Source organism: Streptomyces sp. NPDC104814 (assembly GCF_055583185.1).
This window is the reverse complement of record NZ_JBVJOL010000006.1, coordinates 1-55,525: the sequence shown is the minus strand read 5'-3', so window position 1 is coordinate 55,525 and position 55,525 is coordinate 1. Positions and strand designations below refer to the sequence as shown.

Sequence of the window (55,525 nt, the reverse complement as noted above, 5' to 3'; positions counted from 1 at the left end):
CTTGAATCCTTGAGCTGCTGGTCCCCGGCGCAGTCCTTGCACCGGCCGAAGATCGCGAAGTGCTTCATGTCCGTGTCGAAGCCGAACTGTTCGCGCAGCTTCGCGGTGAACTCGGCGGCCACCGACAGATCGGCCTCGATGACGTTGGTGCAGTCCCGGCAGACCAGATGGATGTGGTGGTGCCGGTCGGCCAGGTGGTACGTCGGCGCCCCGTGCCCCAGGTGCGCGTGGCTGACGAGGCCCAGCTCCTCCAACAGCTCCAGCGTGCGGTAGACGGTGGAAATGTTGACCCCCGACGCCGTCTTCCTCACTTCCGCGAGGATGTCGTCGGGGGTCGCGTGCTCGAGGGTGTCCACGGCTTCGAGGACAAGCTGCCGCTGCGGCGTCAGCCGGTAGCCACGCTGCCGCAGGTCCGTCTTCCAGTCGGTGCTCACCACACCCACGAGTCTAGGGGGTGTCTCGCCGATCACGCCGGGCTCGCGACGCCCCTGATCCGGCCTGATCGACGAGACACCCCCTAGGACCACGAACGGCTGTACAGCGGGGGTGCGGCTACTTGAAGAAGGCGATCCCGTCGTCCGGGAGGTCCTCCGGCAGGGCCTTCGCCCAGCGCTCGACCTCCTCGGGGGTGACGACCTTCTTCAGCTGGGCCGACATGTAGGGGCGCAGCTCGACCTCGGGGGTCTGCTTCTCGCCGACCCACATCAGGTCGCTCTTGACGTAGCCGTACAGGCGCTTGCCGCCGGTGTAGGGGCGGGATGCGGCCGTACGCGCGACGGCGTCGGTGACCAGGTCGATCTGCGGCTTCTTGTCGGCCATCTCGCCGTACCAGACCTCGATGACGCCGTCGTCGCGGGTCATCGTGACCTCGACCTTGCGCTCGGCGTCGATCCGCCAGAAGCCGGACTCGGTCTCCAGCGGCCGCACCTTGTTGCCCTCCTTGTCGAGGACCCAGGTGCGGGAGTGGTACTCGAGGAAGTCCCGGCCGTCGTGGCTGAAACTGACTTCCTGCCCGAAGTTGCACTTTTCCGAGCCGGGGAAGTCGTGCACGCCCGCGCCGGCCCAGTTGCCGAGCAGAAAGGCGAGCGGGACGAGGTCCTTGTGCAGGTCGGACGGGATCTCGATCATGAGCGACGGCTTTCCTGGTTCAGAGGGTCAGCGCTGGCCCTGGTACAGCTTCTTCACGGTCAGGTAGGCGAAGGCGAGGACGCCGACGCAGACCAGGACCAGCAGGGTTTCGAAGAAGATCTCCACGGGGTGCTCCTTGTGAGCGCAAGTGGGCGGTACGGGGCCGGGCCCCAGCTTACGCGGCCGGGACCGGGCCCTCCTTGTGAGGTACCTCCTGACGGGGACGGACCCGGACCGCACAAGGGTTCCGCCGCCCCGGGCGTCAGGTCAGCAGCTGTCCTTGCAGGACGACCGTCTGCTGGAACGGCACGGCGGCCGCCCCGCCCTTTCATGGCCATGCCAAGCAGTTGTAGGGACGTTGATTACGATTCCGGCATGGCGAAGAAGCTCGTGATCAAGGTGACGGCGGGGGCCGACGCCCCGGAGCGCTGCTCACAGGCGTTCACCGTCGCGGCGGTGGCCGTGGCCAGCGGGGTGGAGGTGTCGGTGTGGCTGACCGGTGAGTCGGCCTGGTTCGCCCTGCCGGGGCGGGCCGCCGAGTTCGAACTGCCTCACGCGGCACCGCTGCCGGACCTGATCGACTCGATCCTGGCGGCCGGCCGGCTGACCCTGTGCACGCAGTGCGCGGCCCGGCGGGACATCACGGAGAAGGACGTCATCGAGGGCGTACGGATCGCGGGCGCACAGGTGTTCGTGCAGGAGTCCCTCGCCGACGACACCCAGGCGCTCGTCTACTGACCGGCTGGACCGGCTAGCGCGGCCGTTTCTTGCCGTCCAGCTCGTCCCACCACTCGTCGGACTTGGGGTCGCCGGAGGGGTCGTCCCACCAGCGGTCCTCGGGGCCGCGCCGGTTGGCGACCATCGCGGCGGTCGGCGGGATGAGCATGGCGAACACGCACATGCCCACGGCCGCCGGCACCGACCACAGGCGCACGAACCCCCACGCCATGACGAAGAGGAACAGGCACGTTCCCATCATGGCGAAGTACACGTGACGCCGCCGTGCGTACATGCCTCCAGCGTAGATCCGCGACCGGCGGGTCCGGGCGGATGGATCCGGCCACGCGATCCCGAATCGTGGATCCGAACCAAGCAATCCCTGCGCGTGCATCCGGGCGCGTGCGTCCGGGTATGCCGAAGGGCCGCACCCCAGGCGTCCAACCCGGGGGGTGCGGCCCTTCTGCCACTGACGGACTACGTCAGACGGCGATGGCGACCTCGGCCAGCCCGCCCTGCTGGGCGACGACCGTGCGGTCGGCGGTGCCGCCGGGCACGAGAGCGCGGAGAGTCCAGGTGCCTTCGGCCGCGTAGAAGCGGAACTGTCCGGTGGCGGAGGTCGGGACCTCCGCGGTGAACTCACCGGTCGAGTCGAGCAGGCGCACGTAGCCCACCACCGGCTCGCCGTCGCGGGTCACCTGGCCCTGGATCGTGGTCTCACCGGGCTTGATCGTCGAGGCGTCCGGGCCGCCGGCCTTCGCTCCGCACATGTCTGTCTCCTGAGGGGTCTGACCGGAAGGCCGGTCGGGTTGAGGGGTTACTTGCCGGCGCCGAGCTCGATCGGCACGCCGACGAGGGAGCCGTACTCGGTCCAGGAACCGTCGTAGTTCTTGACGTTCTCCTGGCCCAGCAGCTCGTGCAGGACGAACCAGGTGTGAGCGGAGCGCTCACCGATACGGCAGTAGGCGATGGTGTCCTTGGCGAGGTCCACGCCCTCGGCCTCGTACAGCTCCTTCAGCTCCGCGTCGGACTTGAAGGTGCCGTCGTCGTTGGCCGACTTCGACCACGGGATGTTCTTCGCGGACGGGACGTGGCCCGGACGCTGCGACTGCTCCTGCGGCAGGTGCGCGGGGGCGAGCAGCTTGCCGGAGAACTCGTCGGGCGAGCGGACGTCGACCAGGTTCTGGGTGCCGATGGCGGCGACGACCTCGTCACGGAAGGCGCGGATCGAGGCGTCCTGGGCCTTGGCCTTGTACTCGGTCTTGGCGCGCTCGGGGACCTCGTCGCCGGCGACCAGCTCGCGGGCGTCCAGCTCCCACTTCTTGCGCCCGCCGTCCAGGAGCTTGACGTCCTGGTGGCCGTAGAGCTTGAAGTACCAGTAGGCGTACGACGCGAACCAGTTGTTGTTGCCGCCGTAGAGGACGACGGTGTCGTCGTTGGCGATACCGCGCTCGGACAGCAGCTGCTCGAACTGCTCCTGGTTGACGAAGTCGCGGCGGACCGGGTCCTGCAGGTCCTGCTTCCAGTCGATGCGGATGGCGTTCTTGATGTGGTTCTTCTCGTACGCCGTGGTGTCCTCGTCGACCTCGACGATGACGACCTTGGGGTCATCCAGGTGCTGCTCGACCCAGTCGGCGTCTACCAGGACGTCGCTGCGGCTCATGCTTCTCTCCTCCGGGGCAGGTACGGCGGGGCGTGCGACAGTTCAGGGCGTGCGCGGGCCGGGAAGGCGGCGCACGGGTGCCCAGTGGCTGGGCGGTGAGGGATGCGGAGGCCGCGCGGGCCGTCCGCTCAGAAGGTGCGACAGAGCATGGCGGCAACGCGGCACAGGTCCACTGCCCGCCGCTTCGTGAGATCCGCCTGTCGCTTCATGCGTCGATCGTAGGGACGGACAGGCGGGCATGTCACCGGTGTGTCGAATGATGAGACGCGATCGTCCGCATTGCGGGATCGGAAGCGCCTCGGAGCAGCCGCCGCACGGCATCCGGGGCGGTGTGCGCCGCAAGAGCCCTGGTGGGCGGACCGGGACGTCTCACGCCTTGGACGCCGTTCGGGCGGAGCGTGCCGGATCGGGGGCTGCTACGGCCTCCTACCCGGCCAGCCTGACGTCGGAACCCTTGACTCCGATCTCCACACCGTCCGGTGCGGCGCGCACCGAGTCGAGGGCGATGCCGCCCGGCAACCGGTCGATGACCTGCTGGAAGTCGATGATCGCGCGCAGCCGGTTCTCGGCGATCGCGGCGGCGGCCAGCTTGGGCAGGGATTCCGCCCGGACCTCGATCCGGCCCTTCACGACGGCGACGGAGCTGAGCACGGACACGGTCCGCTCGATCCCGAAGGCGGGGATACGGCCCTCGACGGCGACCTTGATCTTCCCGTTGCCGCCGTCGGAGAGGCCGACGACGCGGGCGGTGATGCCGGGGGCCACCTCGGTCGGCTCCGACTTGGCGGTCTTCATCAGCTCGGCGTAAGGGATCGTCGCGGTGCCGGTCGCGTGGGCGGCGGTGGCGGAGCTGAAGTCACCGGAGAAGGAGACGCCCTTCATGTGGGCCTTCAGATTCTCGATCCGGAGGGTCTGACCGGCCTTGCCGGTGGGGGCCTGGTAGCTGTCGATCCCGACCTCGACGTCGTCCAGCTCGCCGCCGGCGACCTGGGTGAGGAACGGAAAACCGTTGATGGACACGTCGGGCGTCTTCGCCAGCCCCTCGGCGCTGCGCACCCGGTCCGCCGCCTCGCTCTGCGCGAAGTGCACGGCGACCCGGTCCGCGACCACGAACAGCACACCGAGCACCACGACGACGATCAGCAGTATGCGCACCCCGCGCGACATCCGAAGACTCCCCCACCTCGACAACCGACCGAACCCCACGGTAACTCCGGCCAGCAGCAGGCCCGGAGGATTGTCGACCAGCTGTGACAGGGGGTGGGAGTGCGGGCGGGGCGGGCTACGGGCGGGGGGCCGGGGTTGGGGTGGCCAGGCGGGGCCGGGACGTGGGGTGGCCAGGCGGCCTGCGACAGAGGCCGAGGGCCGGGGCGGCCAGGCGGCCGCGGCCTCGAGGGCGGGGGTCCGGCGGCCGACCGCGGGGCTGGGGCCGCCGGGGCAGGTCAGGCGGGCGGGGTCGGCGCGGCCCGGCAGGGATGGCCGGGGTGGCCAGGCGGCCCGGGCTGGCCGGCCGCCAGCCGCCGAGTGGCTCGGACGGCCCGGGCCAAGCGGCCAGCCTGGGGGAGGGAGACAGCCCGGGCTCCGGCCAGGACGGGCAGCTGACGGCCCGGGCCTAGGGCCTGTCGTTTGGATCAGGCCGGCCTCGGGCTGCGGTGCATCTCGGCCGACCCGAGCGGGGTCTGGTGCGTGCAGCTGCAAGGCGGAGGAGGGCGCCAACGCGGTGGGGGTCCCCCCTGCTCGAAGAGCTAGGGGGAGTGCGTGCCAGACCCCGCGACGCCGGGATGATCCAAACGACAGGCCCTAGCGGCTGGCCGAGAGGCAGCGGCCGGGCCAGCACCGCTGGACCGCCGGGGCCGGGGCGGCCGGACGGCCGGCGTCAGAGGCCGAGGGCCGGGGTTGGGGTGGCCAGGCGACCGTGGGCCGGGGTTGGGGTGGCCAGGCGACCGCGGGCCTGGGGCGGGGGCCGGCGGCCGGCGGCCGGGGGCAGGTGCCTTGCGGCCACCGGCCCCAGGTCAGAGCTCAGGGGGGCCGGACGGGAGGTCCGGCCGGTCGGCGGCCGGATCAGCTCGGCCCGCTGGGGGCGCCCCCCGTCCTCCCCCGCCGGGGACCGGTCAGGTCAGGGCTCGGCCCAGGATGTACACCGCCGGGGCCGCTGCTGTCAGGGGGAGGGCGACGCCTGCGGTGAAGTGGACGAAGCGGGACGGGTAGTCGTAGGCGGCGACGCGGTGACCGATCAGGGCACAGGCCGCCGCGGCCGCGCCGAGCAGCGCGCCGCTCGCGCCCATGCCGGTCATCCCGCCCACCGCGATCCCGGCCCCCGCCGCGCCCAGCAGCGCGACGCCCACCGACACCGGCGTGGGCAGCGGCAGCGCGCGGGCCAGGACGGCCACCGCGACGGACGCGGCACCCACCGACACCGCGTCGGCGCCGGCCGCCAGATGCCCCGTGGCCATGATCGCGAGCGCGGCCGAGGCGACGGTGGCCATCAGGCCGTACATCCGCTCGTCCGGGTCCGCGTGCGAGCGCAGCTGCAGCACCAGGGTGAGCAGGACCCACACCCCGAGCGTGCCCAGGATCGCGGCGGGCGCGTGCTCGCGGCCGGCCCCGAGGACGGCTGCGTCGGAGACCAGCGCACCCAGGAAGGCGAGCGCGATGCCCTGCCGGGCGGGCCACATGCCGTTCAGCCGGAACCAGCCCGCGGCCGTGACCGCCTGCAGAGCGATCAACGGCACGAGCAGGGCGTACGACCCGATCGGCGCCGCCACCGCGAGCAGCAGCCCGAGGAGCGCGGTGAGCGCCGCGGGCTGCATGCCGGGGTCGATGATCGGCGACCGGCCCTCGAGGCGGGCCCGCTGGGCGTCGGTGATGCGCGCGTTCCCGGCGACGGTGGCCGGTCCGTAGGCGGGCCCATCGGACGCGGACGCCGGCTCCTCGGGGGCCGCGGCGACCGCCTGCGGCTCAGGCTGAGGCTGAGGCAGGGGCTGCGGCTGGGGTTGCGTGTGGGCGTGCGATTGCGGCTGGGCGTGCGGCTGGGCGTAGGCGTGCGGCTGCGGCTCGGGCTGCGCCTGCGGCGCCCCGTACGGCTCCGCCACCGGCTGCGCGTACCCGGCGTACCCCTGCCCGGCGGCGTCGTACGCCTGCCCCGAGCCGTACCCGTGCCCGGCGCTGTACTCCTGCCCCGCGTCATAGCGCTGCCCGGTGCCGTAACCCTGCCCCGCGCCGTACCCCTGCCCGGTGCCGCCGGTGCCGTAGACCTCGCCGTGCTGCTGCTGGTGGCCGTGCTGCGGCAGATACGCCGTCTGCTCCGCCGCCGGGGCGACCGGCGGCTGGAGCTGGGTCTCCCAGGTCTGGCCCTGCCACTGCTGGGTGTACTGCTGGGCGTCGTCGTAGGACCGCTGGTACTGCTCCGGCCCCGGCCAGCCCTGCTGCGGCTGCGGCTGCGGTGCCTGCGGGTACCGGTCGTCGTATCCCTCGTACGGCTGATCGCTCATCGGCGTGCTCATCCTCCTGCGAACGGCGGGAGCACCTCGACCGTGCCGCCCTCGGTCAGCCGCACCGTCTCGTGCGCGCGCGTGCCGACGGGGTCGCCGTCGAGGAGGAACGAACAGCGCTGCAGCACGCGCGTGAGTTCGCCCGGGTGCCGCTCGCGCACCGCGTCGAGCGCCTCGGCCAGCGTGGTCGCGTCGTACGGCTCCTCGGCGACCCCGGCCGCGGCCTTGGCGGCGGCCCAGTAGCGCACCGTGACCTTTGCCATCTCGTCCCTCAAGTCCTCTGCGGATCCTCTACGGCTGTGAACCCCGCCAGGCTAGCCCGCCCGCGCGAGCGCCCAGCGCGCGATGCGCTCCAGCAGCTCGTCGGCGGCCGCGTTCTCGGCGTGGCCCATGCCGGGCTCCAGCCAGAGCTCGCCGTGCTCACCGGCGGCGTCCGCGAGCATCCGGGGGTGGTCGAGCGGGAAGTACCCGTCCTGGTCGCCGTGCACGATCAGCAGCGGCGTCGGCGCGATCCTCGGCACCGCCTCCACCGGGGACAGCGGCACCGGGTCCCAGTCCCGGTGGTGGATGCGGGTGCGCAGCCCGTAGCGGCCCACCAGCCGCCCCGCCGGCCGTGTCACCAGCCAGTGCAGCCGCCGCATGGGTGCCGTGCCCCGGTAGTACCAGCGGGCCGGCGCGCTGACCGAGACCACGGCGTCCGTGCCGCCGTGCAGCGCCGCGTGCCGCAGCACCACCGAGCCGCCCATGGAGAAGCCGACGGTGACCACGCGCGTGTGCCCGAGCGTCCGCGCCCAGCGGACCGCGGCGTCCAGGTCCAGCACCTCCCGGTCGCCGACGGTCGAACGGCCGCCCGAGCGCCCGTGCCCCCGGAAGGAGAAGGTGACGACGGCCCCGCGGTGCGCGAGGGCGCGCGCCACCCGGCGCACATGCGGCCGGTCCACCTCCCCGGTGAAACCGTGCGCCACGACGAACACCGGGCGTCTCGCGGGCGGCGCCGAGATGTCGGAGACGCCGGTCCCGGGCTCGTACAGCGCGTCGATCGTCACTCCGTCGGACGTACGCAGCAGCGTGCGCGTGGCCGACCGCGGGCCCGTCTCACATTCCGGACGTACGGTGGAACGTGCCACATCACCTGCCGGACCGATGCTCATGTGGGCTATTCTGCTGCGCAGAGGATCCGGGCAACGTAGCCCCCGGGTCCTTTTGTGCTTTCGGAAGCGTTGTATACGAAGCGGCGAACCGCAGGTGAATGCGGGAAACCGCAGGTGTACGAGCCGTCGATCGCATGGGTGGCCCCCCGGGGCCGCCGGCGGATCCCGGCGGGCGCGGGGAGCCGCACCGTACGAGCAGTGCCGTAAACGTCCTCGCAGGGACCGAGGAGGAACCAGACGTTATGGGCGAGCGAACCGTGCACGACGAGACGACGACCCGGGCAGGTGACGCATGAGCGCTCTGCTGCTGCTGACCAACGCCCTCCAGCCGTCGACGGAGGTGCTGCCCGCGCTCGGCCTGCTGCTGCACAACGTGCGGGTGGCTCCGGCGGAGGGACCGGCCCTGGTGGACACCCCGGGCGCCGACGTGATCCTGGTGGACGGGCGGCGCGATCTGCCGCAGGTGCGCAGCCTGTGCCAGCTGCTGCGCTCCACCGGCCCGGGCTGTCCGCTGATCCTGGTGGTGACCGAGGGCGGCCTCGCCGCCGTGACCGCGGACTGGGGCGTCGACGACGTCCTGCTGGACACCGCCGGCCCGGCCGAGGTCGAGGCGCGGCTGCGCCTGGCGATGGGCCGGCAGCAGATCGCGGGCGACGACTCGCCGATGGAGATCCGCAACGGCGATCTCTCGGTGGACGAGGCGACGTACAGCGCCAAACTCAAGGGCCGGGTCCTGGACCTGACCTTCAAGGAGTTCGAGCTGCTCAAGTACCTCGCGCAGCACCCGGGCCGGGTCTTCACCCGGGCCCAGCTGCTGCAGGAGGTCTGGGGCTACGACTACTTCGGCGGCACCCGGACGGTCGACGTCCACGTACGGCGGCTGCGCGCCAAGCTCGGCCCCGAGCACGAGTCGCTGATCGGGACCGTCCGGAACGTCGGTTATCGATTCGTTACGCCCGAGAAGGTCGAGCGCGCCGCCGAGGAGGCCAAGGCGAAAGCCGGGCAGGCAAAGCCGGACACAACGGGCGGCAAAGCCTCCGCGCGCGGCACAGAGGTCTCCGCGGACGCCTGACAGACTTCCCCGGGGCGGCACGGCCCCGGCCCGCGGGGCGTTGCGGTCGCACATCCACGCTTCGATACGCCCTGCCCAGAGCGGGTCTCTCCGCGTAGACTCCGCGCGTGGCCAAGGTGACTCGGGACGACGTGGCACGACTGGCAGGTACTTCCACTGCCGTCGTCAGCTACGTCATCAACAACGGACCCCGGCCGGTCGCCCCGGCCACGCGCGAGCGTGTCCTCGCCGCGATCAAGGAACTGGGGTACCGGCCGGACCGGGTCGCCCAGGCGATGGCGTCCCGCCGTACGGACCTCATAGGCCTGATCATCCCCGACGCCCGCCAGCCCTTCTTCGGCGAGATGGCGCACGCCGTCGAGTGGGCGGCCGCCGAGCGCGGAAAGATGGTCCTGGTCGGCAACACCGACTACGTCGGCGAACGCGAGGTCCACTATCTGCGCGCGTTCCTCGGCATGCGGGTCTCCGGGCTGATCCTGGTCAGCCACGCGCTGAACGACCTGGCCGCCGCCGAGATCGAGGCCTGGGACGCGCGCGTGGTGCTGATGCACGAACGCCCCGAGGCCATCGACGACGTCGCCGTCACCACCGACGACCTCGGCGGCGCCCAGCTCGCCGTCCGCCACCTGCTGGACCACGGCTACGAGTACGTCGCCTGCATGGGCGGCACCGCCGACACCCCGGCCGTCGGCGACCCGGTCTCCGACCACGTCGAGGGCTGGCGCCGGGCCATGGCCGACGCCGGCCTGCCGACCCAGGGGCGCCTGTTCGAGGCGCCGTACAACCGTTACGACGCCTATCGCGTCGCCCTGGAGTTCCTCTCCCGGCCCGACCGGCCGCCCGCGGTCTTCTGCTCCACCGACGACCAGGCGATCGGCCTGCTGCGGGCGGCGCGCGAACTGCGCATCGACGTGCCCGGCGAGCTGGCCGTGGCCGGCTTCGACGACATCAAGGAGGCGGCGCTGGCGGACCCGCCGCTGACCACGATCGCCTCGGACCGCTCGGCGATGGCCCGCGCGGCCGTCGACCTGGTCCTGGACGACGGACTGCGGGTGGCCGGCTCACGCCGGGAACGGCTGAAGGTCTTTCCGTCACGGCTGGTGGTGCGCAGGTCGTGCGGCTGCGCATGACGCGTACGCGTCGGACTCGGGCGTGTGGGACGCGGGCGGGTGGGACGCGGGCGTGTGGGACGCGGTGCGCGTCCGGCGTGGGCGCATGAGACGTGGCTGAGAGCCTCCCGCGAACGGCGTGAAGCGGCTTTATATCGGGCATACGAGGTTCTGCCGGGCTTCTCAGACAGCCCTCAGAAAGCTTTCATGATCCCGCGGAACTCTGTATGACATGACCGAGAGCATCCGCCGCGACGGCGAGTACGAGAACCCCCACGGGGGCGCTCACCAGGGCGCTCACCCGAGCCCCTACGAGGACGCTCACCTCCACGAGGGCGCTCCTCCGCAGGCTCAGCCGCATGCTCCCTCCGCCGTGAACCCGGAGTGGCCGCCTCCGCCGCCCTACCGGCCGACGGTGACGCCGGGTACGGCGGACACGGCGGGCACGGCGGGCACGGTGCCCGGACCGGGCATCCCGGGCGCCCCGGTCCCGCCGATGCCTCCGTACGGATCCGTCGCGGCGGGGCCCGCCCCGGCCCCCGGGCGGCGCCGGCGCGGCCCGGTCGCGCTGCTCGCCGCCGTCGCGATCGTCGCGGCGGCCGTCGGCGGCGCCACGGCGTACGGCGTCCAGGAGCTGACCGGCAAGGACACCACCGCCAGCTCGACCGCCACGAACGTGGTGCCCTCCAGCAAGCGGGGCGACATCGCGGCGATCGCGTCGGCCGTCAGCCCGAGCATCGTCGAGATCAACGCGACCTCGAACGCCGGGCGGTCCACCGGCTCCGGTGTGATCATCACGTCGAACGGCGAGATAGTCACCAACAACCACGTCGTCTCCGGCGCCTCCTCCATCAAGGTACGCACCAGCGACGGCAAGCAGTACACCGCGCAGGTCGTCGGCACCGACAGCAAGAAGGACCTCGCCCTGATCAAGCTGCAGGGCGCGGCCGGGCTGAAGGCCGCCTCCCTCGGCGACTCCTCCCGCCTCCAGGTCGGTGACACGGTCGTGGCGATCGGCTCCCCCGAGGGCCTGACCGGCACGGTGACCAGCGGCATCGTCTCCGCGCTCAACCGTGACGTGACGGTGCCCACCGAGGAGGGGCAGCAGCAGCCGGACGGCGGCTGGCCGTTCGAGTTCGGCGGCCGGCAGTTCAACGGCGACACCGGCTCCTCCACCACGACGTACAAGGCGATCCAGACGGACGCCTCGCTCAACCCCGGCAACTCCGGGGGCGCCCTGATCGACATGAACGGGAACATCGTGGGCATCAACTCCGCGATGTTCTCGGCCGCCGGCTCGTCCTCCTCGTCCTCGGACGCGGGCAGCGTCGGCCTGGGCTTCGCCATCCCCGTCAACACCGTCAAGGCCGACCTGGCCAAGCTGCGGGCGGGCGCGAACGACTGAACCACCGCGCCCGTTCCCTGAGAAACAGGGAGTACGACATGATCCAGCACGCTTCCCCCACCGCCTCCCTCGTCGGCCCGGCCGGCCCCACCCACGCCGAGCGCCTGGCACACGCCCTGACCGCCCCGGCCACCGCCCGGAAGACCGCGAGGGCCATGGAAGCCGCGCAGTCCGCGAAGACCGCGAGGGCCGTGGATGCCGCGCCGTCCGCGAAGACCGCGGCGCCGGCGAAGGCACCGGTGCCCGCGATCGCCGTCCCCCACCTGATGGGCCTGCGCATCGGCGCGGACCGCCCCCACCGCCACAAGGTGCCGCTGCGCCGGCTGACGGCGGTGACCTGCTGAGCGGTGTCGTGTCCCGGCACGCCACCGGCATGCGAGGCTGATACCGCCGGGAAACCCGACCCACCGCACCCGAGGACACCGCGACCGATGAGCCCCGCCGACGGCGACCGTGACCCCCAGCGCATCCTGATCGTCGACGACGAACCGGCGGTGCGCGAAGCACTCCAGCGCAGCCTCGCCTTCGAGGGATACGGCACCGAGGTCGCCGTCGACGGCGCGGACGCCCTGCAGAAGGCCACCGCCTACCGGCCCGACCTGATCGTCCTGGACATCCAGATGCCCCGGATGGACGGCCTGACCGCCGCCCGCCGTATCCGCGGCACCGGCGACACCACGCCCATCCTGATGCTGACGGCCCGCGACACGGTCGGCGACCGCGTCACCGGACTCGACGCGGGCGCCGACGACTACCTGGTCAAACCCTTCGAGCTGGACGAGCTGTTCGCCCGCATCCGCGCCCTGCTGCGCCGCAGCTCCTACGCGGCGGCCGTGGGCGCGGGCGACCCGGCCGACGAGGACGCGCTCACCTTCGCCGACCTGCGCATGGACCTCGCCACCCGCGAGGTCACGCGCGGCGGGCGGGCCGTGGAGCTGACCCGCACGGAGTTCACCCTGCTGGAGATGTTCATGGCACACCCGCGCCAGGTGCTCACCCGCGAGCAGATCCTTAAGGCGGTGTGGGGCTTCGACTTCGAGCCGTCGTCGAACTCCCTCGACGTGTACGTCATGTACCTGCGCCGCAAGACGGAGGCCGGCGGCGAGCCCCGGCTCGTCCACACCGTGCGCGGCGTCGGCTACGTCCTGCGACAGGGCGGCGCGGAGTGAGCGGCCCACTGCGCCGCTTCCGCACGCTGCCGATCCGCACACGGCTGTCCCTGCTGGTGGCGGCGGCGGTGGCGTTCGCGGTGGCGGCGGTGTCCTTGTCGTGCTGGTTCCTGGTGCGCGGCCAGCTCTTCGACCAGCTGGACCAGGAGCTGCGCAGCGAACAGGTCCAGAGCGGTCTGCTGCAGAGCATGCTGCGCAACTGCCAGCTGCCCGAGCCGCAGAAGATCCCGCAGCCCCCCAACTCCCCCATCGTCACGATCCTCTACTCGGACGGCTCGACGTGCCTCAACCCGGCCAACGACACCGTTCGCGTCGAATCGTCCGACGTCGCCGTGGCGGACGGCCTCCGGCGCAACTCGCTGCACACCTCCGGGACCACTGACGGCACCCCCGTACGCGTCTACACCGTTCCGGTGGTCGAACGCGCCACCGGCCAGGTGCAGACCGGCATCGCCGTGTCCATCGCCAAGCCCCTCTCGGAGGTCACCCGGCCCCTTTCCTCACTGGCCTGGGTCCTCCTCCTCGTCTCCGGCATCGGCGTGCTCGGCGCGGGCGCGGCCGGGCTCGCCGTCGCGCGGGCCGGCCTGCGCCCCGTCGACAAGCTCACCGAGGCCGTCGAACACGTCGCCCGTACCGAGGACCTCACCGTCCGCATCCCCGTGGAGGACGACAGCGACGACGAGATCGCCCGGCTGTCCCGCTCCTTCAACTCCATGACCTCCGCCCTGGCCAGCTCCCACGACCTGCAGCAGCAGCTGATCGCGGACGCCGGCCACGAACTGCGCACGCCCCTGACGTCGCTGCGCACGAACATCGAGCTGCTCTCCCGCAGCGAGGAGACCGGCCGCCCGCTGCCCGAGGCGGACCGCAAGGCGCTGCTCGCGTCGGTGAAGGCGCAGATGACGGAGCTGGCCTCGCTGATCGGCGACCTGCAGGAACTCTCCCGCGCCGACAACCAGCGCGGCGAACGCATCCAGGTCGTCTCCTTGGAGGACGCCGTCGAGTCGGCGCTGCGCCGCGCCCGCCTGCGCGGCCCGGAACTGACGATCACCGCGCACCTCGAGCCCTGGTACGTCCGCGCGGAACCGGCTGCGCTGGAGCGGGCGGTGGTCAACATCCTGGACAACGCGGTGAAGTTCAGCCCCGGCTCCGGCACGGTCGAGGTCCGCCTCACCGACGGCGTGCTGACCGTGCGCGACCACGGCCCCGGCATCGCGGAGGACGAACTCCCGCACGTCTTCGACCGTTTCTGGCGCTCCCCGTCGGCCCGCGCACTGCCGGGCTCGGGCCTGGGCCTGTCCATCGTGGCGCGCACTGTGCGCCAGGCGGGCGGCCAGGTGACACTGGGCCGCGCGGAGGGCGGCGGCACGGTGGCAACGGTCCGCCTACCGGGAGCACCGACCCCACCACCGGACACGCCGGTGGCGTAGGGCGCCTTCCCGGCCCGGAGGAGACAGCGGACCGGCTGGGCGACGCGGACACCTGCGGCGCCCTGCGGTCGTGCAGCCGCCGCACGGCCTCACGCGTCGAGCAGGCTGCCCGGCAGGTCGATCCGCGTCGTGCGGCCCGTGGTGAGATCGACCCGGGTCACCGTCTTCTCGTCGTAGGGCAGCCGGCCGGCCGGAGTGCGGGTGAGGGCGAGGGAGGCCGGGTGGTCCGGGACGCGGCCCCGGTGGGAAAGGCGGAGGAGCCTTTCCAGTCGTCGCCGAGCGTGACACCGCCGGGCCTGGAGCACGCGGCTGCCCCGCACACCGCCGCGATCAGGATCACAAAGAGTGACCGGGGCGACAGGTGCACCCTGCGGGGCGAGCGTCCTTGCCGTGCTGGCGGGAACCCGTCCGGGCCCGGCCGCTCCGTGCGCTGTGTGTACGGAGCGGCCGGGCCCGGGGGCTCGGTTGTTCTGCGGTGGCGCTACTGCGTGATCGTGATCCGGTTCGCCGTCGGCGGTGTGAGCGGGCTCGTCGCCGAGGAGTTTGCCGTCAGGTATTGCACCAGGGCCGCCAGGTCGTCCGTGCCGACCACGTCGTTCGTGCCCTGGCCCAGCGTCGGGAAGCCGTCGCCGCCGCCCGCGAGGAAGCTGTTCGTCGCGACACGGTAGGTGGCCGCCGGGTCGACCGGCTTGCCGTTCAGCCGGATGGAGTCCGTGACCACGCGGTCCGCGCCGGTCTTCGTCATGTCCAGCGTGTACGTCAGACCCGCCGACGGCTGCAGGATCTTCGGCGCGGCCTGGTTCGGGCCGGACACCTGCTCCTTCAGCACCTGGATCAGCTGCGCGCCGGTGAAGTCCTGCAGATTGACCGTGTTGGCGAACGGCTGGACCGTGAAGCCCTCCGCATACGTCACCACGCCGTCGCCCTCGGCCGCCTTGGCCGCGTACGTCAGGCCCGCGCGGACCCCGCCGGGGTTCATCAGCGCCAGCGACGTGTTCGCGTCCAGCTGCTTGCCGTACGCCAGTTGAGCGTCGGCGATGAGGTCACCCATCGGGGACTCGGTGCCGGTGTTCGGCACGTCGGCGGAGATGTAGCCGATGGGGCGGTTGCCGATGGGCGCGGCCAGGGCGTTCCACTTGCCGATCAGTTCGGTCATGTCCGCCGCCTTGGGGACGTCCCGGCTGACCACGTGGTTCGCCGACTTCACGGCCGTACGCGCGATGTCGCCCGTCCGCCGGTCGTACGTCAGCGTCGTGTCCGTGTACAGGCGGCCGAAGGAGGACGCCGAGGTGACCATGCGCGGCTTGCCCGACGGATCGGGGATCGTGCACACGTACGCGTTGTGCGTGTGCCCGGTGACCAGGGCGTCGACGGCCGGGGTGACGTTCTTGGCGATGTCGACGATCGGGCCGGAGATACCGCCACCGGCGCCCGGGGAGTCGCAGTCGTAGTTGTACGACCCCGACGCCGGGTAGCCGCCCTCGTGGATCAGGGCGACGATCGACTGCACGCCCTGGCGCTGCAGCACCTTCGCGTACTTGTTGATCGTCTCGACCTCGTCCTTGAAGGTCAGGCCCTTGACGCCGTCGGCGGAGACGATGCCCGGGGTGCCCTTCAGGGTGACCCCGATGAAACCGATCTTCACGCCCTTCTTCTGCCACACCCAGTACGGCTTCAGGATCGGCTTGCCGGTCTTCTCGTCGAGGACGTTCGCGGCCAGGTACGGGAAGTCCGCGCCCTGGAAGCCCTCGTCGGTGTAGCAGCCGTCCTTGGGGTGGCAGCCGCCGTTCTGCAGGCGGGCCAGTTCCTGCGCGCCCTCGTCGAACTCGTGGTTGCCGACGCTGGTCACGTCCAGCTTCAGCTTGTTCAGCGCCTCGATGGTCGGCTCGTCGTGGAACAGGCCGGAGATCAGCGGCGAGGCGCCCACCATGTCACCGCCCGCCGCGGTGATGGAGTACGGGTGCCCCTGGCGCGCGTCACGCAGGTGCGTGGCCAGGTACTCCACGCCGCCCGCGTCGATCGTCTTCGTCGTGCCGTCGCTCTGCAGCTCGGTGACGCGGCCGGAGGAGCCGGACGGCGGTTCGAGGTTGCCGTGCAGGTCGTTGAAGGACAGCAGCTGCACGTCCTGGTAGCGGCCCGGGGCCGGCGTGTGGTGGCCGCCCGGGTCGTGGTGACCGCCCGTGGTCGCGGACGCGGGCAGCGCCGCGGCCAGCGCGCCGGCCGTGGCGAGCGCCGCGGCGGCCGCCAGCAGCCGGCGGGTGCGGCGTCTTGCGGGGTGGTTCGGCTGGTTGGTGGTTGGCATACGCCCCCCTGTGGTGTGCGGTGACGACGTGACCCGGCGGATCCGGTGCGGCAGTGGCCACGCCCGGGCGCAGCCTAGGGTCAACGCGCGTAGCGCGACAGGGGGTTCGGGGTTACATCCTGGTTTCCCTTTGCCCTCGCCTTTGTCCCCACTTTGCGGGCCGCGCCCCTTACCCTCGTACGCATGACCAGCGACGACATCGCACGGCTTCCCGGCGCCCGATCCATCGAGACCCTCGCCGCGCTCTCCGAGGAGCAGACCGAGGCGGTCCTCGCCCTGCTCGCGGAGGCCGCCCGCTCGGACGGCCAGCAGGCGGTGTCCGAGCAGGGCCGGCTCCAGCTGCGCGACGGCGAACGCGAGGGCGTCTCCCATCTGCTGCTGACCGTGGACGGCGAACTCATCGGCTACGCCCAGCTGGAGGACACCGACCCGGTGGAGGCGCCGGCGGCCGAACTGGTCGTGCACCCCGCCCACCGCGGCCACGGCCACGGACGGGCGCTCGGCTCCGCCCTGCTCGCCGCGTCCGGCAAGCGGCTGCGGGTGTGGGCGCACGGCGGGCACTCCGCCGCCCGGCACCTCGCGCAGGTCCTCGGGCTGACCCTGTTCCGCGAGCTGCGCCAGATGCGGCGCCCGCTGACCGGCCTGGACCTGCCCGACCCGGTGCTGCCCGAGGGCGTGACCGTGCGTACCTTCGTGCCCGGCCAGGACGACGCCGCCTGGCTCGCCGTCAACGCCGCCGCCTTCGCCCACCACCCCGAGCAGGGCTCCCTCACCCAGCGGGACCTCGACGCCCGCCAGGCAGAGGCCTGGTTCGACCCGGCCGGCTTCTTCCTGGCCGAGCGGGAGCCGGCGGGTACGGCCGGAGCGGGGGGTGCCACGGGGGGTACCGGGGGTGGTGCCGGGGGGCGTGCACTCGTCGGCTTCCACTGGACGAAGGTCCACGCCGAGGAACAGCTCGGTGAGATCTACGTCCTCGGCGTCGCCCCCGGCAACCAGGGCGGCGGCCTCGGCAAGGCGCTCACGATCATCGGCCTGCGGCATCTGGCAGCCCAGGGCCTGCCGACCGCCATGCTGTACGTCGACGCCGACAACAAGGCTGCCGTGTCCGTCTACGAGCGGATGGGCTTCACCACGTACGAGACGGACCTGATGTACCGCACGGAGACCTGACGGCGGCTCGGCCCGCGGGGTCGTCAGAGGAGGACGGTCCCGGCGTTCTGGGCTGCTGGTGAGGCTGGTCGGGTCGGGGAGGCGGGGTTTCAGGTGCTTACCGGCGGGGCCCTCTCAGGCATCCGCCGGGCGCGATCGCGTTCGGGCGCGGTGCAAGGGCTCCGGTATGGACAGCGCCCAGGTCGCCACCGTCACCGCGAGCAGCGCTGCCCAGCGGTCGTGGGCGTCGGTCCAGTGCGGGCTGGTCTGTGCGACGAACAGCCCCCAGTGGTCCGGCAGCAGCGTGGCGAGCACGGTCAGCGACAGCACTCCCAGCGCCGCCGCCCGCCCGGGCTCCGGTTCGGGGCTGCGGCGGACGCCGGCCGCCGCGAGGGCGAGGGCCAGCATGGCCAGGGTGACGGCTTCCAGGGTGGTCTCCCCCAGCGGGGGACGCGCGCCGGACGGGGTGAGCAGCAGGGCAGCCGCCCACCACAGCGCCGTGAGCGGGGCGATCAGCGTCAGCCGCAGGCAGGCCCGCAGCGCCCGCCCCGTGGGCACGGTCTCCGTCGTACGCCGGGCCGGGTCGTCCAGGAGGAACGCCAGGCCGAGTGCGAGGCACACCGCGGCCACGCGCAGGATCGTCAGGCTCAGCCACGGGGCGGCGGGCCCGCCGGACAGCAGGCGGGAGCAGGCGACCGTGACCAGTCCGAGCGCAGCGCCCCCGACGAGCGGGGCCCGTGGCAGGGTCCGGGCGGTGGCCGCGAGGAGGGTGCCGAGGGCGACAGCCCGCCTGCCGAACGGGGCCCTTGGACTCTCAGGAGAGGCGCTCTCAGAAGGGGCGGTCTCAGAAGGAACGCTCTCATGAGTCACAGGAGTCACCGTCCTCCCCCTTGGCCTGGGCCGGGGCTGCCACGCCCAGGAGTGCGGCGACCCGCGTCAGCGGGGTCCTCGGCGAGGTCAGCTCCGCCCAGTGCGCCTTGACGGCGGCCGTGACCTGCGCGCGGGGCTTCTCCAGCAGTTCGCGGACGACGTCGGTCTGTGCGCTGGTCATGGACACCGGGTCGGTGGGGCTGAGGGCGATGGCGGGGCCGGTCACGGTGTCGTCGAGCCGGACGTCGCGCAGCGCGGTCATCGGGTCCGGCTGGGCGGCCAGCGCCAGCCACATCACGGTCACCGCGCGGGCGTCGCACATGCCGCTCGCGGCCTTCTCGTCCCCGGCCACCAGCACCGAGGCGACTCCCACGGCGAACTCGGGGACGCGGTTGCCTCCCCAGCGCGTGCCGACGGTCACCTGGCCGGGTCCGGTCAGCGGGGCCAGCGCGGAGTCCGACGTCAGCCCGTAGCGCGCCTCGATCCGCTGGCGGACCGTCAGTCTGCGGTGGAGCGCCGCTCCCCCGGCCAGTTGCTGGATCCGGTCGGTCTCGCCGGCCCAGTCGGCGGTGCGGCCGGTCCACTCCGGGAAGGCGCAGTACACGTTCGTGCCGCGCGGGATGCATCGCTGCATCTGCTCGGGGTGGACCGAGGCCGTCGTACGGGCCGCGAGGACCTCGTGGCCGGTGCCGGTGGACTGGCCGGCGACGCCCGCGCCCGTGGCGGCGACGGCCAGGGCGGTGAGCGCGCCCAGCGACCGGCTGCGCAGTCCGCTGCGCAGCAGCGCGCCGCACAGCAGCAGCACCGTCAGCCCGAGCAGATACAGCGCGTGCCAGCCGGCCGGGCGTCCGAGCAGGTCGGAGGGGACCGGCTTGCCGCCGCTCTCGTCGACGACCGGGGACAGCCAGTTGACCCAGTCGGGGTCCGAACCGTCCGCCGCGACGGCGATGAGGGTCACCAGCACGTACAGGCCGATGACGAACAGCGGGGCGGGGAAGGAGGAGCGCACCAGCCGGGCGAGCAGCACGCCGAGCACCCCGGCGAGCAGCACTGCCAGTGGGCCGACCGCCAGCTCGGCGAGCGAGCCGTGCCCGACCGCGCCGGGCCGCAGGGCCGCCACCGTGAACTCGGCGGTGACGACGAGGGCGACGACGGCCGCGATCGGTACGACGGACAGGGCGTGGGCGAGGGTGCGCTGCCACGGCGGAACGGGCAGCACGGCGAAGTGCCGGTCGGTTCCGTGCCGGTGGGAGCGCAGCGTGGCCCGGTTGACGCACAGGAACACGGCGATGGCGACCAGCAGCGGGCCGGTCTGGGTGGCGCGGTCGACGTCCTGGAGGACCGGGTAGTCGTCCATGCCGTCGCGGCCGGCGAACAACTGCCAGAGTGTGTAGCCGGTGTACAGCAGCAGGAAGACGAACACCGGGATGTACAGCAGCAGTTCGCGCGCCTCGAAGCGGGCCAGGGCGAGCGCGGTCCTCCAGGGGCGGGCGGTGCGCTCGTCTTCGGTGACGGCGGGCGCCGGCGGGGTGATCGTCGCGCTCATGCCGCCACCTCCGTGGCCCGGTCGTCGAGGGTGAGCAGGTAGCCGTCCTCCAAGGTGGGCTCCAGCAGGTCGGCGCCTTCGGGCGGGTCCCCGATGTTGCGGTAGCTGCCGGTGCCGGTGCGCCAGCCGGCACGGGCGCCGGGATCCCGGTCGGCGCTGCTCCACACGCGGCCTGCTGCCCGTGCGGTCAGCTCGGCGGGGCTGCCCTCGAAGCGGACGCGTCCGCCGGTCAGGACGATCACCCGGTGGCACAGCATCGCCACGTCCTCGGTCTGGTGGGTGGACAGCAGCACCGTGCGCCCTTCGCCGGCCTGGGCGATCAGCTCACGGAAGCGCATGCGCTGCTCCGGGTCGAGGCCGACGGTCGGCTCGTCCAGCACCAGGAAGCCGGGGTCGCCGACGAGGGCGGCGGCCAGGGCGACCCGCTGCCGCATCCCTCCGGACAGCCGCTTCATGCGCCGGCCGCGTACATCGGACAGGTCGACGGCGTCGAGGACCCGGCGCACCTCGCGGTGGCGGGCGCTGCGGTCGGTGAGCTCCTTGAGGATCGCCACGTAGTCGACGAACTCGAAGGCCGTGAAGTCCGGGTGGAAGCCGGGGTTCTGCGGCAGGTAGCCCAGCCGGCGGCGCAGTCTCTGCCGGCCGGCGGCCGTGGCCGGGTCGTGGCCGAGGGCGGTGAAGGAACCCCGGTCGGCGGGGACCGCGGTGGCCAGGACCCGCAGCAGGGTGGTCTTGCCGGCGCCGTTGGGGCCGAGCAGCCCGGTGACGCCGGGGGCGAGACCGAGTGAGACATCGTCGAGGGCGCGCGTGCCGCCGTAGCGGAGGGTCAGCCCCGAGGCGGAGACGGTGGTGGTCATGCGGCACTCCCGTAGGTGGTGAACGGCGCGTGCGCCGAGGTCGTGTCGAAGCGGTCGCGCAGCCGCACCAGCAGCCAGCCGGCCGCGGCGGCGACCAGGGCGGCGGCGAGCTGCCCGAGGAGGGTGAAGGGGGCGAGCGTCCCGTGGTTGAGCGCTCTGGCCACGGCGAGCACCGCGACCCAGAGCCCGCCGACCGTCACCGGTGCGAGCACCGGCCCGAGGCGCGGGGTCAGGGCGAGCCCGAGGGTGGTCAGGGCGAGCGCGGGCAGCAGCCAGGTCAGCGCGCGCAGTCCGTACTCCGGCAGGGCGAGCGTGGCCAGGCCGTTGAGCACGAGGCTGCCGGACAGCACGGCGACCGTGCGCAGCATCAGCAGCCGGAAGCCGTGCATCGGGGCGACCACGGCCATCTCGTACGTGGGGTCCAGGACGGGGCCGTAGGACAGGGCGACTGCGGCCAGCGGCAGCAGCGGGGCCAGGGCGAGGAACAGGGCGAGCGAACCGGCGGCGTGCACCATCAGTACGGTCGCCGCCAGCACGAACACCAGCGCCAGCAGCCAGGAGCGGCGCAGGACCGGGGTGGCGGCCAGCAGCCGCGCCGTGTGGTCGGCCACGCCGCACCGCACGAGCAGCCGCTCGCTCGGCCCGGGCCGCGGCGCGTCCAGCTCGGCGTCCAGCCGCGCCCAGCCCTGGTCCAGGGTGACGGGCTCGGTGACGTCCGCGAGCCGGGCGCGGCATTCGGCACACCCCGTGAGGTGTGTGTCCGCCGACCACAGCAGGGGCGGCTCCAGCTCGCCGCGTCCGTAGGCGCGCAGGTCGTCCTCGGCCACATGCCACGTCATGCCAGCGCCTCCCGCAGTTGCTTGCGGGCACGCATCGCCCGCGTCTTGACCGTGCCGGCCGGAATGCCGAGCACGACGGCCGCCTCCCGGGTGCTGAGCCCGTCGATGACCGTGGCCTGCAGCACGGCGCGCAACTCGGGCGACAGCCTTATCAGCGCACCGGCGAGATCCCCGTGCTCCACGCCCGCGAGCACGCGCTCCTCCGCGGACACCTCGTCGCGGTGCCGCAGCCGGGCGAGCGCCTGCCGCAGCCGGCCGCGCGCGCCGTCCCCGCGCAGCGCGTCCACCAGGCGCCGCGCGCCGATGCGCCACAGCCACCCGGCGACGTCGCCCTCTTCGCGATAGCGGGCGCTGCCCCGCCACACCGCGAGGAACGTCTCCTGTACGACGTCATCGACTATCCCGGCGTCGGCGCAGCGGCTGCGCATACGCGCGGTCAGCCACGGCGCGTACCGCCGGTACAGCTCCTCGAAGGCGTGACGGTCCCCGTCTGCCGCGATGGCCCGCAGCAGCTCCCCGTCGCTTCTCGTTTCGCTCACATCTCCTCATCGGACGACCCCCGCCGATCGGTTCACGGAAACCGGCGAGGACTTTCTCGCCTCGCCGGGGTGGGGACCACCAACCGCCGGAGTTGACTTTGCCCCACCCTTCCACCACCCTTTCACTACTCAATTAGTGAAAGGGTGGTTGGCGGAGTGGTCGAGTACCGCATCGACCGGCACAGCGGCGTGGCCACCTACGTGCAGATCGTGCAGCAGACGAAACAGGCCCTGCGCCTGGGACTGCTGCGCCCCGGCGACAAGCTGCCCACGGCCCGCGAGGTCGTGGAGGCCACCGCGATCAATCCCAACACCGTCCTGAAGGCCTACCGCGAGCTGGAACGCGAGGGCCTGGTCGAGGCCCGCCGCGGCCTCGGCACCTTCGTACGGCGCTCGCTGGGCACGACCCCGGCCGACTCCCCGCTCCGCGCGGAACTGGAGGAATGGGCCGAACGGGCCCGTACGGCCGGACTGGAACGGGACGACGTGGCCGCGCTCCTCACCGCCGTCCTCGACACGCACTTCCCGGGAGAACAGGGAGAACGTCCATGACCGACCCGGCCATCGAGGCCACCGGCCTCGGCAAGCGCTTCGGCCGGCGCCAGGGCCGCGCCCGCTGGGCGCTGCGCGACTGCGGGCTGCGTCTGCCCGCCGGACGCGTCTGCGCCGTCGTCGGCCCCAACGGCGCCGGCAAGTCCACCCTGCTCGCCCTGGCCGCCGGGCTCACCACCCCGACCGAGGGCCGCATCACCGTCCTCGGCACCGACCCCGCCTCGGCACGCGCGCGTGTGGGGTACGTCGCCCAGGACAAGCCCCTGTACCCGCAGCTCACCGTCGCGGAGACGTTGCGGATGGGCGCCGACCTGAACCCGGCGCGCTGGGACGCGGCCACCGCCGAACGCGTCACAGCGGCGGGCGACCTCGACCCCCGGTCCAAGGTCCGCTCACTCTCCGGCGGCCAGCGCACGCGTGTCGCCCTCGCCCTGGCCCTCGGCAAGCGCCCCGAACTGCTCCTGCTCGACGAGCCGATGGCCGACCTCGACCCGCTCGCCCGGCACGAACTGATGGGCACGCTCATGGCACAGGCCGCGCAGCACGGCACGACGATCGCGATGTCCTCGCACGTCGTCGCCGAACTGGAGGACTCCTGCGACCACCTCCTCCTGCTCGGCGGCGGCACGGTCCGCCTGTCCGGCGAGATCGACGCCCTCCTGGAGGCGCACGCGCGCGTGAGCGCCCCCGCCGACACCGCCGACCTGACGCCGCACACCGTCGTGGAGTCCCGCACCACCGGCCGCCAGCTCACCGCCCTCCTGCGCCCCGGAGCCCCGCTCCCCACCGAGTGGCGCGCCTCGGCACCGACCCTGGAGGAACTGGTCCTGGCCCACCTGCGCAACCCCGAGGCGCCGGCACTCCCCCGGGAGGCCGCCGCGTGAGCGCCCTGTCCGCCCCCGCACCGCTCCAGAAGACGCACGCGCCCCGCCATCTGCACTGGCTGCTGCGCCTGCACCGCCCGGCCCTGCTCACCTGGGCCGGCCTGGTCCTGGCGACCGCCGTGGCCCTCCTGTGGCTCCACGGCCCGGCGACCGACGCCGCAGCGGCGGCCTGGCGCCAGTGGAACGCCTGCCACACGGGGTCGTGCACCTACGACCAGCCGGCGATCCTGCGCTACAAGTCGCTGTACCTGTACACGACCGTCGCGGTCACCGCGGTCCCCTTCGTGGTGGCCGCCTGGTCGGGCGCCGCGCTCGTCGGCCGCGAGCTGGAGTCCGGGACGGCACGTCTGACCTGGACGCAGGGGGTCACCCCGACCCGCTGGCTGACGGGCCGCCTCGCCCTGCCGGCCGTCCTGGTCACCGCCGGCACCGCGCTCCTGGTCACCCTGCACCGCCTGGCCTGGACGGCCTCCGTAGGCCGTATCGACACCGCCGAGGCCTGGTACGACAACACCACCCTGCACGCCAACGGCCCCACCACGGTCGCCTTCGCCCTGGCCGGTCTGGCCGCCGGCGCGCTCGCGGGACTCCTGTGGCAGCGCACCCTGCCGGCCCTGATGTCCGGCATGGTCCTCGCCCTCGCCGTCCGTACGATCGCCGACCAGGCCATGCCCCACCTGTGGCCCACGGTCACCCACACCACCGACCTGCGCAACGCCGACCTCCTCGGTGACGTCCTCTACGTCGACGAGGGCCTGGTCACCTCCACCGGCCGGCACCTCGCCGACCCCGGCTGCGGCGGCAGCACGGACTGCCGGGCCCTGTACGAGAAGCTCGACGCGGTCGGCCACTTCCACACCTACCACCCGGTGTCCCACTACTGGCCGCTGCAGCTGACCACCACGGCGCTCACCCTCGCCCTGACCGCGCTGCTCACAGCAGCCGCGTATCTGGCGCTGCACCGCATCACGGGCCGCCGGGCGGCCGCCGTATGACCGCGACCCTCCTGCGGGTGCACCGCGCGGCGACGGCCGTGTGGACCGCCCTGATCCTCGCCCTGGCCGTCTGGACGCTCTGGCTGAACCAGGTCACCGCGGACGACACCCGTGCCGCGCAGACCCACTGCTCCCAGGACTACTGCGACGCCTTCGCGTCCCCCTACGGCGGGGACGCGGGCCTGGTCGCCCTCCTGATCGGCTACGCCTTCCTCCTCGTGGCCGCCCACGCGGGCGGCGCGCTCGTCGGCCGCGAGCTGGAATCCGGCACCGCGCACCTCGCCTGGACGCAGGGCGTCACCCCGACCCGCTGGCTGACGGCCAAGCTGGCTCTGCCCGCCCTCGCTCTCACCGCCGGGCTCACGCTCCTCGTAGCGGTGTTCCACTGGGGCTGGGCGGCCAACCGGGACCTGACCTTCGACGACTGGTACACCCCCGCGCTCTTCCTGGCCCGCGGCCCGACGGCGGTGGCGTACGCCCTGTGCGCCCTGGCCGTGGGCACCCTCGCCGCGCTCCTGCTACGGCGCGCCCTGCCGGCCCTCGGCGCCTCGGTCGCCGTGATGTGGCTACTCTCGATCACCCTGGAGACGTACCGGGCGGACCTCTGGCCCACACAGACCCGCACGACCGCGCACCCCGCCGAACTCCCCGCACACGCCTGGGAACTCGCCGGCGGAAGGAACGCGGACGGCTACTACGTCGTCTTCCACCCGGAGTCTCACTACTGGCCGCTTCAGCTCGTGGAGTGCGGCATCGTCCTGGCCCTGGCCGCGACGGCGACCGCGACATCCTTCACGCTGCTGCGCCGCCGAACGGCCTGAGCCTCCACGTGTACGTCCCTTCTTTCGGGGGGAGGGACGTGCACATCTCCCTTTCAGGGCGCGTGCGGGCACGTCGTGGCCGGTCGCGCAGTTCCCCGCGCCCCTAGTGCTGCGACCACGGTGACCGTCCGCCCTGGACCCGGAAGGGGCGACGGCCCGCACCCGCGCGCGGCGGTGAGGGGACGGGGTGGGGGGTGTCCGCCCGCAGCGTCCGGCACCGTGACACCGAGCCCTGGTCGGAAACAGCCGGCCGGACCGAGGACGGACACCCCCCACCCCGGCCCCGCCCTACAACGCACCGCAGGCGCGACCGCAACCGACCACACACCGCAACGGGCCGCCGCAGGCAAAAAAGGGGCGCGGGGAACGGCGCGACCAGCCACAACGCACCCGCAGAGAACCACACACCCAGCGCCGCAGGCACCCGCGACCAGCCACCACGCACCCGCAGCCGAAAAACTGCCCAGCGCCGCAGGCACCCGCACCCACACGTCATATCCCCGTAACCATCGATTCAGACGAGCTTGCGACGCTCGCTCAATGAAGCCCGCCGCGCCAGAGCCCCAGCACCCCCCGGAGGGCCCCGCATTTTCCGACGCGCCCCTCACCCTCCTGGCGCGGAAGAATGGATCCATGAGCCAGTCAGAGACGCAGGACAAGGTCCAGCAAGCGCAGCAGGCGCAGCCCTCCGTGGGCTCCATCGCCGCCCACCGCCCCCACACGGTGTCCGCCCCTGTCTCCGACCTCGATCCCGACCTCGACGCCGACCTGGACGTGTACGAGGAGTCCCAGGACGGCCGGGACGGCAAGGGCGCCACCCTCCCCCAGGGCCGCTTCCTGGACCGGGAACGCAGCTGGCTGGCCTTCAACGAACGCGTGCTGGAACTCGCCGAGGACCCGGACACCCCCCTCCTGGAGCGTGCGAACTTCCTCGCGATCTTCGCCAGCAACCTCGACGAGTTCTTCATGGTCCGCGTCGCCGGCCTGAAGCGCCGTATCGCCACCGGTGTCGCCACCCGCTCCGCCTCGGGCCTCCAGCCCCGCGAGGTGCTGGAGATGATCTGGGCCCGCTCCCGCGAGCTGATGGCACGGCACGCCGCCTGCTTCCACGAGGACGTCGCCCCGGCGCTCGCCGACGAGGGCATCCACCTGGTCCGCTGGAGCGAACTCGCGGAGAAGGAACAGGCCCGCCTGTTCACCCTCTTCCGGCACCAGATCTTCCCGGTCCTGACCCCCCTCGCGGTCGACCCGGCGCACCCGTTCCCCTACATCTCGGGCCTGAGCCTCAACCTCGCGGTCATCGTCCGCAACCCGGTCAGCGGCCACCGCCACTTCGCCCGCGTCAAGGTCCCGCCGCTGCTCTCCCGCTTCCTGGAGGCCTCCCCGGGCCGCTACGTCCCCATCGAGGACGTCATCGCCGCGCACCTGGAGGAGCTGTTCCCGGGCATGGAGGTGCTGGAGCACCACGCCTTCCGCCTCACCCGCAACGAGGACCTGGAAGTGGAGGAGGACGACGCCGAGAACCTCCTGCAGGCCCTGGAGAAGGAGCTGATGCGGCGCCGCTTCGGCCCGCCCGTGCGCCTGGAGGTGGAGGAGTCCATCGACCGCGAGGTCCTCGACCTCCTGGTCCGCGAGCTGAAGATCTCCGAGGCGGAGGTCTACCCGCTGCCCGGCCCGCTGGACCTCACCGGCCTGTTCCGCATCCACAGCCTGGACCGCCCGGAGCTGAAGTACCCGAAGTTCATCGCGGGCACCCACCGCGACCTGGCCGAGGTGGAATCGGCGTCGGCCCCCGACATCTTCGCGGCGCTGCGCCAGCGCGACGTCCTCCTGCACCACCCCTACGACAGCTTCTCCACCTCCGTGCAGGCGTTCCTGGAGCAGGCGGCGCAGGACCCGGACGTGCTGGCGATCAAGCAGACGCTGTACCGCACCTCGGGCGACTCCCCGATAGTGGACGCGCTGATCGACGCCGCCGAGTCCGGCAAGCAGGTCCTCGTCCTGGTCGAGATCAAGGCCCGGTTCGACGAGCACGCCAACATCAAGTGGGCGCGCAAGCTGGAGGAGGCCGGCTGCCACGTCGTCTACGGCCTGGTCGGCCTCAAGACGCACTGCAAGCTGTCCCTCGTCGTCCGCCAGGAGGGCGAGACGCTGCGCCGCTACAGCCACGTCGGCACGGGCAACTACCACCCCAAGACGGCCCGCCTCTACGAGGACCTGGGCCTGCTCACCGCGGACCCGCAGGTCGGCGCGGACCTGTCGGACCTGTTCAACCGTCTCTCCGGCTACTCCCGCCGGGAGACCTACCGCCGTCTGCTGGTCGCCCCCAAGTCGCTGCGCGACGGACTGATCTCGCGCATCGACAAGGAGATCCAGCACCACCGCGCGGGCCGCCCGGCCTTCGTGCGCATCAAGGTCAACTCGATGGTCGACGAGGCGATCATCGACGCCCTGTACCGCGCCTCGCAGGCCGGTGTCCCGGTCGACATCTGGGTGCGCGGGATCTGCGCGATCCGCCCGGGCGTCGCGGGCCTGTCGGAGAACGTCCGGGTCCGCTCCATACTCGGCCGCTTCCTGGAGCACTCCCGGGTCTTCGCCTTCGGCAACGGCGGCGAGCCGGAGGTGTGGATCGGCAGCGCCGACATGATGCACCGCAACCTCGACCGCCGTATCGAGGCCCTCGTCCGCGTCGTCGACCCCGGTCACCGGGCCGCGCTGAACCGGCTGCTGGAGACCGGCATGTCCGGCACCACCGCGTCCTGGCACCTGGGCGCGGACGGCGAGTGGACCCGGCACGCGACCGATGCGGACGGTCAACCTCTGCGCAACGTCCAGGAGATGCTCATAGACGCCCGGAGGCGCCGGCGTGGCACAGCGACACCATGACCTGACGGACCCCGCCGCCGGGCCATCCCCCGAGCTCTCGGCTGCGCTCGAGCAGGGAGGTGCCCCCACGGCGGACGCCCTCGCGGGCTATCTCCGTGCCCAGGCGACGGAGTTCCTGAGGGCCCTGCGCCTGCACCGGGAGACCGGGAGCGCGCACGGAACCCGGACGAGCGCGGCACCCGCCAACGGCGGACGACCCGGCGCAGCCACCAACGGCGGGCGGCCCGGCGCAGCCACCAACGGCGCGAGAACGGCCGGAGCGACGGCCGGAACGACCGCGCCGACGACCGGGGCGACGACCGCGACAACGGCCGGCGCAAGGCCCGGCGAGGCCCCCGCACCGCACACGGCCGTCGACGCCGCCCGTGCCCTGCGGCGCGCGGCCCGCCGTATCAGTGGCAGCCTGCACACCTTCCGCCCGGTGCTGGACCCTGCCTGGTCGGAGGAGATGCGTCCCGAACTGGCCTGGGTGTCCGGCACCCTGGCCCTGGAGCACGCCTACGAGGCCCGCCTCGAACGGCTGCTGACGGCCCTGCACCGGCTGTCCGGCGCGACGGCGCTCCCCGCACCGTCCGTCGGCACCCACCACTCGACGGCGACGGAACGCGGCCAGCTCACCGTCGGCGCGGCCAAGGCGGGCGCGCTGCTGGACCGGCAGCTGACGCTGGCCCGGACCCGGGCGCACTCCACCGCGCTGCAGGCCCTCGGCTCGGCCCGGTTCCACGCGGTCGCCGACAAGGTCGCCTTACTCGCCAGCGAGGTCCCGCTCCTCTCCCCGTCGGCCGATCTGCGCCCGCTGGCCGGGGCGGCGCGGGAGCGGCTGACCGACGCGGTGGCCGCGCTGCCGCTGGTCACCGCGGGCAGCCCGTACAACGCCGAGGCGCTGGTGCACGGCCTGTCGCCCGACCCGCCCTCCCCGCATCCGCAGGACGCGCCCTGGCACCAGGTCCGGCTGCTGCTGCGGCTGCACCGCTACGCCCAGGAGGCCCTGCTCGGCGGCGAGCCCGCGCCGAACGTACGGCTGCTGCAGGCCGGGCAGGCCCTGGACCGGCACCGGGACGCCTCGGAGGCGGCGGCCGCGGCGGCGCAGGCGGCCCGCACCCCGCGCATCGCCCCGGCGACGGCGTACGCCCTCGGCGTGCTGCACGCCGACCAGCGGCACGAGGTGGAAGCGGCCCGGTACGCGTTCCAGCGGACCTGGGCGAAGGAAGCCGCAGGACTCCCTTAAGGAGCACCAGGCCATGCACCTCACACCACCCACGCCGCCCACACCTCCCGCGGGCGCCCCCGTCGTCCTGGCCGCGGGCTGTGTGCTGTGGCGCCGCTCCCCGCTCGCCGGGGCGCTGGAACTGTGCCTGGTCCACCGGCCGAAGTACGACGACTGGTCCTTCCCCAAGGGCAAGCTCAAGCGCGCCGAGGACGACCTGGCCGGCGCGCTGCGCGAAACCCTGGAGGAGACCGGGCACACCGCCGCGCCCGGCGCCGAGCTGCCCACGCAGCGCTATCTGGCGAACGGCCGCCCCAAGCGGGTCCGCTACTGGGCGGCCGAGGCCACGGGGGGCGCCTTCACCCCGACCGACGAGGTCGACCGCGTCCTGTGGCTGGCTCCCGCGGCGGCCCGCGCCCGTCTCACCCAGCCGAGGGACCGCACGCTCGTCGAGGCGCTGCTCGCGTCGCTGCCCCTGCGATAGTCGGGCCCAGCGACCACCGCACACCCCGTGGCACCCCTCCTGGCCCACCCCTCACAGACGCCCCAGCGCCACCTCCCGTACCGGTTGGCCGGAATCCGGCCGTGTCCTCGACGTAAGCGTTCCGTGACCTAACCACACCGTCCCTAGGGGTTCACCCCGCGTTCATTTATGCCCTTCGGCGGCTTCACCTGTTCTGCCTAATTTCGGCCTTACCCGGTGCGGACGCGATCTGGGGGGACGCGTCCACCCGACCCCGACTTCGCAGCAATCACGCACGCCGCCGAATCAGGACGGCGGCTCCTGGAAGGAATTTCCTCAGTGAAGCTTCAGCGCATGAACCGGCGAGCCCTCGCCCTCGGCGCACTCGCCGTCTCCGGCGCCCTGGCCCTCACGGCGTGCGGCTCCGACGACACGGGCAGCAAGTCCAGCGGGGGTGGCGCCTCGACGTCCGCGGCCGCGGGCAACATCAAGTGCGACGACGCCAAGGGTCAGCTGCAGGCGTCCGGCTCGACCGCGCAGAAGAACGCGATCGACGCCTGGGTGAAGCAGTTCACGCAGGCCTGCCCCGGCGTGCAGGTCAACTACAACCCGACCGGCTCGGGCGCGGGCATCACCGCGTTCCTGCAGGGCCAGACCGCGTTCGCCGGTTCGGACTCCGCGCTGAAGCCCGAGCAGGTCGCCGAGTCCAAGAAGGTCTGCTCCGGCGGCCAGGCCATCGACCTGCCCATGGTCGGCGGCCCGATCGCCCTCGGCTACAACGTGCCGGGCGTGGACAGCCTCGTCCTGGACGCCCCGACGATCGCCAAGATCTTCGACGGCAAGATCGGCAACTGGAACGACAAGGCGATCGCGGCGCTCAACCCGAACGCCAAGCTGCCCGACCTCAAGATCCAGGCGTTCCACCGCTCGGACGAGTCCGGCACCACCGACAACTTCACCAAGTACCTGATCAGCCAGGCCAAGGCGGACTGGCCGTACTCGGGCGGCAAGGCGTGGCAGGCCAAGGGCGGCCAGGCCGCGCAGGGCTCCTCCGGCCTCGCCGCGCAGGTCAAGCAGACCGCCGGTGCGATCTCGTACTTCGAGCTGTCCTACGCCTCCGACGGCCTCAAGACCGTCGACCTGAAGACCGCCGCCTCCGAGCCGGCCAAGGCCACCGCGGACAACGCCTCCAAGGCGATCGCCTCCGCCAAGATCGCCGGCACCGGCCAGGACCTGGCGCTCAAGCTGAACTACAACCCGACCGAGGCCGGCGCCTACCCGCTGACCCTGGTCACGTACGAGATCGTCTGCGACAAGGGCAACAAGTCCGACACCCTCGCCGGCACCAAGTCCTTCCTGCGCTACGTCGCCTCCGAGGACGGCCAGAAGGTGCTGTCGCAGAACTCCTACGCGCCCATCCCCGCCGAGATCATCTCCAAGGTCCGCACCACCATCGAGGGCCTGAGCTAAACCAGCGTGCGGCCCGTCCCTCCCGGGGCCGGGCCGCACCGTCCGGTGCACCGCCGCCCGGGGCCGTATGCGACGTACGGCCCCACCGAGCCGCCCGCCCCCCGCGCGGCTCCGCAGACCGGAGAACCCGATGAACATATCGACGCAGACCACCGACGCACCTCCCCCCACGCCCGAGCGCCCCGCCGCCGAGACCAAGCGCGCGGCCCGTGGTGCCACCCGTCCCGGCGACCGGATCTTCCTCGGCCTCTCCCGTGGCTCCGGCATCTTCCTGCTGGTGATCATGGCCGCCATCGCGGTCTTCCTGACCTACCGCGCGTCCATCGCCATCAGCAAGGACGACGGCAACTTCCTCACCACGTTCGACTGGAACACCAACGTCGACCCGCCGGTCTTCGGCATCGCGGTGCTGGCCTTCGGCACGGTGGTCTCCTCGATCATCGCCATGGCCCTCGCGGTCCCGGTCGCGGTGGGCATCGCGCTGTTCCTCACCCACTACGCGCCGCGCCGCCTGAGCGGCCCCATCGCGTACGTGATCGACCTGCTCGCCGCGGTGCCGTCCATCGTCTACGGCCTGTGGGGCGCCCTGATCCTGGTCCCGCACCTCGGCGGCCTGTACAGCTGGCTCGACGACTACCTGGGCTGGACCGGCATCTTCTCCTGGCAGGGCGGCGCCGCCCGCTCGCTGCTCACCGTGGGCATCCTGCTCGCGATCATGATCCTGCCGATCATCACCAACGTCAGCCGTGAGGTCTTCCGGCAGACCCCGCTGATGCACCAGGAAGCGGCGCTGGCCCTCGGTGCCACGCGCTGGGAGGTCATCCGGATGTCGGTGCTGCCCTTCGGCCGCTCCGGCGTGATCTCCGCCTCGATGCTCGGCCTCGGCCGCGCGCTCGGCGAGACGATGGCCGTGGCGACCGTGCTCTCCCCGACCTTCGAGATCAAGGCCAGCCTGCTCGACCCGGGCGGCGGCACGTTCGCCCAGAACATCGCCAGCAAGTTCAGCGAGGCCACCGAGCTGGGCCAGGACGCGCTGATCGCGTCCGGTCTGGTCCTGTTCGTGATCACCCTGCTGGTCAACGGCGCGGCGCGCATGATCATCAACCGCCGCAAGGAGTACTCGGGGGCCAACGCATGAGCACCGCAGCCGTCACCGACACGCGCAGCAACTCCCTGCAGGGCGCCCGGCTGCCGAAGTGGTCGCCGTGGGCGTTCGCGGCCGGATCACTGGCCGTCGCCGTGGGGCTTGGCCTGGCCGCCGGCCTGCACAGCAAGGTCCAGTGGGGTCTGATCGCCGCGATCCTGTTCGTGCTGAGCACCTTCACCGTCGCCGCCCGCGTCGAGGGCCGCCGCCAGGCCAAGGACCGCATCGCCACTGCCCTGGTCTGGGTCTGCTTCCTGCTGGCCGTGATCCCGCTGACGTCGCTGATCTGGGCGACTGTCGCGCGCGGCGTGAAGGTTCTCAACGTCTACTTCCTGACCCACTCGATGGGTGTGGTCGGCGACTCCGAGCCCGGCGGTGGCATCTACCACGCCATTCTCGGCACCCTGGAGCAGGTCGGTCTCGCCTCCCTGATCTCCGTGCCGGTCGGTGTCCTCACCGCGATCTACCTGGTCGAGTACGGCCGCGGCAAGCTCGCCACGGCCGTCACCTTCTTCGTCGACGTCATGACGGGCATCCCGTCGATCGTCGCCGGCCTGTTCGTCCTCAGCTTCTGGATCCTCATCCTGGACATGGGCTACTCCGGCTTCGCCGGGTCGCTCGCGCTGTCGATCCTGATGATGCCCGTGGTGGTGCGCTCCACCGAGGAGATGCTCAAGCTCGTCCCGAACGAGCTGCGCGAGGCGTCCCTCGCCCTGGGCGTGCCCAAGTGGCGCACCATCCTGAAGGTGGTCCTGCCGACGTCGATCGGCGGCATCACCACCGGTGTGATGCTCGCCATCGCCCGTATCACCGGTGAGACCGCCCCGGTGCTGCTGCTGGTGTGGAAGACCAGCTTCATCAACAGCAACCCGTTCCAGGACCCGCAGGCCTCGCTGCCGCTGTACATCTACCAGCAGTACGCGAACAGCTCCGGCGCCAACGCGGCCTACGACCGCGCCTGGGCGGCGGCGCTCACCCTGATCGCCTTCGTGATGATCCTCAACCTGGTGGCCCGCGGCATCGCCCGCTGGAAGGCCCCGAAGACCGGTCGCTGACGCGGCCACACAGCGACCGAACAGTCTGGAAGTGAAGTAGTCATGGCCAAGCGAATCGACGTCAGCGGACTGTCCGCCTACTACGGCTCCCACCGCGCGATCGAGGACATCTCGATGACCATCGAGCCCCGCTCGGTGACCGCGTTCATCGGCCCGTCGGGCTGCGGCAAGTCGACGTTCCTGCGCACCCTGAACCGGATGCACGAGGTCACCCCCGGCGGCCGTGTCGAGGGCAAGGTGATGCTGGACGACGAGGACCTGTACGGCACCGGGGTCGACCCGGTCGCGGTGCGCCGCGAGGTCGGCATGGTCTTCCAGCGCCCGAACCCCTTCCCCACCATGTCGATCTACGACAACGTGGCGGCGGGGCTGCGCCTGAACGGCAACTACAAGAAGAGCGAGCTGAACGACGTCGTCGAGAAGTCGCTCAAGGGCGCGAACCTCTGGAACGAGGTCAAGGACCGCCTGAACAAGCCCGGCTCCGGCCTGTCCGGCGGTCAGCAGCAGCGTCTGTGCATCGCCCGCGCGATCGCGGTCCAGCCGAAGGTGCTGCTGATGGACGAGCCCTGCTCGGCCCTGGACCCGATCTCGACCCTCGCCATCGAGGATCTGATCGGCGAGCTGAAGGAGCGCTTCACGATCGTCATCGTGACGCACAACATGCAGCAGGCCGCGCGCGTGTCGGACCGTACGGCCTTCTTCAACCTGGCGGCCGTCGGCCAGCCGGGCCGGCTGGTCGAGATCGACGACACGGAGCGCATCTTCTCCAACCCGTCGGTCCAGGCGACCGAGGACTACATCTCCGGCCGCTTCGGCTGAGCCACCCGCGGCGCAACGGCCGCCGCGGCCGGGCCGCCCCCACGGCGGAACGGTCCCCGCGGCCGGGCCGCCCGCACAAGCCCCTCGCGGTGCTGCATGGCGGTGCCACCGCGAGGCACCAAAAGGGCCCGCCCCCTGGCTCCCGGGGGGCGGGCCCGTTTGTCGTTCCGTGCGGGCTCTACAGGAACGCGAGCTTCTCGATCCCGAACACCGCGGCGGCGACGAGTCCCGCGGCCGGCATAGTGATGAACCAGCCGAGCACGATGTTCTTGGCGACGCCCCAGCGCACCGCGTTCACCCGCTTCGTCGCGCCCACACCCATGATCGCCGAGGTGATGACATGGGTCGTGGAGATCGGTGCCTTGAAGATGAAGGCGGTGGTGAACATGATCGACGCGCCGGTCGCCTCCGCCGCGAAACCCTGCGGCGGGTCCAGCTCGATGATCTTGCGGCCCAGGGTCCGCATGATCCGCCAGCCACCTGCGTAGGTGCCCAGGGACAGCATCACGGCGCAGACGAGCTTCACCCAGACCGGGATCGGGTCACCGAACGTCTCGTGGCCGGAAATGACCAGTGCCAGCACCACGACACCCATCGTCTTCTGGGCGTCCTGGAGGCCGTGGCCGAGGGCCATGCCGGCGGCCGAGACGGTCTGGGCGATACGGAAGCCCCGCTTGGCCTTGTGCGGGTTGGACCGGCGGAACAGCCACATGATCGCCGTCATGACCAGGTAACCGGCCAGCAGACCGACGACCGGGGACAGGAACATCGGGATGACGATCTTGTCCAGGACGCCGTTCCACAGCACGTCCGTGCCGCCCGCCAGCGCCGCGCCCACCATGCCGCCGAACAGCGCGTGGGAGGAGGAGGACGGCAGGCCGTAGTACCAGGTGACCAGGTTCCACACGATCGCGCCGACCAGCGCCGCGAAGAGGATGGCCATCCCCGTCGAGCCGCTCGGCGTCTCGATCAGGCCCTCGCTGACGGTCTTGGCGACGCCCGACCCCAGGAAGGCACCGGCGAGGTTCATCACCGCGGCCATCGCCAGCGCCGCCCGCGGGGTGAGCGCGCGGGTGGAGACCGAGGTGGCGATCGCGTTCGCGGAGTCGTGGAAGCCGTTGGTGTACGTGAAGAAGAGCGCGACCGCGATGGTCACGACCAGAACGAAGGTGTCCATGGAGAGGTCAGGACTCCTTGACGGCGATGGTCTCCACCGTGTTCGCCACGTGCTCGAAGGCGTCCGCCGCCTCTTCCAGCACATCCACGATCTGCTTGAGCTTGAGCACCTCGATGGCGTCGTACTTGCCGTTGAAGAGGTGGGCGAGCAGCTTGCGGTGGATCTGGTCGGCCTGGTTCTCGAGGCGGTTGACCTCGATCCAGTACTCCGTCAGGTTCTGCATCGTCCGCAGGTTCGGCATGGCCTCGGCGGTGAGCTCGGCCGCCCGCGCCAGCACCTCGATCTGCTGCTCGACACCCTTGGGAAGTTCCTCGACGTTGTAGAGGACGACCAGGTCGACGGCCTCCTCCATGAAGTCCATGATGTCGTCGAGGGACGAGGCGAGGGAGTAGATGTCCTCGCGGTCGAACGGCGTGATGAACGAGGAGTTCAGCTGGTGGAAGATCGCGTGTGTGGCGTCGTCGCCCGCGTGTTCCGCGGCCCGCATACGCTCTGCGATCTCGGCCCGGGCGGAAGCGTCCGCCCCGAGCAGTTCCATCAGGAGTTTCGAGCCGGTGACGATGTTGTCCGCGGACGCGGCGAACATGTCGTAGAAGCTCGTCTCCCTGGGGGTCAGACGAAAGCGCACGTGGGGTCCTCGGGATGCATCGGTTTCGGTCAGGCTGATGCTAGGCGCATCATCCGGCCACGGCTAACGGGCCGCCCCCCAGTGTCGCCCATCCAGGAGACTGATCGGCACGGGGGCTTCAAGGGCCGCATCCCCTTCTACCCGGCAAACTTCGGTACCATATACCCACCAGGGGTATATAGCCGTAATCTGGACACGGGTCGGCACACAAGGCAGCACACTGGGAGGACGCGATGACGACCACCGAGGCCGGCGCGGGTGCGCCCTCCGCCACGGAGACGGACACCACAGCCGCGGCACCGGACGCGGTGACCGGCCACGACCACGGCGTGCACGGCTACCACCACCAGAAGGCCGAACACCTCAAGCGCCTGCGCCGCATCGAGGGCCAGATCCGCGGCCTGCAGCGCCTGGTCGACGAGGACGTGTACTGCATCGACATACTCACCCAGGTGTCGGCCTCCACCAAGGCGCTGCAGTCCTTCGCGCTGCAGCTGCTGGAGGAGCACCTGCGCCACTGCGTCGCCGACGCGGCCGTCAAGGGCGGCGACGAGATCGAGGCGAAGGTGAAGGAGGCCACGCAGGCCATCGCCCGCATGCTGCGCACCTGAGGCGGCGCGGGACCGGCCGTCTCAGCCCGCGCGGGCGTCCCGCTCCTCGGCCACGCGCAGCACCTCGTCGATGCTCTCCATGCTGAGCCGGTCCCGGGCGGCCGAGGCGGCGATGATCAGCTCGCAGCACAGCTCTATCTCGGCGAGCGCCACATGGTCCTGAACCGCCGTACCGCCGAGCGGAGCCACGAGCCTCACCTCATCTCTGCCGTCACCGGCTTCCTAGAGTAGGGAGCGGCCCGCGGCCGGCGCATGGCACGGAAGGGCTAGTCCTCCTCTACTCGGCGATCCGCCCGTCGTAGATGTCCGCGCTGCGCGGCAGCCGTACGGCGACGGGGGTGCCGAAGTCGTACAGCAGCGTCGTCGAGGCGACCGCCACGGCGTCCTTCTTCTGCCCGTTGACGAAGCTGAACCGGTGCCGGATCTTGCGGATGCGGCCGGCGTCGTCGAGATAGACGTCGAACGGCACCAGCGCCGTGGCGAACCCTTTCGCCGCGGCGCGCAGCGCGTCCCGGTCGGCGGGGACGAAGGCGCCGCGCGCGGCCGCGGCGAGGTCGGCGGTGCCGCGGTAGTGCCGCACCGGCGTCCCCGCGACCTCGGTGCGTCCCACGTAGGTCGCGGTGCGGGTGCCGCGCAGCACCTCGGCGGCGGCGAACGGATCGGTCGCGCCGCCGGTGACGAGGTTGCCGTCGGAGACCGACGCGCTCTCCACCCGCACCCATTTGTCGGCGGGCACCCCGGCGCCCCGGTTCTTCATGAACAGCGCACCCGGAGCGAGCAGTTCCGTGATCGGCCGGTGCTCGCTGCTGCCCGCCGGGTCCTGCGGCAGCACCACCCGCAGCTCCCCCAGCCGGTGCCGGAAGTCGTAGCCGCCCTCGCCGCGGATCGTCACCCGGGTGCCGCCGGTGGCCATCTCCATCGCCGTGCGCGCCTTCGAACTCCCGGCGGCCACCAGCCGGTCCGGCGCCTTCCTGAGCAGCCCGACCACGTCGTCCGCGCCGCGTGCGTCCTCGGCCGCGGCCCCGCTGCCGGAGCACCCGGCGGCACCGGCGCACACGCACACCATGACCCCGGCCGTGGCGAGTGCCCCGCCTGAACGCCGCCAGCGCTGCCGCCGCTGTGCCATCGCCTGCCTACCCCCAGCCGGTACGTCCGTCACGGGCCGCCTGTCGTTCCGGTTAACGACGGGTAGGTGCACCCGTCACGGCCGGGGAGCGGGGGCCGTGACCGGCTGACGGCCCGTCGGCCCTTCCCGCTACCGTGGACACGTGACCCAGCAGGACGGTCCTCCGGCAACCCGTCAGGAACACCGCACGACCACCGTCGAACAAGGGCGTTTCTGCCTGGCCCGCTGCACCTGCGGCTGGCGAGGCCCGGCGCGCCGCGCACGCAGCCAGGCCAGAACCGACGCGGAGACCCACGCGAACGCGCCGTGACCGCACGGCCACGAGGGAACCCGGCGCGCCCCCACCCCGTCCCCACCCACGAAGAGCCCCACGGGACGGAGACCCTCACATGGACCGGCGCACCTTCCTCGGCGGGACCGCGGCCGCGGTCACCACGGTGACCACGGCCGCCTGCACGGGCGGCACGGCAGGACAGGCGGCAGCCCGGTCCTCCGGCCCCCCGCTGAAGGTCGCCTCCGCCGCCGCCCCCGCGGGCCTCGCCGCCCTCGCCCGCGACCTCGACGGCACCCTCGTCCGCCCCGGCGACGCCTCCTGGACGGCCGCACGGCAGCTGTACAACACCCGCTTCGACACCCTGAAGCCGACCGCCGTCGCCTACGTGGCGCACGCCGACGACATCCGCACCACCCTCGCGTACGCCCGCGCCCACCGCCTCACCGTCGCGATACGCAACGGCGGCCACTCCTACGCCGGCTGGTCCTCCGGCGACAACCGCCTGATCCTCGACGTCTCCAGGCTGAACCGGGTCCGCGCCTCGGGCACCTCGGCCGTGGTCGGCGCCGGCGCCAAGCTGATCGACGTCTACCGCGCCCTGGCCGCGAAGGGCACGACGATACCCGCCGGCTCCTGCCCCACCGTCGGCGTCTCCGGCCTCACCCTCGGCGGCGGCCACGGCGTGGTCTCCCGCGCCTACGGCCTGACCTGCGACAGCCTCACCGCCGCCACCCTGGTCACCGCCGACGGCCGGCAGCTCACCGCCGACGCCACGAACCACCCCGACCTGTTCTGGGCCCTGCGCGGCGCCGGCAACGGCAACTTCGGCGTCGTCACCGAGCTGCACTTCCGTACCCACCCCGCCCCGCAGGCCGTCACCGCGTACCTGAGCTGGCCGTGGTCGAAGGCGGCGGCGGTGGTGAGGGCATGGCAGGAGTGGGGCCCCTCCCAGCCCGACGAGATCTGGTCGTCCCTGCACCTGGCCAACGACACCGGCGGCACCCCGACCGTCACCGTCTCCGCCTTCTCCCTCGGCACCTACGGCGAGCTGAAGAACGCCGTCGACCGCCTCGCGCACAGCGCCGGCGCCAACGCCACCAGCGTCTCCCTGCGGCGCCGCTCCTACGAGCAGGCGATGGAGATCTACGCCGGCTGCTCGGCCTTCTCCGCCGACGCGCAGTGCCATCTGCCGGGCGCCACGCCGGGCCGCTCCCCGCAGGGCCTGCTGCACCGCGAGACGTACGCGGCCCGCTCGGACTTCTTCGACCGGTCGCTGTCACCGGCCGGCATCCAGATGCTGCTCGCGCAGATCAGGTCCGTCCGTGGCGGCACCGGCAGCTTCGCCCTGACCTCGCTGGGCGGCGCCGTCAACCGTGTCGCCCCGACCGCGACGGCCTTCGTGCACCGCCGCTCGCGCATGCTGGCCCAGTACATCGCGGCCTGGCGCGCGGGCACCCCCGGTACGGCGGCCCAGTCCTGGCTGGCCTCCGCGCACGGCGCGATGCGGCCGTACGCCTCGGGGGCGGCGTACCAGAACTACACCGATGCGACGCTGAAGGACTGGCGCGGCGCCTACTACGGCGACGCCGCGGCCCGTCTGACGCAGGTGAAGAAGACCTACGACCCGAACCGCTTCTTCACCTTCCCGCAGGCCCTGTAAGGGGCCGTCAGGCGGCCAGATCCCGTTCCTCGGTGCCGGCGGGCTGCTCGGACCGCGCGTTCGGGATCAGCGCCTCCTGCCCGCCGGTCTGCTGCCGCCGGGAGCGGATCAGCCATCCGGCCCCGGACCGCTCCACGGCCTTCGCCAGCGGCGTCAGCAGTGCCGTGGCGAGCGGCGACAGCAGCAGCGCCACGGCCGTACCGAGGGCGAAACCGCCGATGACGTCGGTCGGGTAGTGCACGCCCATGTAGACACGGCAGAAGCCCTCGAGGAGGGCGAGTGCGATGCCGGCCAGCCCGAAGCGGCGGTTGGCGACGAACAGGGCGACGCCCATGGCCATGGTGAGGGTGGCGTGGTCGCTGACGAAGGAGAAGTCGTTCTTGCCGGAGACGAGGACGTCCAGGCCCTGGTGGTCGTTGAACGGCCGCGGCCGCTGCACGAAGCCGCGGATCGGGACGTTGACGAGAACGGCGATCCCGGCCGCGAGCGGCGCCCACACCAGAGCGGCCACCGAGGAGGCGGCGTCCTGCCCGCCCCGACGCCGCACGGTCCACCAGCACCACAGCACCAGCAGGACCATGGCGAGCAGCAACCCGTACTCACCGACGAACTCCATGGCCCGGTCGAACCAGTGCGGCGCGTCCTTGGCCAGGCCGTTGATGTCGTAGAGCAGGTCGACGTCGGGGTTCGACCCGGATTCGGCGAGTCCAGCCATGGTGCTGCGGCCCCTTCGTCGTTGTCCCGGGCGCACCTCGCGTGCGCCGCTGCTGCCCACCCCCGTGGTGTGTAGACCCGCTTACGTCAGACGTGCGCTCGACTACGTCAACAGGAACGCACGGCCCCCGTTGATACGTTCCACCCTCCACCGAATGATCACGCAGACGTTATCGAAGAGAGACTCGTCGCCGCAGCTCAGGGGGTGGGTTCACAGAGGGTTCACACGGAGGTGGGGAGCGCTTTCGCGCCATCTTCGGTGACCCGGGTGGCGCCGAAGTAGTCGCCGGTGTCGATCGGGTCGAACCGGATGACGGCCCCCGTGCGCGGCGCGTCGATCATGTACCCGCCGCCGACGTAGATGCCGACGTGGTGGATGGCCCGCGAGTCGGCCGGGTCGTGCGAGAAGAACACCAGGTCCCCCGGCAGCAGTTCGTCCCGCTTGGGGTGCGGCCCCGCGTTGTACTGGTCGTTGGCGACCCGCGGCAGCGTGACGCCCACGGTCTGGTAGGCGGCCTGCGTCAGCCCCGAACAGTCGAACCGTCCGCCCTGCTCAGGCGTACCCTCCCCGCCCCACAGATAAGGCGTCCCGAGCTTCTTCTGAGCGAAGTAGATGGCCCCGGCGGCCTGTTCGGAGGGGGCGATACGGCTGACGGGCGCGGCGAAGCTGTCCTCCAGCGTGGTGATGGTCTTCACGTAGTTCTGGGTCTCCTTGTACGGCGGCACGCCCCCGTACTTGATGACCGCGTACGCGCCCGCGTTGTAGGCGGCGAGCATGTTGTGCGTGGCGTTGCCGGGGACGCTCCTGACGTCCTTGGAGAGCTCGCAGTCGTACGACGCGGCCGATGGAATCGCGTCATTCGGGTCCCAGATGTCGCGGTCGCCGTCGCCGTCGCCGTCGATGCCGTGGGTCGCCCAGGTGCCGGGGATGAACTGCGCTATCCCCAGCGCCTTCGCCGGGCTTCTGGCGGCGGGGTTGAACCCGCTCTCCTGGTAGAGCTGCGCGGCGAGCAGCGCCGGGTTGAGCGCCGGGCACAGGTTGCCCCACTTCTGCACGAGGGCCTGGTACGCGGCGGGCACGGCGCCCTTGGCCAGCGCCCGGCCGGCTCCGCCGACGCCGTTCATGAGGTTGCCGGCGATCACGTACACCCCGACGACGAGGAGCAGCACGAAGCTCACTCCTGCCGCGGCGGCGCCACCCGCCCAGAGCCACGCCTTACGCACCGTCAACCGCCCCTCACCGACCGGGAGTCCGCCCGCGCCAGTTTAGGAGCTTCCCACCCGGAATCCGGTGCAACCGAAGCTCTCGTAGTCGGTGGGGCTGCTTTTGACGTGATACAGCACCACGGTCCAGTCACCGGGGTCGTTCGTGACCGGGATGGCGTTCTCGGCCTTGCCCTGGGAGTGGCTCTGGAAGTCGTCGGGGTAGGTCAGCTCGATGAAGTCGCCGTCCCGGGTGGTCCGGTAGATGTCCAGCGGCTTGCTCGTGTAGCCGATGTTCTTGCTCTCCATGAGCAGGCCGTCGAACGGCTTGCCCGTCTCGGAGTCGATCTCGTGGGGCGGTTTCACGCCGACGGTGACGTAATAGGGGGCGGGCAGGGTGCTGAGCCAGCTCGTCTCCTTGAAACGGAAGGAGATCTTCGCTTTCGTCCGGACGGTGGCGGACTGCGGATCGGCGGCGTCGTCCACGTCCGTCTGGAGGATGTAGGGCGGGCTCACCGCGCCGATGAGCCCGCACGTGCCGATGCCGTGCGCGGCCTCGTCCGCCTTGTCGGACAGATGCCAGTAGTCGTGCGAGACCCGGTTGTCCTCGATGTACGCCGGCGGCTTCGTCTGGGCGACGGCGCTCGCGGACGGCGAGGAACCGCCGCCGCCCGTGCCCTGCGCCTGCTGCTCCCCGCCCCCGCCCAGGGTGCGCAGCGCCACCGCGGTCCCCGACCCGACCACCACGGCGACGGCCAGGGTGACGATCCACGCGGTACGCCGGCGGGGTCGCGGCCGCGGCGGCACCGCCGCGGCGGCGGCGGGACCGAGGGTGGGGACGTAGCCAGGGGTCGCCGTCGGCGTGTAGCCCGGGCCCGCGGTCGGCTGGGACGCGACCGCGGCCGCCCCGTGCCCCGCCGGCACCAGCCCCGCCGCCACGGCCGCCGGAAGGTCCCGCGGCGCGGCCTCGCCCTGGCCGCTGATGCCGGCGTAATAGGGGTCCTCGGTGAGCGCCGAGCCGACCGCGCAGCGCGCGATGACCTCGTCCAGCGCGGGGCGGCGCGCCGGGTCCTTGGCGACGCACTCCCCGATGAGCGCGGCCAGGGCCGGCTCCACACCCGCGAGGTCGATGTCCTCGTGCACCACACGGTAGGAGACGGCGTGCCCGGCGCCGCCGCCGAAGGGCGCCCGCCCGGTCACCGCGTGCGCGACGGTCGCGCCGAGCGCGAAGACGTCCGCCTCCGCGCCCGCCCGGTCGTGCGTCAGCACCTCCGGCGCGGTGTACCCGGGCGTGCCCGGGGTCAGACCCGTCTGGGTGAGCGCCGTGTCGGCCGCGCCCCGCGCGATACCGAAGTCGATGAGCAGCGGGCCCTGCGGGGAGAGGATCACGTTCTGCGGCTTGAGGTCGCGGTGCGTCACGCCGTACGCGTGGACGCTCGCCAGCGCCTCGGCCAGCGCGGCGAGCAGCCGCCGCGCACTGCCGGGCGGCACGGGCCCGTGCGCGGCCACCGCCTGGGCCAGTGTCGGGCCCGCGACGTACTCCGTGGCCAGCCACAGCGGCGACGTGTCCAGCGACGCGTCGATCAGGTTCGCCGTGTACGCGCTGCGCACGGCGCGGACGGTCTCCACCTCGCGGCGGAACCGGGCGAGGGCCTCCGGATGGTCGGTGATCTCGTCGCGGATCACCTTGATCGCCACCAGCCGGCCACCGGGCGAACGCCCGAGGTAGACCTGCCCCATCCCACCCGCGCCAAGCCGCGCGAGCAGTGTGTACGCGCCTATGTGCGCCGGATCCTGAGCCTTGAGTGCGTGCACGGACCGACCCTGCCACAAAGATCATTCACACGCATGCATTCATGACGGTCCCTCAGGACCGGAGGACGGTCACGGAACGCCCGACGCGTCCCGGTACGCCTCCGCCGCCTCCGTGCCCAGCACCACGCTGTAGGACACGTCGTCCGTGTCACCGCCGTCCTCGTGGCCGCCGAGGACGCCCACGACCCGCCCGAGCCGGTCGAGCCACGGGCTGCCGCTCGTGCCGCTGCTGAACCCGGGACAGTTGATCCGCTGCTGCGTGGGGCTGTGCCGCACCGGCTTGTTGGTGCACACCACCGGCGCCTCCTGGTCGTCGGGGTACCCGGTGACCGTCACCGTGCTCGCCCCGGTCGTCGTACCGGTGACGAACGGGTTCGCGCCGACGACGTCCTCCACGGTCTTGCCGCCGCGCGGCGCGAGCACCGCGAAGGCCACGTCGCTGTCCTCGCTGCGGCCCGCCTGCCACCCGTCCGGCAGCATCATCCGCTGCACCGGCCAGGCCCCGTAGGGCGCCTTGCCGTACCGGTAGCCCGGCACGAAGACCAGATCGCCCTCGTCCTCGCTGCCGTCACCGCTCAGGCAGTGCGCCGCGGTCACGATGAGGTCGCGGTGGGGGCTGTGCACCACGGAGGCGGTGCAGAAGTGCTCACCCTCCCAGTCGAGGGTGCCGGCGTGGAAGAGCGCCCCGATCCGGGCGCTCGGCGGAGTGGGCGCGGCCCGCACGGTCACACCGAGCGGCCGCGGCCAGGCGCGCGCGGCAGCACCGGAACACGAGGCACCGGCCAGCAGCACGAGCACACAGAAGAGCGCGCGTCTGCGAGGGCCCACGGAGCGTGAGGAGCGCTTCATCGGCGACCACTGTGACGGACGAAGGTGAGAAAATCGTCAGACGCGCTGCATCGGCTGCCGGGCGCGTCGCGGAAACCGCGGCGCCTCGGGCGAATCGACCAGGACACCGCGCACGCTTCCGACCACGACAACGGCCATGACAGGGCTGCCTCCGTCCTTCACCGCACCGACACCGCACCGCCTGCCCCGCGAACGGCCCGGTACACCTCCGGAGCACGCCGGCGCGGCAGCCCCACGCTACGACGCCGGGCCGCGCCGCGACACCCGAACGGCGCCACCCCGGTGAAAAGCGGCTCAGGCGTCCTTGCCGACCGCCGCCGGGAACGCCACGCCCGTCAGCTCCTCCGACGCCGTCCACAGCCGTCGTGCCGCCTCAGGGTCGCTCGCCGCCCGTGAGCGGCCCACCAGGGCCGGGGCGCCGCGCAGCTCGCCGAGGCCGTCGGGGCCGACGTAGCTCGCCCCGGGCAGGTCCGCCACCGCCGCGTACAGCGTCGGCAGGGCTCCGGCCCGGTCGTCCTGGGCGAAGAGACGGTTGCCGGCCTGCATGAACGCCCGCGTCACGGGGTTCCCGGCGTGGCTCTGCAAGTTGGTCGCCGCCCAGCCCGGGTGGGCCGCGAGGGCGCGCACCGGGGAGGCGGCCGCGGTCAGCCGGCGCTGGAGTTCCAGCGTGAAGAGCAGGTTGGCGAGCTTGGACTGGGCGTAGGCGCGCTGCGGGTTGTAGCGCCGCTCCAGGTTCAGGTCGTCGAAGTGGATCGCCGCCCCGGGCCAGCGGTGCGCACCGGAGGACACCGTCACGACCCGGTCGGTGACGTGCGGCAGCAGCAGGTTGGTCAGCGCGAAGTGACCCAGGTGGTTCGTGCCGAACTGGGTCTCGAAGCCGTCCTTCGTCCGGCCCCGCGGCACCATCATCACGCCCGCGTTGTTGACCAGCAGGTCCAGCGGGCCCTCCCAGCCGGTCGCGAACTCCTTCACCGAGGCGAGGTCCGCCAGGTCCAGCCGGCGCACCTCGGTGCTGCCGCGCAGGGTCGCGGCCGCGGCCCGGCCCCGTCCCTCGTCGCGTACCGCGAGGACGACGTGCGCCCCGGCCGCGGCGAGCGCGCCGGCGGTCACGAGGCCGATGCCGCTGTTGGCGCCGGTCACCACGGCCGTACGCCCGGTGAGGTCCGGCATCGCGGACACGTTCCACTTGCTCTGACTGTCAGCCATACCCTCAATGTAGGCAGTGACAACAATGCTGTCAACGACAACACCCAGGGCGGCGGATACGATGGCCGACATGCCCGCAAGCCGCCCCTACCACCACGGAGACCTGCGCGCCGCCCTCCTCAAGAGCGCCGAACGCACCCTCCGCGACAAGGGCGCCGGCGCACTCTCCCTGCGGGAACTCGCCCGCGACATCGGCGTCAGCCACGCCGCCCCGGGCCGCCACTTCAAGGACAAGCAGGCCCTGCTCGACGCCCTCGCCCTCACCGGCTACGAACGGCTCATCCAGGCCCTGCACAGCGCCGACGCCCCCGGACACCCCCTGCCGCGGCGCCTCGCCTCCCTCGCCCGCGCCTACCTCGGGTTCGCCATCGACAACCCCGAGCTGCTCGAGCTGATGTTCGCGCGCAAACACGAGCCCGACGCCCAGCTCGCCGACGCCGTCGAGCGCTCCTTCGGCTCCCTCACCCACGTGGTCGCCGACGCGCAGCAGCGCGGCGAACTCGTCGCGGGCGACCCCGAGCGCATCACCATGGTCATGGCCGCGAGCCTGCACGGCCTCGCCGCACTGGTCGCCGGCTGCGCACTCCCCGCACAGGAGGCCCTCGACGGCCTGGACGACCACGTCCACCACCTGCTGCACGGCCTCACCCCACGCCGGCCCTGACCCTGCGCCAATCCTGACCCTGCGTCACCGCGCCCGCCGCACACGGCTCCAGCGCGCAAGGGCCGCCGCGCCCCCTTCCCCTGGCCGGAGATAGCCTTCACCCTCACAGCAGTGACACGACCGCTCACCCGATCAGCCGTCAGAAACGGTCCAGGACACAAGAGGGCACAACGACGGAACCACACCACTGGTTCCGCACCGGCCTCATTGCCCGGCGTGACCTGCCGTGATACACAGAGTGACCATACGACCCCGCGCAAGGTGTTCGTACGAAACCCGCCAACGAATGACGCCAAGTCGACATACGACAGCGGCATCGTCGGCGAGAATGAGTCCTGACCTCTGCACACCGCAGGGGGACTGCGGAACTACCCAACAGGGGCGGTGACTTACATGCTCTTTGCGGCCGACAAGGGAGACATCAACACCATCATCGGCGGAATCGCTCCGGACTGGGGCCCGTTCGGCAGCCTGGGCAACGAAGCCAAGGTGATGATCGAGGTGGTGATGGCCGTCGCCATCCTGCTCTGCCTCGGCATCGCCGTCTGGGGGGCGGCCAAGCAGCGTATCGGCGCCACCGCCCTGCGGGACACCTTCAGCGCCGAACAGGGCAAGGGGCTGATCATCGCCGGGCTGACCGGGGTATTCATCATCGGCTCGCTCGGCACGCTGTTCACGATCGTGTACGGCATGGCCGTGTAGCAGGCGCGCCACCCGTTCGCCTCCGTCCTCCCTCCCGTCCCACTCACCTGTCGTGCCCACCGGCTGAGGTTGCGTTTCCCTGATGTCGAGTCACCACACCGCGCCCGCGCGGGAACCAGCACGGCTACCGTCGTACTCCTACGCGTTCCGGTACGAGGTGTTCTTGAACGACGTCGAGGGGGCGTACGCGGCATGAGTCTCGGGGACGAGCACGACGCGGCCGGCGGCTACGGCGGCAGCGGCCAGACGCGCACACGGCTGCCGGACAGCCCCGGCGACCCCTACGGCGGGGCGCGCCGCCCCGGCCGCCGCTCCTCCTCGCGGAGCATGGTCACGGTGGTCGCGGTGGTGGTCCTCCTCATCGCGGCCATCGCCTTCGCCAACCGCGGCGGGGGCGGGAGCCCGTCCGGCGCGGCGGCGGGCAACAAACCCAAGGCGGCCCCGACGGCGGCAACGGGCACACAACCGGTCCGGACGAACACCTCAGGCATCCCCACGGGCTTCGCCCACGACCAACAGGGGGCACAGTCCGCTGCGGCGAATTATTCGGTGGCGCTCGCATCGACAGACATGTTCGACGCAACCGGACGGCACGACATCGTCGGTACCGTCTACGCGCCCGACGTGGCAGCCGCCCGCCAGGCCGCCCTGGACAGCGCGTACACCAACGAGAAGTTCCTCACCAATATCGGTCTGAACAAGGACGGCACCGCGCCCAGCGGCCAGACCTTCGTGTCCCGGGCCATTCCGGTGGGCACCAAGGTCACCGCGTTCACGCCCGACAGCGCCACGGTCGAGGTCTGGTACACGTCGCTCTTCGGCCTGTCCGGCGAAGCCTCCACCAACCCGGTGTCCGAGAGCTGGTACACCACCACCTACCAACTGAAGTGGACCGCCAACGACTGGAAGATCACGGACTTCCAGCAGAAGGACGGCCCCGTGCCGGTCGGGCGCGACCAGCAAGCCTCCACCGCCGACGACATGACGAAGGCCCTTCAGGAGTACGGAGGCTTCACCTATGCGCGCTGAACACCGCTTCCTCAAGCTCACGGCAGCCGCAGCCGCCGTACAGACCAGCATGGTGCTCCTGGCCACCCGCGCCTTCGCCGCACCGAGTCCCACGCCGAGCCCGTCGGGCAGCAACGACCCCTGCGACCTCATCCGCGGCCCCGCCAAGGACTACTGCGAAAAAGGCAACGGCGCCGCCCGCGGTGGCCGTTCCGTCTCCCCCGACCCCTCTGCCACCCTCGACCCCCTCTCCTCGCTCGCCAAGGGCTGTGCCGACGCCGCGTCCTGGACCGTCGACAAGCTCAGCGTGGCCGTGAAGGAGACGGCCAACGTCGACTTCACCAACCAGAAGTTCCTCCAGCAGTACGCCGTCGTCTTCGCCGCGTCGACGATCCTCACGCTGCTGCTGTGGCTGCTGGCCGTGGCCAAGCGGGCCGTCCGCGGCGTACCCCTGAGCACCGCCATCTCCGAAGCCGTCGGCTTCCTCTGGCTCACCGTGCTCGCCTCCGCGTTCACCCCGCTGATCCTCTACACCGTCGTCTCCGCGGCCGACGGCGTCAGCGACGTGCTCGCCAGGACCACCGGAAACCAGGCCGACACGTTCTTCGGCACCTTCTCCGCCGCCCTGAAGAAGGGCGACGACATCGGCGGTGGCCCGATCATGCTGATCGTCGTCTCCCTGGTCAGCATCCTCGCCGCCGGCGTCCTGTGGCTGGAACTCGTCATCCGCGCCGCCCTGCTGTACGTCGGCGCCCTGCTCGGCACCGTCGTCTACTCCGGCCTCGTCGACAAGAACATGTGGGGCCACGTCCGCCGCTGGGCCGGCATCATGATCGCGGTCATCCTCGTGAAGCCGGTCATCGTGATCGTGCTCGGACTGGCCGGCGCCCTGTCCTCCGGCGACGGCCCCAACGCGTTCTCCGCCGTCGTCTCCGGCCTCGCGATCATCCTGCTCGCCATCTTCGCCTCGGCGATGATCTACCGCTTCGTCCCCGGCTTCGGCGACGAGATCGTCAACTCCCGCAACAACCGCCTCATGCAGGGCGCCGAAGGCAAGGCCGCCGCCGTCATCAGCTCCCCGGCCAGCCTCGTCGCCCAGGGCATCAAGACGCACAGCACCCGCGCCGACAGCAACGGCGGCCAGGCCGCCGGATCCTCGTCCAGCACCCCACGCCAGGCCAACCCCGCCTCCGGCGGCGTCGCCGCGCACAGCGCGCGCACCTCGACCGGTGGTGGCGGCGGAACTGTCCCCTCCGCCGCTCCCCCGCCCCGCGCGAGCAGCCCCGTCAACACCCCGCACGCCAGCAACACCCGCAACAGCAGTACCAACCGCACGGGAGGTGAAGGGCGTTGACGACCGAGTCCCACGTGTCCCATCCGGTCACGCCCCGCCGTACATATCTGATCGGCCGCGCCCGGCCGAACGCCATCGTCGGACGCAACCGCGAACCCGGCGAGCTCGCGCTGATCATCGTCGGCGCGTTCCTCGGCATGATGTGCGGGCTCCTCGTCCCCGTCCTGTCCCTGCGCATCGTGCTGCTCATGGGCTTCCCGCTGCTCGCGCTGGCCGCGGTCTACGTGCCGTACAAGCGACGCACGTTCTACAAGTGGTTCGAGATCAACCGCAGCTACAAGCGGACCCTGAAGCAGGGCGCCACCTACCGCTCCGGCGCCGTCGAGGCCGGCACCCGGCTCGACGGCAAGGAGATCGAGGTCGGCCCGCCGCCCGGCATCGGCCGTATCAACTGGCTCGCGGCCCCCTTCGGCCCCGACGAGATCGCCGTCCTGCTGCACGCCGACCGCAGAACCGTCACCGCGGCCATCGAGATCGAGGGCCCCGGCGTCGGCCTGCGCGACAGCGAGGACCAGGAAGCCCTCGTCGACCGCTTCGGCACGCTGCTCAAGCACGTCGCCAACGGCGACGGCTTCGTCACCCGCCTGCAGATGCTCGCCCGCACCCTGCCCGCCGACCCCGACGCCCACGCCAAGGACGTCGCCGTCCGCGGCGACGACAAGGCGCCGCGCTGGCTGCGGCAGTCCTACGAGCAGCTGCAGTCGATGGTGTCCACGTCCAGCGAGCAGCACCGCGCCTACCTCGTCGCCTGCATGCACTACACCCGCGACCTGGCCGCCGAGGCCAACGCCATGGCCCGCGCCGCCCGCGCGCACGGCGGCAAGGCCGACCGCGACGCCGGCCTCGCCGTCGTCATGGCCCGCGAGCTGACCGACATCTGCTCGCGCCTTCAGGAGGCCGACATCCGCGTCCGCCAGCCCCTCGGCCAGGGCCGGCTCGCCTCCCTCATCCACTCCATGTACGACCCGGACCACCCGATCGACCACATCCAGGCGATGACCAAGCGCAACGCCTGGCCCGCCGAACTGGACGCCCGCGAGCCCACCTTCCTGCAGGCCAAGACCCGCGAGTCCTCCACCCGCGCGCCCTGGTGCCACGCCACCGCCTGGGTCAAGGAGTGGCCGATGACCCCGGTCGGCGTGAACTTCCTCGCGCCCCTGCTCGTCCACACCCCCGACGTCATCCGGACCGTCGCCGTCACGATGGACCTCGAACCCACCGAGGTCGCCATCGAGCGCATGCTGACCGAGAAGACCAACGACGTCGCCGAGGCCTCCCGCGCCGCCAAGATGAACCGCACCGTCGACCCGCGGGACATCGCCGCCCACAACCGCCTCGACCAGCGCGGCGAGGACCTCGCCAGCGGCGCCGCCGGAGTGAACCTGGTCGGCTACATCACCGTGTCGTCCCGCTCCCCGGAGGCACTCGCCCGCGACAAGCGCACCATAAGGGCCTCGGCAGGAAAGTCGTATCTGAAGCTGGAGTGGTGCGACCGCGAGCACCACCGCGCCTTCGTGAACACACTTCCGTTCGCCACCGGCATCCGAAGGTAGGGGCTGATTCGCCGATGCGGGATCCGCTGTCCGTCCTCACCGACGCCTTCACGTCCTTCCTCTTCGGGAAGGTCGAGACGACCCGGCTGCCCGTGCGCACCTCCACGGGCCAGGCCCAGGCGGTCTACCTGCCGACCGCCGCCCCCGGCCTCGGCGACTCCGGCGTCATCATCGGCCGCGAGGTCTACTCCGGAAAGGGCTACATCTACGACCCGTTCCAGCTCTACGGCCAGCAGCTCCCGGCGCCGCACTGGCTCGTCCTCGGCGAGTCCGGCAACGGCAAGTCCGCCCTGGAGAAGACGTACGTCCTGCGCCAGCTGCGCTTCCGCGACCGCCAGGTCGTCGTCCTGGACGCCCAGGGCGAGGACGGCGTCGGCGAGTGGAACCTGATCGCGCAGGAGCTGGGGATAACGCCCATCCGGCTCGACCCGACGGCCGCCCTGGACCACGGCATCCGCCTCAACCCGCTGGACCCGGCGATCACCACCACCGGCCAGCTGGCCCTGCTGCGCACGATCATCGAGGTGGCGATGGGTCACGGCCTGGACGAACGCTCCGGCTTCGCCCTCAAGGTCGCCCACTCCTACGTCAACGAGACCATCGTCGACCGCCAGCCGGTCCTGTCCGACATCGTCGAGCAGCTGCGCCACCCCGAGCCGGAGTCGGCGGAGGCGATGAACGTCGCCATAGACGACGTCCGGGCGTGGGGTCTGGACGTCGCCCTGGTGCTCGACCGTCTGGTCGACGGTGACCTGCGCGGCATGTTCGACGGCCCGACCACGGTCGGCATCGACCTCGACGCCCCGCTGATCGTTTTCGACCTCTCCCACATCGACCGCAACTCCATCGCCATGCCCATCCTCATGGCGATCGTCGGCGTGTGGCTGGAGCACACCTGGATCCGCCCCGACCGCAAGAAGCGCATCTTCCTCGTCGAAGAGGCCTGGCACATCATCAACAGCCCCTTCGTGGCCCAGCTGTTCCAGCGCCTGCTGAAGTTCGGCCGCCGTCTCGGCCTGTCCTTCGTCGCGGTCGTCCACCACCTGTCCGACGTCGTCGACGGCGCGGCCGCGAAGGAAGCCGCGGCGATCCTGAAGATGGCCTCGACCCGCACGATCTACGCCCAGAAGGCCGACGAGGCCCGCGCCACCGGCCGCGTCCTCGGGCTGCCCCGCTGGGCGGTGGAGATCATCCCGACGCTCACCCCCGGCATCGCGGTCTGGGACGTCAACGGCAACGTCCAGGTGGTCAAACACCTGATCACCGAGGCGGAACGCCCGCTGGTCTTCACCGACCGCGCGATGACCGAGTCCTCCCTCGACCACGACGCCCTGCGCGCCGCGGAGCTGGAGGCCGAGGAACGGGCGGCGGCGTTCATGGAGGAGCACCTGGCCGACGTGGACGGCTCGTCCGAGTCGACGGTGGCCTAGGCAGACAAGGACGGGCAGCCATGAGACCGGGTGACGAGCGCGACGGCCGCCGGGACAACCAGGGCGGCATCCCCGACGGCCTCCTCGTCGGCATACTCGCGTTCCTGCTCGGCATGACCCTGCTGGTCTGGACGGCGACCGGCCTGGCCGGTCTCTTCACCCACGGCGCCTGGCCCGCGGCGGTCACTTTCACCCGTACGCCGCAGGCCATGCGCCATCTCATCGGGCAGCCCCACGACATCCCCGGCGCCTGGCCGGACACCCCGGCCGGCGAACTCTCCGGCTACGGCCTGTTCTGGGGCCTGTTCATCGGCCAGCTGATGGTGCTGTTCGTCCTGACGGTCTTCGTCATGGGCACAGTGGCCCGCTGGCGCGCCGGACGGGCCGGACGCCGGACGGCGGCGAAAGCACCGGCCCGTACGACGCCGACGCCGGCGGACGTACGGGAGGTCCCCGCCCCCCGCGCGGAACCGGAACAGCCGGAACCGCTCCCGCCCCTCCTGGAGGCGCAGCCCGAACCCGGTGGCCCGCCGCCCCACGCCTCACCGGTGACCGGCTGGGAGACCCCGGAGGGCCCGGTCCACTACGCCCCCCGGGAAAGCCGCCGGCTCACGGCCGTGCAGGCCGTACGGGACGCCGAGGGCCCCCTTCTGGTCGTCACGTCGAATCCGGCCGTCTGGCAGGACACCAAGGACGCCCGGGCCAAGCTCGGCCCCACCCACCTCTACGACCCGGCGCACCTGTGCGACACCCCGTCCCGGCTGCACTGGTCCCCCACCACCGGCTGCGAGGACAAGCGCACGGCGAAGAACAGAGCCGCCGCCCTCCTCGCCCCCGTCCGCCCCACCTCGCGCCTGGACCAGACGGTCAGCGAGACCGCGGAAACCCTCCTGCGCAGCTATCTGCACGCCGCCGCCGTCGACGGCCGCACCCTGCGCCACGTCCACCGCTGGTCGCAGGGCACCCAGATCCAGGACGCCGTCCGCGTTCTGCGGACGAGCCCGAAGGCCGCCGCCGGATCCGCCGGCGAGCTGGAGGCCGCGCTCACCGCCCACCCCGAGCGCCGTGACATGGCCCAGGAGCTCCTCGCACGCGCCCTGTCCGCCCTGTCCACGGTCAACATCCGCGAGGCATGCACACCCAACCGAAGTGATGCGCTCGCCTTGGATTCCTTCGTCGACGAAGGGGGCAGTCTTTATGTGGTGGGCGAATCCCTCGAGGACCCCAGGACAGACCCGGGCGCGATGCCCTTCCTGACGGCCCTCGTCTCGAGCGTGGTCGAGCACGGCCGGCGCATGGCCGAACGGTCATCCTCCGGTCGGCTCGACCCACCATTCACGCTCGTCCTCGACGACATCGCCGCCGTCGCCCCGCTTCCCCAGCTCCCCGAGCTGCTGGCGCGCGGCGCCGCTCAGGGCCTGCCGGCCCTGGCCCTGCTCCGCTCCCGCGAACAGGCCCGCTCCCGCTGGCCGCACGACGAACTGCCGGTGTGAGGAGAAGGTCAGCCCTTCTCCAGCACGAACTCGAGCTCCTGCTTCCCTGGCGCCCCGGCCACCGGCACGGTCACCCCGGTCGGCAGGAACCCGGCCTTGCGGTAGAAGCCCTGGGCCCGCTTGTTGTCCTCGTGCACGATCAGCCGCACCCGCTCGACACCGATGCCCCACGCCCACTCCAGCGCGGCGTCGAACAGCGCCTTCGTCAGCCCGGTCCCACGATGCTCGGGCCGCACATAGACGCCGACGACATGGCCCTGCCGCCGCTCCACGTCGTACCCGGCCCAGTCGGTCGTCCCGGCCTCCTCGACCAGCACGGTCACCGAGCCGGCCCACTGTCCGTCGGCCCCTTCGGCGACGAACTGCCGGGCCCCGGTGCCGCCCTCGCCCGAGCCGGCCGCCCGTTCCTGCCAGAAGGCGTCGGACCGCTCCACCGCCTCCTCGTAGGTGTCGAGGAAGGCAAGGTGCGCGAGCGGGTCCCGCAGGGCGGCCAGCCGCAGTTCCTTCACGGCCTGCCACTCATCGGCGCGTATGGGGCGGATGGCGAGGTCATCGCTGATCAGGGGTTCCATGCGGTCACCGTAGCCAGCAACCGCCGGGCCCACACCTCATATTCGGCGGCGGCTGTCAGTGGCGGCGCCTACTGTGAAGCCCCATGACGACTCTGCCCGACAGACCCCACACCGCAATCCTCGTCATCGACGTCCAGAACGGCGTGGTGGCCGAGGCCCACGACCGCGACGCCGTCGTGGCGAACATCCGCACGGTCACGGACAAGGCCCGCGCAGCCGCCGTACCGGTGATCTGGGTACAGCACTCCGACGACGACCTGGAGTACGGCAGTAAGAGCTGGGAGTACGTCCCCGAGCTGATCCGCCGTGACGACGAGCCGCTCGTCCACAAGAAGTACGGTGACTCCTTCGAGGAGACCGACCTGGAAGCCGTGCTCGCGGCCCACAAGGTGGGCCGGCTGGTGATCACGGGCGCCCAGACGGACGTCTGTATCCGCTCGACCCTGCACGGCGCGATCGCCCGCGGCTACGACGCGACGCTGGTCGCCGACGCCCACACCACGGAAGACCTGACGAAGTACGGGGCGCCGGCCCCGGAGCTGGTCATCGCGCACACCAACCTGTACTGGCAGTGGCACGAGGCCCCCGGCCGAAAGGGCGGTACGACGACCACGGAGGAACTGACTTTCTGAGAGGCCGAAAGAGCCTCGCTGAAAACGCGTCCGGAAACGCAGAAAACCCCCGCATCCGAAGATGCGGGGGTTTTCCCAAGAATTGTTCGGCGGTGTCCTACTCTCCCACAGGGTCCCCCCT

The 55,525-nt window shown here is 71.9% G+C and carries 56 protein-coding genes (1 of these 56 cut by a window edge); 30 read left to right on the top strand and 26 right to left on the bottom strand.

Annotated features, from left to right (window positions below):
- Together ACZ64A_RS20875 and ACZ64A_RS20870 are read right to left on the bottom strand one after the other, a co-directional pair.
- Positions 1–437, bottom strand: partial view of a Fur family transcriptional regulator gene (locus tag ACZ64A_RS20875; RefSeq protein WP_469811996.1) — the 5' portion only. Its footprint begins 7 nt before the window's first position; 437 of the gene's 444 nt are visible here — the first part of the coding sequence; the start codon lies at positions 435–437; its stop codon lies off the left edge, out of view.
- Between the two features lie 115 nt (positions 438–552).
- Positions 553–1,128: a heme-binding beta-barrel domain-containing protein gene (locus ACZ64A_RS20870; RefSeq protein ID WP_361636019.1), complete on the bottom strand. Its 576-nt coding sequence runs from the start codon at positions 1,126–1,128 to the stop codon at positions 553–555.
- A gap of 375 nt (positions 1,129–1,503) precedes the next feature.
- Here ACZ64A_RS20870 and ACZ64A_RS20865 point away from each other — a divergent pair, with 375 nt between their 5' ends.
- Entirely contained in the window at positions 1,504–1,866 is a 363-nt protein-coding gene (locus ACZ64A_RS20865) for a DsrE family protein (protein WP_469811994.1), read from the top strand.
- 13 nt (positions 1,867–1,879) lie between these two features.
- On the opposite strand, the gene ACZ64A_RS20860 is transcribed toward ACZ64A_RS20865, so the two are convergent.
- The 7 genes from ACZ64A_RS20860 to ACZ64A_RS20830 form a co-directional block, all read right to left on the bottom strand.
- Positions 1,880–2,140 carry a DUF3099 domain-containing protein gene (locus ACZ64A_RS20860; protein ID WP_469811992.1) on the bottom strand — a complete coding sequence of 87 codons (261 nt, stop codon included), beginning with the start codon at positions 2,138–2,140 and terminating at the stop codon, positions 1,880–1,882.
- 187 nt (positions 2,141–2,327) lie between these two features.
- The gene (locus ACZ64A_RS20855) at positions 2,328–2,615 is read right to left on the bottom strand and encodes a DUF1416 domain-containing protein (RefSeq protein ID WP_266825316.1); all 288 of its coding nucleotides are present in this window, start codon (positions 2,613–2,615) and stop codon (positions 2,328–2,330) included.
- Positions 2,616–2,662: 47 nt separating this feature from the next.
- The gene (locus ACZ64A_RS20850) at positions 2,663–3,508 is read right to left on the bottom strand and encodes a sulfurtransferase (RefSeq protein WP_469811990.1); all 846 of its coding nucleotides are present in this window, start codon (positions 3,506–3,508) and stop codon (positions 2,663–2,665) included.
- A 426-nt stretch (positions 3,509–3,934) separates the two neighbouring features.
- Complete coding sequence (locus ACZ64A_RS20845) at positions 3,935–4,675, bottom strand: LmeA family phospholipid-binding protein (protein ID WP_469811988.1); 741 nt, start codon at positions 4,673–4,675, stop codon at positions 3,935–3,937.
- Positions 4,676–5,619: 944 nt separating this feature from the next.
- Entirely contained in the window at positions 5,620–6,999 is a 1,380-nt protein-coding gene (locus tag ACZ64A_RS20840) for a hypothetical protein (protein ID WP_469811987.1), read from the bottom strand.
- Positions 7,000–7,007: 8 nt separating this feature from the next.
- On the bottom strand, positions 7,008–7,262 hold the full coding sequence (locus ACZ64A_RS20835) for a MoaD/ThiS family protein (RefSeq protein WP_469812578.1): 255 nt from the start codon (positions 7,260–7,262) through the stop codon (positions 7,008–7,010).
- Positions 7,263–7,313: 51 nt separating this feature from the next.
- Complete coding sequence (locus tag ACZ64A_RS20830) at positions 7,314–8,150, bottom strand: alpha/beta hydrolase (protein ID WP_469811985.1); 837 nt, start codon at positions 8,148–8,150, stop codon at positions 7,314–7,316.
- 292 nt (positions 8,151–8,442) lie between these two features.
- On the opposite strand from ACZ64A_RS20830, the gene ACZ64A_RS20825 reads away from it, so the two are divergent.
- The 6 genes from ACZ64A_RS20825 to ACZ64A_RS20800 all read left to right on the top strand — a co-directional run bounded on the left by ACZ64A_RS20825 (position 8,443) and on the right by ACZ64A_RS20800 (position 14,335).
- Positions 8,443–9,222: a response regulator transcription factor gene (locus ACZ64A_RS20825; RefSeq protein ID WP_469811984.1), complete on the top strand. Its 780-nt coding sequence runs from the start codon at positions 8,443–8,445 to the stop codon at positions 9,220–9,222.
- A gap of 107 nt (positions 9,223–9,329) precedes the next feature.
- The gene (locus ACZ64A_RS20820) at positions 9,330–10,352 is read left to right on the top strand and encodes a LacI family DNA-binding transcriptional regulator (protein WP_469811983.1); all 1,023 of its coding nucleotides are present in this window, start codon (positions 9,330–9,332) and stop codon (positions 10,350–10,352) included.
- Positions 10,353–10,563: 211 nt separating this feature from the next.
- Positions 10,564–11,736 (top strand): S1C family serine protease, encoded by a 1,173-nt coding sequence (locus tag ACZ64A_RS20815; RefSeq protein ID WP_469811981.1) that lies wholly within the window; start codon positions 10,564–10,566, stop codon positions 11,734–11,736.
- Between the two features lie 38 nt (positions 11,737–11,774).
- Positions 11,775–12,080: a hypothetical protein gene (locus ACZ64A_RS20810; RefSeq protein WP_469811980.1), complete on the top strand. Its 306-nt coding sequence runs from the start codon at positions 11,775–11,777 to the stop codon at positions 12,078–12,080.
- Between the two features lie 87 nt (positions 12,081–12,167).
- Positions 12,168–12,905 carry a response regulator transcription factor gene (locus tag ACZ64A_RS20805; protein ID WP_361636066.1) on the top strand — a complete coding sequence of 246 codons (738 nt, stop codon included), beginning with the start codon at positions 12,168–12,170 and terminating at the stop codon, positions 12,903–12,905.
- Positions 12,902–14,335: a sensor histidine kinase gene (locus ACZ64A_RS20800; RefSeq protein WP_469811978.1), complete on the top strand. Its 1,434-nt coding sequence runs from the start codon at positions 12,902–12,904 to the stop codon at positions 14,333–14,335. The genes ACZ64A_RS20805 and ACZ64A_RS20800 overlap by 4 nt, the downstream gene beginning before the upstream one ends.
- Positions 14,336–14,424: 89 nt before the next feature.
- On the opposite strand, the gene ACZ64A_RS20795 is transcribed toward ACZ64A_RS20800, so the two are convergent.
- Positions 14,425–14,655 (bottom strand): hypothetical protein, encoded by a 231-nt coding sequence (locus ACZ64A_RS20795; protein ID WP_469811977.1) that lies wholly within the window; start codon positions 14,653–14,655, stop codon positions 14,425–14,427.
- A 161-nt stretch (positions 14,656–14,816) separates the two neighbouring features.
- Entirely contained in the window at positions 14,817–16,637 is a 1,821-nt protein-coding gene (locus ACZ64A_RS20790) for a bifunctional metallophosphatase/5'-nucleotidase (RefSeq protein ID WP_469811976.1), read from the bottom strand.
- Between the two features lie 183 nt (positions 16,638–16,820).
- Between ACZ64A_RS20790 and mshD the strand changes: the two genes are divergently transcribed.
- Positions 16,821–17,807 carry a mycothiol synthase gene (gene mshD, locus ACZ64A_RS20785; protein ID WP_469811975.1) on the top strand — a complete coding sequence of 329 codons (987 nt, stop codon included), beginning with the start codon at positions 16,821–16,823 and terminating at the stop codon, positions 17,805–17,807.
- A gap of 114 nt (positions 17,808–17,921) precedes the next feature.
- Here the strand turns inward: mshD and ACZ64A_RS20780 are convergent, their stop codons facing one another.
- The 5 genes from ACZ64A_RS20780 to ACZ64A_RS20760 form a co-directional block, all read right to left on the bottom strand.
- Positions 17,922–18,416 carry an ABC transporter gene (locus ACZ64A_RS20780; RefSeq protein ID WP_469811974.1) on the bottom strand — a complete coding sequence of 165 codons (495 nt, stop codon included), beginning with the start codon at positions 18,414–18,416 and terminating at the stop codon, positions 17,922–17,924.
- Between the two features lie 229 nt (positions 18,417–18,645).
- Positions 18,646–20,202, bottom strand: coding sequence for an ABC transporter permease (locus ACZ64A_RS20775; protein ID WP_469811973.1), 1,557 nt, complete (start codon positions 20,200–20,202; stop codon positions 18,646–18,648).
- Positions 20,199–21,059 carry an ATP-binding cassette domain-containing protein gene (locus tag ACZ64A_RS20770; protein WP_469811972.1) on the bottom strand — a complete coding sequence of 287 codons (861 nt, stop codon included), beginning with the start codon at positions 21,057–21,059 and terminating at the stop codon, positions 20,199–20,201. The genes ACZ64A_RS20775 and ACZ64A_RS20770 overlap by 4 nt, the downstream gene beginning before the upstream one ends.
- Positions 21,056–21,898 carry a cupin domain-containing protein gene (locus ACZ64A_RS20765; RefSeq protein ID WP_469811970.1) on the bottom strand — a complete coding sequence of 281 codons (843 nt, stop codon included), beginning with the start codon at positions 21,896–21,898 and terminating at the stop codon, positions 21,056–21,058. The genes ACZ64A_RS20770 and ACZ64A_RS20765 overlap by 4 nt, the downstream gene beginning before the upstream one ends.
- Positions 21,895–22,437: an RNA polymerase sigma factor gene (locus ACZ64A_RS20760; protein WP_469811969.1), complete on the bottom strand. Its 543-nt coding sequence runs from the start codon at positions 22,435–22,437 to the stop codon at positions 21,895–21,897. The genes ACZ64A_RS20765 and ACZ64A_RS20760 overlap by 4 nt, the downstream gene beginning before the upstream one ends.
- Before the next feature lie 156 nt (positions 22,438–22,593).
- Here ACZ64A_RS20760 and ACZ64A_RS20755 point away from each other — a divergent pair, with 156 nt between their 5' ends.
- From ACZ64A_RS20755 to pstB, 11 genes are all read left to right on the top strand, one after another.
- Positions 22,594–22,989: a GntR family transcriptional regulator gene (locus ACZ64A_RS20755; RefSeq protein WP_469811967.1), complete on the top strand. Its 396-nt coding sequence runs from the start codon at positions 22,594–22,596 to the stop codon at positions 22,987–22,989.
- Entirely contained in the window at positions 22,986–23,873 is an 888-nt protein-coding gene (locus tag ACZ64A_RS20750) for an ABC transporter ATP-binding protein (protein ID WP_469811966.1), read from the top strand. Before ACZ64A_RS20755 ends, ACZ64A_RS20750 begins: the two co-directional genes overlap by 4 nt.
- Positions 23,870–24,868 carry an ABC transporter permease gene (locus ACZ64A_RS20745; RefSeq protein WP_469811964.1) on the top strand — a complete coding sequence of 333 codons (999 nt, stop codon included), beginning with the start codon at positions 23,870–23,872 and terminating at the stop codon, positions 24,866–24,868. The genes ACZ64A_RS20750 and ACZ64A_RS20745 overlap by 4 nt, the downstream gene beginning before the upstream one ends.
- Positions 24,865–25,689 carry a hypothetical protein gene (locus ACZ64A_RS20740; RefSeq protein ID WP_469811963.1) on the top strand — a complete coding sequence of 275 codons (825 nt, stop codon included), beginning with the start codon at positions 24,865–24,867 and terminating at the stop codon, positions 25,687–25,689. Before ACZ64A_RS20745 ends, ACZ64A_RS20740 begins: the two co-directional genes overlap by 4 nt.
- A gap of 540 nt (positions 25,690–26,229) precedes the next feature.
- Positions 26,230–28,575 carry an RNA degradosome polyphosphate kinase gene (locus tag ACZ64A_RS20735; protein ID WP_469811961.1) on the top strand — a complete coding sequence of 782 codons (2,346 nt, stop codon included), beginning with the start codon at positions 26,230–26,232 and terminating at the stop codon, positions 28,573–28,575.
- Complete coding sequence (locus ACZ64A_RS20730) at positions 28,556–29,803, top strand: CHAD domain-containing protein (protein WP_469811960.1); 1,248 nt, start codon at positions 28,556–28,558, stop codon at positions 29,801–29,803. The genes ACZ64A_RS20735 and ACZ64A_RS20730 overlap by 20 nt, the downstream gene beginning before the upstream one ends.
- 13 nt (positions 29,804–29,816) lie before the next feature.
- Positions 29,817–30,266, top strand: coding sequence for an NUDIX hydrolase (locus ACZ64A_RS20725; RefSeq protein ID WP_469811958.1), 450 nt, complete (start codon positions 29,817–29,819; stop codon positions 30,264–30,266).
- 318 nt (positions 30,267–30,584) lie between these two features.
- Complete coding sequence (gene pstS / locus ACZ64A_RS20720; protein WP_469811956.1) at positions 30,585–31,715, top strand: phosphate ABC transporter substrate-binding protein PstS; 1,131 nt, start codon at positions 30,585–30,587, stop codon at positions 31,713–31,715.
- A 130-nt stretch (positions 31,716–31,845) separates the two neighbouring features.
- On the top strand, positions 31,846–32,853 hold the full coding sequence (gene pstC, locus ACZ64A_RS20715) for a phosphate ABC transporter permease subunit PstC (protein ID WP_469811955.1): 1,008 nt from the start codon (positions 31,846–31,848) through the stop codon (positions 32,851–32,853).
- Entirely contained in the window at positions 32,850–33,914 is a 1,065-nt protein-coding gene (pstA, locus tag ACZ64A_RS20710; protein ID WP_469811953.1) for a phosphate ABC transporter permease PstA, read from the top strand. The genes pstC and pstA overlap by 4 nt, the downstream gene beginning before the upstream one ends.
- A 42-nt stretch (positions 33,915–33,956) precedes the next feature.
- Positions 33,957–34,733: a phosphate ABC transporter ATP-binding protein PstB gene (gene pstB / locus ACZ64A_RS20705; protein WP_469811951.1), complete on the top strand. Its 777-nt coding sequence runs from the start codon at positions 33,957–33,959 to the stop codon at positions 34,731–34,733.
- Positions 34,734–34,911: 178 nt separating this feature from the next.
- Here the strand turns inward: pstB and ACZ64A_RS20700 are convergent, their stop codons facing one another.
- Both ACZ64A_RS20700 and ACZ64A_RS20695 read right to left on the bottom strand, forming a co-directional pair.
- Complete coding sequence (locus tag ACZ64A_RS20700; protein ID WP_469811950.1) at positions 34,912–35,910, bottom strand: inorganic phosphate transporter; 999 nt, start codon at positions 35,908–35,910, stop codon at positions 34,912–34,914.
- Between the two features lie 7 nt (positions 35,911–35,917).
- Positions 35,918–36,538 (bottom strand): DUF47 domain-containing protein, encoded by a 621-nt coding sequence (locus ACZ64A_RS20695; RefSeq protein WP_103782764.1) that lies wholly within the window; start codon positions 36,536–36,538, stop codon positions 35,918–35,920.
- 233 nt (positions 36,539–36,771) lie between these two features.
- Here ACZ64A_RS20695 and ACZ64A_RS20690 point away from each other — a divergent pair, with 233 nt between their 5' ends.
- Entirely contained in the window at positions 36,772–37,149 is a 378-nt protein-coding gene (locus ACZ64A_RS20690; RefSeq protein ID WP_469811949.1) for a metal-sensitive transcriptional regulator, read from the top strand.
- 21 nt (positions 37,150–37,170) lie between these two features.
- On the opposite strand, the gene ACZ64A_RS20685 is transcribed toward ACZ64A_RS20690, so the two are convergent.
- A complete protein-coding gene (locus tag ACZ64A_RS20685; protein WP_469811948.1) occupies positions 37,171–37,338 on the bottom strand; it encodes a hypothetical protein in 168 nt (55 codons plus the stop codon).
- A gap of 88 nt (positions 37,339–37,426) precedes the next feature.
- Positions 37,427–38,275, bottom strand: a complete 849-nt coding sequence (locus ACZ64A_RS20680; RefSeq protein WP_469811946.1) for an SCO4651 family lipoprotein — start codon at positions 38,273–38,275, stop codon at positions 37,427–37,429.
- A gap of 142 nt (positions 38,276–38,417) precedes the next feature.
- Between ACZ64A_RS20680 and ACZ64A_RS20675 the strand changes: the two genes are divergently transcribed.
- Both ACZ64A_RS20675 and ACZ64A_RS20670 read left to right on the top strand, forming a co-directional pair.
- The gene (locus tag ACZ64A_RS20675; protein WP_469811944.1) at positions 38,418–38,585 is read left to right on the top strand and encodes a hypothetical protein; all 168 of its coding nucleotides are present in this window, start codon (positions 38,418–38,420) and stop codon (positions 38,583–38,585) included.
- A 79-nt stretch (positions 38,586–38,664) separates the two neighbouring features.
- Complete coding sequence (locus tag ACZ64A_RS20670; protein ID WP_469811943.1) at positions 38,665–40,209, top strand: FAD-binding oxidoreductase; 1,545 nt, start codon at positions 38,665–38,667, stop codon at positions 40,207–40,209.
- A gap of 7 nt (positions 40,210–40,216) precedes the next feature.
- Here ACZ64A_RS20670 and ACZ64A_RS20665 read toward each other — a convergent pair whose 3' ends face one another.
- The 5 genes from ACZ64A_RS20665 to ACZ64A_RS20645 form a co-directional block, all read right to left on the bottom strand.
- Positions 40,217–40,924 carry a phosphatase PAP2 family protein gene (locus ACZ64A_RS20665; protein WP_469811941.1) on the bottom strand — a complete coding sequence of 236 codons (708 nt, stop codon included), beginning with the start codon at positions 40,922–40,924 and terminating at the stop codon, positions 40,217–40,219.
- Between the two features lie 221 nt (positions 40,925–41,145).
- Complete coding sequence (locus tag ACZ64A_RS20660) at positions 41,146–42,153, bottom strand: C40 family peptidase (protein WP_469811940.1); 1,008 nt, start codon at positions 42,151–42,153, stop codon at positions 41,146–41,148.
- A gap of 36 nt (positions 42,154–42,189) precedes the next feature.
- Entirely contained in the window at positions 42,190–43,941 is a 1,752-nt protein-coding gene (locus tag ACZ64A_RS20655) for a serine/threonine-protein kinase (protein WP_469811939.1), read from the bottom strand.
- A gap of 69 nt (positions 43,942–44,010) precedes the next feature.
- Positions 44,011–44,790 carry a trypsin-like serine peptidase gene (locus ACZ64A_RS20650; protein WP_469811938.1) on the bottom strand — a complete coding sequence of 260 codons (780 nt, stop codon included), beginning with the start codon at positions 44,788–44,790 and terminating at the stop codon, positions 44,011–44,013.
- 294 nt (positions 44,791–45,084) lie between these two features.
- Positions 45,085–45,996 carry an oxidoreductase gene (locus ACZ64A_RS20645; RefSeq protein ID WP_469811937.1) on the bottom strand — a complete coding sequence of 304 codons (912 nt, stop codon included), beginning with the start codon at positions 45,994–45,996 and terminating at the stop codon, positions 45,085–45,087.
- Between the two features lie 61 nt (positions 45,997–46,057).
- On the opposite strand from ACZ64A_RS20645, the gene ACZ64A_RS20640 reads away from it, so the two are divergent.
- The 7 genes from ACZ64A_RS20640 to ACZ64A_RS20610 all read left to right on the top strand — a co-directional run bounded on the left by ACZ64A_RS20640 (position 46,058) and on the right by ACZ64A_RS20610 (position 54,200).
- Positions 46,058–46,660: a TetR/AcrR family transcriptional regulator gene (locus ACZ64A_RS20640; protein WP_469811935.1), complete on the top strand. Its 603-nt coding sequence runs from the start codon at positions 46,058–46,060 to the stop codon at positions 46,658–46,660.
- A 393-nt stretch (positions 46,661–47,053) separates the two neighbouring features.
- Positions 47,054–47,362, top strand: coding sequence for a hypothetical protein (locus tag ACZ64A_RS20635; RefSeq protein WP_014673544.1), 309 nt, complete (start codon positions 47,054–47,056; stop codon positions 47,360–47,362).
- Positions 47,363–47,554: 192 nt separating this feature from the next.
- On the top strand, positions 47,555–48,391 hold the full coding sequence (locus tag ACZ64A_RS20630; protein ID WP_469811933.1) for a DUF8175 domain-containg protein: 837 nt from the start codon (positions 47,555–47,557) through the stop codon (positions 48,389–48,391).
- Complete coding sequence (locus ACZ64A_RS20625; protein WP_469811932.1) at positions 48,381–49,724, top strand: hypothetical protein; 1,344 nt, start codon at positions 48,381–48,383, stop codon at positions 49,722–49,724. Before ACZ64A_RS20630 ends, ACZ64A_RS20625 begins: the two co-directional genes overlap by 11 nt.
- Positions 49,721–51,277 (top strand): SCO6880 family protein, encoded by a 1,557-nt coding sequence (locus ACZ64A_RS20620; RefSeq protein ID WP_469811931.1) that lies wholly within the window; start codon positions 49,721–49,723, stop codon positions 51,275–51,277. The genes ACZ64A_RS20625 and ACZ64A_RS20620 overlap by 4 nt, the downstream gene beginning before the upstream one ends.
- Positions 51,278–51,291: 14 nt before the next feature.
- Positions 51,292–52,707 (top strand): ATP-binding protein, encoded by a 1,416-nt coding sequence (locus tag ACZ64A_RS20615; protein ID WP_469811930.1) that lies wholly within the window; start codon positions 51,292–51,294, stop codon positions 52,705–52,707.
- A 20-nt stretch (positions 52,708–52,727) separates the two neighbouring features.
- The gene (locus ACZ64A_RS20610) at positions 52,728–54,200 is read left to right on the top strand and encodes a type IV secretory system conjugative DNA transfer family protein (RefSeq protein WP_469811929.1); all 1,473 of its coding nucleotides are present in this window, start codon (positions 52,728–52,730) and stop codon (positions 54,198–54,200) included.
- Positions 54,201–54,208: 8 nt separating this feature from the next.
- Here the strand turns inward: ACZ64A_RS20610 and ACZ64A_RS20605 are convergent, their stop codons facing one another.
- Complete coding sequence (locus ACZ64A_RS20605; protein ID WP_469811928.1) at positions 54,209–54,772, bottom strand: GNAT family N-acetyltransferase; 564 nt, start codon at positions 54,770–54,772, stop codon at positions 54,209–54,211.
- Between the two features lie 83 nt (positions 54,773–54,855).
- On the opposite strand from ACZ64A_RS20605, the gene ACZ64A_RS20600 reads away from it, so the two are divergent.
- On the top strand, positions 54,856–55,404 hold the full coding sequence (locus tag ACZ64A_RS20600) for an isochorismatase family protein (protein ID WP_469811926.1): 549 nt from the start codon (positions 54,856–54,858) through the stop codon (positions 55,402–55,404).
- Positions 55,405–55,525 lie beyond the last annotated feature (121 nt).

What these genes read in the sequence shown, in the direction of transcription:
- ACZ64A_RS20870 (WP_361636019.1), bottom strand. Translation starts at nt 1,128, where the DNA reads ATGATCGAGATCCCGTCCGACCTGCACAAGGACCTCGTCCCGCTCGCC.
- ACZ64A_RS20865 (WP_469811994.1), top strand. Translation starts at nt 1,504, where the DNA reads ATGGCGAAGAAGCTCGTGATCAAGGTGACGGCGGGGGCCGACGCCCCG.
- ACZ64A_RS20860 (WP_469811992.1), bottom strand. Translation starts at nt 2,140, where the DNA reads ATGTACGCACGGCGGCGTCACGTGTACTTCGCCATGATGGGAACGTGC.
- ACZ64A_RS20855 (WP_266825316.1), bottom strand. Translation starts at nt 2,615, where the DNA reads ATGTGCGGAGCGAAGGCCGGCGGCCCGGACGCCTCGACGATCAAGCCC.
- ACZ64A_RS20850 (WP_469811990.1), bottom strand. Translation starts at nt 3,508, where the DNA reads ATGAGCCGCAGCGACGTCCTGGTAGACGCCGACTGGGTCGAGCAGCAC.
- ACZ64A_RS20845 (WP_469811988.1), bottom strand. Translation starts at nt 4,675, where the DNA reads ATGTCGCGCGGGGTGCGCATACTGCTGATCGTCGTCGTGGTGCTCGGT.
- ACZ64A_RS20840 (WP_469811987.1), bottom strand. Translation starts at nt 6,999, where the DNA reads ATGAGCGATCAGCCGTACGAGGGATACGACGACCGGTACCCGCAGGCA.
- ACZ64A_RS20835 (WP_469812578.1), bottom strand. Translation starts at nt 7,262, where the DNA reads ATGGCAAAGGTCACGGTGCGCTACTGGGCCGCCGCCAAGGCCGCGGCC.
- ACZ64A_RS20830 (WP_469811985.1), bottom strand. Translation starts at nt 8,150, where the DNA reads ATGAGCATCGGTCCGGCAGGTGATGTGGCACGTTCCACCGTACGTCCG.
- ACZ64A_RS20825 (WP_469811984.1), top strand. Translation starts at nt 8,443, where the DNA reads ATGAGCGCTCTGCTGCTGCTGACCAACGCCCTCCAGCCGTCGACGGAG.
- ACZ64A_RS20815 (WP_469811981.1), top strand. Translation starts at nt 10,564, where the DNA reads ATGACCGAGAGCATCCGCCGCGACGGCGAGTACGAGAACCCCCACGGG.
- ACZ64A_RS20810 (WP_469811980.1), top strand. Translation starts at nt 11,775, where the DNA reads ATGATCCAGCACGCTTCCCCCACCGCCTCCCTCGTCGGCCCGGCCGGC.
- ACZ64A_RS20805 (WP_361636066.1), top strand. Translation starts at nt 12,168, where the DNA reads ATGAGCCCCGCCGACGGCGACCGTGACCCCCAGCGCATCCTGATCGTC.
- ACZ64A_RS20790 (WP_469811976.1), bottom strand. Translation starts at nt 16,637, where the DNA reads ATGCCAACCACCAACCAGCCGAACCACCCCGCAAGACGCCGCACCCGC.
- mshD (WP_469811975.1), top strand. Translation starts at nt 16,821, where the DNA reads ATGACCAGCGACGACATCGCACGGCTTCCCGGCGCCCGATCCATCGAG.
- ACZ64A_RS20775 (WP_469811973.1), bottom strand. Translation starts at nt 20,202, where the DNA reads ATGAGCGCGACGATCACCCCGCCGGCGCCCGCCGTCACCGAAGACGAG.
- ACZ64A_RS20770 (WP_469811972.1), bottom strand. Translation starts at nt 21,059, where the DNA reads ATGACCACCACCGTCTCCGCCTCGGGGCTGACCCTCCGCTACGGCGGC.
- ACZ64A_RS20765 (WP_469811970.1), bottom strand. Translation starts at nt 21,898, where the DNA reads ATGACGTGGCATGTGGCCGAGGACGACCTGCGCGCCTACGGACGCGGC.
- ACZ64A_RS20750 (WP_469811966.1), top strand. Translation starts at nt 22,986, where the DNA reads ATGACCGACCCGGCCATCGAGGCCACCGGCCTCGGCAAGCGCTTCGGC.
- ACZ64A_RS20740 (WP_469811963.1), top strand. Translation starts at nt 24,865, where the DNA reads ATGACCGCGACCCTCCTGCGGGTGCACCGCGCGGCGACGGCCGTGTGG.
- ACZ64A_RS20735 (WP_469811961.1), top strand. Translation starts at nt 26,230, where the DNA reads ATGAAGCCCGCCGCGCCAGAGCCCCAGCACCCCCCGGAGGGCCCCGCA.
- ACZ64A_RS20725 (WP_469811958.1), top strand. Translation starts at nt 29,817, where the DNA reads ATGCACCTCACACCACCCACGCCGCCCACACCTCCCGCGGGCGCCCCC.
- pstC (WP_469811955.1), top strand. Translation starts at nt 31,846, where the DNA reads ATGAACATATCGACGCAGACCACCGACGCACCTCCCCCCACGCCCGAG.
- pstA (WP_469811953.1), top strand. Translation starts at nt 32,850, where the DNA reads ATGAGCACCGCAGCCGTCACCGACACGCGCAGCAACTCCCTGCAGGGC.
- pstB (WP_469811951.1), top strand. Translation starts at nt 33,957, where the DNA reads ATGGCCAAGCGAATCGACGTCAGCGGACTGTCCGCCTACTACGGCTCC.
- ACZ64A_RS20700 (WP_469811950.1), bottom strand. Translation starts at nt 35,910, where the DNA reads ATGGACACCTTCGTTCTGGTCGTGACCATCGCGGTCGCGCTCTTCTTC.
- ACZ64A_RS20690 (WP_469811949.1), top strand. Translation starts at nt 36,772, where the DNA reads ATGACGACCACCGAGGCCGGCGCGGGTGCGCCCTCCGCCACGGAGACG.
- ACZ64A_RS20680 (WP_469811946.1), bottom strand. Translation starts at nt 38,275, where the DNA reads ATGGCACAGCGGCGGCAGCGCTGGCGGCGTTCAGGCGGGGCACTCGCC.
- ACZ64A_RS20670 (WP_469811943.1), top strand. Translation starts at nt 38,665, where the DNA reads ATGGACCGGCGCACCTTCCTCGGCGGGACCGCGGCCGCGGTCACCACG.
- ACZ64A_RS20665 (WP_469811941.1), bottom strand. Translation starts at nt 40,924, where the DNA reads ATGGCTGGACTCGCCGAATCCGGGTCGAACCCCGACGTCGACCTGCTC.
- ACZ64A_RS20650 (WP_469811938.1), bottom strand. Translation starts at nt 44,790, where the DNA reads ATGAAGCGCTCCTCACGCTCCGTGGGCCCTCGCAGACGCGCGCTCTTC.
- ACZ64A_RS20645 (WP_469811937.1), bottom strand. Translation starts at nt 45,996, where the DNA reads ATGGCTGACAGTCAGAGCAAGTGGAACGTGTCCGCGATGCCGGACCTC.
- ACZ64A_RS20640 (WP_469811935.1), top strand. Translation starts at nt 46,058, where the DNA reads ATGGCCGACATGCCCGCAAGCCGCCCCTACCACCACGGAGACCTGCGC.
- ACZ64A_RS20635 (WP_014673544.1), top strand. Translation starts at nt 47,054, where the DNA reads ATGCTCTTTGCGGCCGACAAGGGAGACATCAACACCATCATCGGCGGA.
- ACZ64A_RS20630 (WP_469811933.1), top strand. Translation starts at nt 47,555, where the DNA reads ATGAGTCTCGGGGACGAGCACGACGCGGCCGGCGGCTACGGCGGCAGC.
- ACZ64A_RS20625 (WP_469811932.1), top strand. Translation starts at nt 48,381, where the DNA reads ATGCGCGCTGAACACCGCTTCCTCAAGCTCACGGCAGCCGCAGCCGCC.
- ACZ64A_RS20615 (WP_469811930.1), top strand. Translation starts at nt 51,292, where the DNA reads ATGCGGGATCCGCTGTCCGTCCTCACCGACGCCTTCACGTCCTTCCTC.
- ACZ64A_RS20610 (WP_469811929.1), top strand. Translation starts at nt 52,728, where the DNA reads ATGAGACCGGGTGACGAGCGCGACGGCCGCCGGGACAACCAGGGCGGC.
- ACZ64A_RS20605 (WP_469811928.1), bottom strand. Translation starts at nt 54,772, where the DNA reads ATGGAACCCCTGATCAGCGATGACCTCGCCATCCGCCCCATACGCGCC.
- ACZ64A_RS20600 (WP_469811926.1), top strand. Translation starts at nt 54,856, where the DNA reads ATGACGACTCTGCCCGACAGACCCCACACCGCAATCCTCGTCATCGAC.